This window comes from Streptomyces sp. NPDC058685 (assembly GCF_042714725.1).
Classification (GTDB): domain Bacteria; phylum Actinomycetota; class Actinomycetes; order Streptomycetales; family Streptomycetaceae; genus Streptomyces.
The window spans coordinates 1-56,841 of record NZ_JBHXSL010000043.1 but is presented as its reverse complement, the minus strand read 5'-3'; the positions used below and the strand labels follow the sequence as shown (position 1 = coordinate 56,841).

54 protein-coding genes and 2 tRNA genes (1 of these 56 only partly in view) are annotated in these 56,841 nt (G+C 70.8%); 44 read left to right on the top strand and 12 right to left on the bottom strand.

Annotation, left to right across the window (positions count from 1 at the left end):
- A protein-coding gene (locus ACFWU3_RS27800; RefSeq protein WP_384443125.1) for a DsbA family protein crosses the window boundary here: on the bottom strand, positions 1-289 show its 5' portion. It extends 236 nt beyond the left edge of the window; only the first 289 of its 525 coding nucleotides appear in the window; it begins with the start codon at positions 287-289; the stop codon falls past the left edge of the window.
- A 167-nt stretch (positions 290-456) separates the two neighbouring features.
- Here ACFWU3_RS27800 and ACFWU3_RS27795 point away from each other — a divergent pair, with 167 nt between their 5' ends.
- Entirely contained in the window at positions 457-909 is a 453-nt protein-coding gene (locus ACFWU3_RS27795; protein ID WP_384443122.1) for a hypothetical protein, read from the top strand.
- 177 nt (positions 910-1,086) lie between these two features.
- Positions 1,087-1,239 carry a hypothetical protein gene (locus ACFWU3_RS27790; protein ID WP_340472115.1) on the top strand — a complete coding sequence of 51 codons (153 nt, stop codon included), beginning with the start codon at positions 1,087-1,089 and terminating at the stop codon, positions 1,237-1,239.
- A gap of 58 nt (positions 1,240-1,297) precedes the next feature.
- Here the strand turns inward: ACFWU3_RS27790 and ACFWU3_RS27785 are convergent, their stop codons facing one another.
- Together ACFWU3_RS27785 and ACFWU3_RS27780 are read right to left on the bottom strand one after the other, a co-directional pair.
- Positions 1,298-1,855 (bottom strand): CGNR zinc finger domain-containing protein, encoded by a 558-nt coding sequence (locus tag ACFWU3_RS27785; RefSeq protein WP_384443118.1) that lies wholly within the window; start codon positions 1,853-1,855, stop codon positions 1,298-1,300.
- A gap of 142 nt (positions 1,856-1,997) precedes the next feature.
- Positions 1,998-2,411, bottom strand: a complete 414-nt coding sequence (locus tag ACFWU3_RS27780) for an SsgA family sporulation/cell division regulator (protein ID WP_003959770.1) — start codon at positions 2,409-2,411, stop codon at positions 1,998-2,000.
- Positions 2,412-2,601: 190 nt separating this feature from the next.
- Here ACFWU3_RS27780 and ACFWU3_RS27775 point away from each other — a divergent pair, with 190 nt between their 5' ends.
- A complete protein-coding gene (locus ACFWU3_RS27775) occupies positions 2,602-3,063 on the top strand; it encodes a TIGR02611 family protein (RefSeq protein WP_313947430.1) in 462 nt (153 codons plus the stop codon).
- A 78-nt stretch (positions 3,064-3,141) separates the two neighbouring features.
- Positions 3,142-3,213: transfer RNA gene (locus tag ACFWU3_RS27770), tRNA-Val, on the top strand.
- Positions 3,214-3,269: 56 nt separating this feature from the next.
- On the opposite strand, the gene ACFWU3_RS27765 is transcribed toward ACFWU3_RS27770, so the two are convergent.
- Positions 3,270-5,933, bottom strand: a complete 2,664-nt coding sequence (locus ACFWU3_RS27765; protein WP_384443115.1) for an SCO7613 C-terminal domain-containing membrane protein — start codon at positions 5,931-5,933, stop codon at positions 3,270-3,272.
- A gap of 101 nt (positions 5,934-6,034) precedes the next feature.
- On the opposite strand from ACFWU3_RS27765, the gene ACFWU3_RS27760 reads away from it, so the two are divergent.
- Entirely contained in the window at positions 6,035-6,481 is a 447-nt protein-coding gene (locus ACFWU3_RS27760; RefSeq protein WP_384443112.1) for an SRPBCC family protein, read from the top strand.
- A gap of 50 nt (positions 6,482-6,531) precedes the next feature.
- Positions 6,532-6,603 (top strand) — tRNA-Val (locus ACFWU3_RS27755).
- Positions 6,604-6,676: 73 nt separating this feature from the next.
- Here the strand turns inward: ACFWU3_RS27755 and ACFWU3_RS27750 are convergent.
- Positions 6,677-7,402, bottom strand: a complete 726-nt coding sequence (locus tag ACFWU3_RS27750) for a 3'-5' exonuclease (protein ID WP_384443109.1) — start codon at positions 7,400-7,402, stop codon at positions 6,677-6,679.
- A gap of 172 nt (positions 7,403-7,574) precedes the next feature.
- Between ACFWU3_RS27750 and ACFWU3_RS27745 the strand changes: the two genes are divergently transcribed.
- The 3 genes from ACFWU3_RS27745 (at position 7,575) to thrS (ending at position 11,496) form a co-directional block, all read left to right on the top strand.
- Complete coding sequence (locus ACFWU3_RS27745) at positions 7,575-8,171, top strand: DUF4365 domain-containing protein (RefSeq protein ID WP_313947434.1); 597 nt, start codon at positions 7,575-7,577, stop codon at positions 8,169-8,171.
- Positions 8,171-9,391, top strand: coding sequence for a hypothetical protein (locus ACFWU3_RS27740; RefSeq protein WP_384443105.1), 1,221 nt, complete (start codon positions 8,171-8,173; stop codon positions 9,389-9,391). Before ACFWU3_RS27745 ends, ACFWU3_RS27740 begins: the two co-directional genes overlap by 1 nt.
- Before the next feature lie 128 nt (positions 9,392-9,519).
- The gene (gene thrS / locus ACFWU3_RS27735) at positions 9,520-11,496 is read left to right on the top strand and encodes a threonine--tRNA ligase (RefSeq protein ID WP_384443102.1); all 1,977 of its coding nucleotides are present in this window, start codon (positions 9,520-9,522) and stop codon (positions 11,494-11,496) included.
- Between the two features lie 8 nt (positions 11,497-11,504).
- Here the strand turns inward: thrS and ACFWU3_RS27730 are convergent, their stop codons facing one another.
- Positions 11,505-12,206 (bottom strand): potassium channel family protein, encoded by a 702-nt coding sequence (locus ACFWU3_RS27730; protein WP_384443099.1) that lies wholly within the window; start codon positions 12,204-12,206, stop codon positions 11,505-11,507.
- Positions 12,207-12,272: 66 nt separating this feature from the next.
- On the opposite strand from ACFWU3_RS27730, the gene ACFWU3_RS27725 reads away from it, so the two are divergent.
- Positions 12,273-12,830, top strand: coding sequence for an HIT family protein (locus ACFWU3_RS27725; protein WP_384443096.1), 558 nt, complete (start codon positions 12,273-12,275; stop codon positions 12,828-12,830).
- 83 nt (positions 12,831-12,913) lie between these two features.
- On the opposite strand, the gene ACFWU3_RS27720 is transcribed toward ACFWU3_RS27725, so the two are convergent.
- Positions 12,914-14,569, bottom strand: coding sequence for a hypothetical protein (locus tag ACFWU3_RS27720; RefSeq protein WP_384443094.1), 1,656 nt, complete (start codon positions 14,567-14,569; stop codon positions 12,914-12,916).
- Between the two features lie 165 nt (positions 14,570-14,734).
- Entirely contained in the window at positions 14,735-16,942 is a 2,208-nt protein-coding gene (locus tag ACFWU3_RS27715; RefSeq protein ID WP_384443091.1) for an elongation factor G-like protein EF-G2, read from the bottom strand.
- Between the two features lie 213 nt (positions 16,943-17,155).
- On the opposite strand from ACFWU3_RS27715, the gene pgsA reads away from it, so the two are divergent.
- From pgsA to ACFWU3_RS27640, 15 genes are all read left to right on the top strand, one after another.
- Positions 17,156-17,875, top strand: coding sequence for a phosphatidylinositol phosphate synthase (gene pgsA / locus ACFWU3_RS27710; protein ID WP_384443088.1), 720 nt, complete (start codon positions 17,156-17,158; stop codon positions 17,873-17,875).
- Positions 17,875-18,777 carry a phosphatidylinositol mannoside acyltransferase gene (locus tag ACFWU3_RS27705; RefSeq protein WP_384443085.1) on the top strand — a complete coding sequence of 301 codons (903 nt, stop codon included), beginning with the start codon at positions 17,875-17,877 and terminating at the stop codon, positions 18,775-18,777. The genes pgsA and ACFWU3_RS27705 overlap by 1 nt, the downstream gene beginning before the upstream one ends.
- Complete coding sequence (locus ACFWU3_RS27700; protein WP_384443082.1) at positions 18,774-19,979, top strand: glycosyltransferase family 4 protein; 1,206 nt, start codon at positions 18,774-18,776, stop codon at positions 19,977-19,979. Before ACFWU3_RS27705 ends, ACFWU3_RS27700 begins: the two co-directional genes overlap by 4 nt.
- Before the next feature lie 136 nt (positions 19,980-20,115).
- Complete coding sequence (locus ACFWU3_RS27695) at positions 20,116-20,661, top strand: hypothetical protein (protein WP_327685200.1); 546 nt, start codon at positions 20,116-20,118, stop codon at positions 20,659-20,661.
- A gap of 225 nt (positions 20,662-20,886) precedes the next feature.
- Positions 20,887-21,810, top strand: coding sequence for a pyridoxal 5'-phosphate synthase lyase subunit PdxS (gene pdxS / locus ACFWU3_RS27690; protein WP_313947445.1), 924 nt, complete (start codon positions 20,887-20,889; stop codon positions 21,808-21,810).
- Positions 21,810-22,400, top strand: coding sequence for a pyridoxal 5'-phosphate synthase glutaminase subunit PdxT (pdxT, locus tag ACFWU3_RS27685; RefSeq protein WP_384443078.1), 591 nt, complete (start codon positions 21,810-21,812; stop codon positions 22,398-22,400). Before pdxS ends, pdxT begins: the two co-directional genes overlap by 1 nt.
- Before the next feature lie 63 nt (positions 22,401-22,463).
- Positions 22,464-23,216, top strand: a complete 753-nt coding sequence (locus ACFWU3_RS27680; RefSeq protein WP_313947447.1) for a YebC/PmpR family DNA-binding transcriptional regulator — start codon at positions 22,464-22,466, stop codon at positions 23,214-23,216.
- A 135-nt stretch (positions 23,217-23,351) separates the two neighbouring features.
- The gene (gene ruvC / locus ACFWU3_RS27675) at positions 23,352-23,882 is read left to right on the top strand and encodes a crossover junction endodeoxyribonuclease RuvC (RefSeq protein WP_313947448.1); all 531 of its coding nucleotides are present in this window, start codon (positions 23,352-23,354) and stop codon (positions 23,880-23,882) included.
- A complete protein-coding gene (gene ruvA, locus ACFWU3_RS27670) occupies positions 23,879-24,496 on the top strand; it encodes a Holliday junction branch migration protein RuvA (protein WP_384443073.1) in 618 nt (205 codons plus the stop codon). Before ruvC ends, ruvA begins: the two co-directional genes overlap by 4 nt.
- A gap of 130 nt (positions 24,497-24,626) precedes the next feature.
- Positions 24,627-25,718: a Holliday junction branch migration DNA helicase RuvB gene (gene ruvB, locus ACFWU3_RS27665; RefSeq protein WP_340472097.1), complete on the top strand. Its 1,092-nt coding sequence runs from the start codon at positions 24,627-24,629 to the stop codon at positions 25,716-25,718.
- Between the two features lie 165 nt (positions 25,719-25,883).
- Entirely contained in the window at positions 25,884-26,363 is a 480-nt protein-coding gene (gene yajC, locus ACFWU3_RS27660) for a preprotein translocase subunit YajC (RefSeq protein ID WP_384443069.1), read from the top strand.
- Between the two features lie 147 nt (positions 26,364-26,510).
- Positions 26,511-28,232, top strand: coding sequence for a protein translocase subunit SecD (secD, locus tag ACFWU3_RS27655; RefSeq protein ID WP_384443066.1), 1,722 nt, complete (start codon positions 26,511-26,513; stop codon positions 28,230-28,232).
- Position 28,233: 1 nt separating this feature from the next.
- A complete protein-coding gene (gene secF, locus ACFWU3_RS27650) occupies positions 28,234-29,340 on the top strand; it encodes a protein translocase subunit SecF (RefSeq protein WP_384443064.1) in 1,107 nt (368 codons plus the stop codon).
- Positions 29,337-29,879: an adenine phosphoribosyltransferase gene (locus ACFWU3_RS27645; protein WP_384443061.1), complete on the top strand. Its 543-nt coding sequence runs from the start codon at positions 29,337-29,339 to the stop codon at positions 29,877-29,879. The genes secF and ACFWU3_RS27645 overlap by 4 nt, the downstream gene beginning before the upstream one ends.
- A gap of 145 nt (positions 29,880-30,024) precedes the next feature.
- On the top strand, positions 30,025-32,619 hold the full coding sequence (locus tag ACFWU3_RS27640; RefSeq protein ID WP_384443058.1) for a RelA/SpoT family protein: 2,595 nt from the start codon (positions 30,025-30,027) through the stop codon (positions 32,617-32,619).
- 91 nt (positions 32,620-32,710) lie between these two features.
- Here ACFWU3_RS27640 and ACFWU3_RS27635 read toward each other — a convergent pair whose 3' ends face one another.
- Together ACFWU3_RS27635 and ACFWU3_RS27630 are read right to left on the bottom strand one after the other, a co-directional pair.
- Positions 32,711-33,940, bottom strand: a complete 1,230-nt coding sequence (locus tag ACFWU3_RS27635) for a DUF349 domain-containing protein (protein WP_384443055.1) — start codon at positions 33,938-33,940, stop codon at positions 32,711-32,713.
- A 173-nt stretch (positions 33,941-34,113) separates the two neighbouring features.
- Entirely contained in the window at positions 34,114-34,914 is an 801-nt protein-coding gene (locus tag ACFWU3_RS27630; protein ID WP_384443052.1) for a peptidylprolyl isomerase, read from the bottom strand.
- A 156-nt stretch (positions 34,915-35,070) separates the two neighbouring features.
- Here ACFWU3_RS27630 and ACFWU3_RS27625 point away from each other — a divergent pair, with 156 nt between their 5' ends.
- The 4 genes from ACFWU3_RS27625 to ACFWU3_RS27610 all read left to right on the top strand — a co-directional run bounded on the left by ACFWU3_RS27625 (position 35,071) and on the right by ACFWU3_RS27610 (position 39,392).
- Positions 35,071-35,778, top strand: a complete 708-nt coding sequence (locus tag ACFWU3_RS27625; protein WP_384443049.1) for an MBL fold metallo-hydrolase — start codon at positions 35,071-35,073, stop codon at positions 35,776-35,778.
- 13 nt (positions 35,779-35,791) lie between these two features.
- On the top strand, positions 35,792-37,057 hold the full coding sequence (gene hisS / locus ACFWU3_RS27620) for a histidine--tRNA ligase (protein WP_384443046.1): 1,266 nt from the start codon (positions 35,792-35,794) through the stop codon (positions 37,055-37,057).
- 284 nt (positions 37,058-37,341) lie between these two features.
- Entirely contained in the window at positions 37,342-37,977 is a 636-nt protein-coding gene (locus tag ACFWU3_RS27615; RefSeq protein WP_384443043.1) for a vitamin K epoxide reductase family protein, read from the top strand.
- A gap of 53 nt (positions 37,978-38,030) precedes the next feature.
- Entirely contained in the window at positions 38,031-39,392 is a 1,362-nt protein-coding gene (locus tag ACFWU3_RS27610; RefSeq protein WP_384443040.1) for a replication-associated recombination protein A, read from the top strand.
- Positions 39,393-39,415: 23 nt separating this feature from the next.
- On the opposite strand, the gene ACFWU3_RS27605 is transcribed toward ACFWU3_RS27610, so the two are convergent.
- Positions 39,416-40,108 (bottom strand): DUF2470 domain-containing protein, encoded by a 693-nt coding sequence (locus tag ACFWU3_RS27605; RefSeq protein ID WP_384443037.1) that lies wholly within the window; start codon positions 40,106-40,108, stop codon positions 39,416-39,418.
- A 188-nt stretch (positions 40,109-40,296) separates the two neighbouring features.
- On the opposite strand from ACFWU3_RS27605, the gene rpsD reads away from it, so the two are divergent.
- On the top strand, positions 40,297-40,911 hold the full coding sequence (gene rpsD, locus ACFWU3_RS27600; protein ID WP_313947463.1) for a 30S ribosomal protein S4: 615 nt from the start codon (positions 40,297-40,299) through the stop codon (positions 40,909-40,911).
- Between the two features lie 45 nt (positions 40,912-40,956).
- On the opposite strand, the gene ACFWU3_RS27595 is transcribed toward rpsD, so the two are convergent.
- Positions 40,957-43,161, bottom strand: coding sequence for an ATP-binding protein (locus ACFWU3_RS27595; protein WP_384443034.1), 2,205 nt, complete (start codon positions 43,159-43,161; stop codon positions 40,957-40,959).
- A gap of 158 nt (positions 43,162-43,319) precedes the next feature.
- Here ACFWU3_RS27595 and ACFWU3_RS27590 point away from each other — a divergent pair, with 158 nt between their 5' ends.
- From ACFWU3_RS27590 to nusB, 14 genes are all read left to right on the top strand, one after another.
- Positions 43,320-43,751: a DUF948 domain-containing protein gene (locus tag ACFWU3_RS27590; RefSeq protein WP_384443031.1), complete on the top strand. Its 432-nt coding sequence runs from the start codon at positions 43,320-43,322 to the stop codon at positions 43,749-43,751.
- Between the two features lie 6 nt (positions 43,752-43,757).
- The gene (locus ACFWU3_RS27585) at positions 43,758-44,114 is read left to right on the top strand and encodes a DUF6167 family protein (protein ID WP_384443028.1); all 357 of its coding nucleotides are present in this window, start codon (positions 43,758-43,760) and stop codon (positions 44,112-44,114) included.
- A complete protein-coding gene (gene alaS, locus ACFWU3_RS27580; protein ID WP_384443025.1) occupies positions 44,114-46,783 on the top strand; it encodes an alanine--tRNA ligase in 2,670 nt (889 codons plus the stop codon). Before ACFWU3_RS27585 ends, alaS begins: the two co-directional genes overlap by 1 nt.
- Positions 46,783-47,247, top strand: a complete 465-nt coding sequence (ruvX, locus tag ACFWU3_RS27575) for a Holliday junction resolvase RuvX (RefSeq protein WP_384443022.1) — start codon at positions 46,783-46,785, stop codon at positions 47,245-47,247. Before alaS ends, ruvX begins: the two co-directional genes overlap by 1 nt.
- Before the next feature lie 104 nt (positions 47,248-47,351).
- On the top strand, positions 47,352-49,082 hold the full coding sequence (mltG, locus tag ACFWU3_RS27570; protein WP_384443019.1) for an endolytic transglycosylase MltG: 1,731 nt from the start codon (positions 47,352-47,354) through the stop codon (positions 49,080-49,082).
- Positions 49,066-49,902 carry a shikimate dehydrogenase gene (locus tag ACFWU3_RS27565; RefSeq protein ID WP_384443016.1) on the top strand — a complete coding sequence of 279 codons (837 nt, stop codon included), beginning with the start codon at positions 49,066-49,068 and terminating at the stop codon, positions 49,900-49,902. The genes mltG and ACFWU3_RS27565 overlap by 17 nt, the downstream gene beginning before the upstream one ends.
- A 281-nt stretch (positions 49,903-50,183) precedes the next feature.
- Positions 50,184-51,368, top strand: coding sequence for a chorismate synthase (gene aroC / locus ACFWU3_RS27560; protein ID WP_313947470.1), 1,185 nt, complete (start codon positions 50,184-50,186; stop codon positions 51,366-51,368).
- The gene (locus ACFWU3_RS27555; protein ID WP_384443012.1) at positions 51,365-51,880 is read left to right on the top strand and encodes a shikimate kinase; all 516 of its coding nucleotides are present in this window, start codon (positions 51,365-51,367) and stop codon (positions 51,878-51,880) included. The genes aroC and ACFWU3_RS27555 overlap by 4 nt, the downstream gene beginning before the upstream one ends.
- The gene (aroB, locus tag ACFWU3_RS27550) at positions 51,877-52,968 is read left to right on the top strand and encodes a 3-dehydroquinate synthase (protein ID WP_384443009.1); all 1,092 of its coding nucleotides are present in this window, start codon (positions 51,877-51,879) and stop codon (positions 52,966-52,968) included. The genes ACFWU3_RS27555 and aroB overlap by 4 nt, the downstream gene beginning before the upstream one ends.
- On the top strand, positions 52,965-53,405 hold the full coding sequence (locus ACFWU3_RS27545) for a type II 3-dehydroquinate dehydratase (protein WP_384443006.1): 441 nt from the start codon (positions 52,965-52,967) through the stop codon (positions 53,403-53,405). Before aroB ends, ACFWU3_RS27545 begins: the two co-directional genes overlap by 4 nt.
- 153 nt (positions 53,406-53,558) lie before the next feature.
- Complete coding sequence (locus ACFWU3_RS27540; protein ID WP_384443003.1) at positions 53,559-54,509, top strand: AAA family ATPase; 951 nt, start codon at positions 53,559-53,561, stop codon at positions 54,507-54,509.
- 105 nt (positions 54,510-54,614) lie between these two features.
- Positions 54,615-55,721, top strand: coding sequence for an aminopeptidase P family protein (locus ACFWU3_RS27535; RefSeq protein WP_327685226.1), 1,107 nt, complete (start codon positions 54,615-54,617; stop codon positions 55,719-55,721).
- A 60-nt stretch (positions 55,722-55,781) separates the two neighbouring features.
- Positions 55,782-56,348 (top strand): elongation factor P, encoded by a 567-nt coding sequence (efp, locus tag ACFWU3_RS27530; RefSeq protein WP_313947475.1) that lies wholly within the window; start codon positions 55,782-55,784, stop codon positions 56,346-56,348.
- A 2-nt stretch (positions 56,349-56,350) separates the two neighbouring features.
- Positions 56,351-56,779, top strand: a complete 429-nt coding sequence (gene nusB / locus ACFWU3_RS27525; RefSeq protein ID WP_384442999.1) for a transcription antitermination factor NusB — start codon at positions 56,351-56,353, stop codon at positions 56,777-56,779.
- Positions 56,780-56,841: the final 62 nt, after the last annotated feature.

The window sequence follows — 56,841 nt, the reverse complement described above, 5'->3', positions numbered from 1 at the left end:
TCTCCACCAGGAAGGCCTCACCCTCGCGGCCGAGCCGCCCGACGTGGGCGAGCACGGCCTCCGTGTACGGCCAGCCCTGACCCTGCTCGGCGGCCTCCTCGGCGGCCTGGGCGGCGGCGAAGGCGTACGTGTGCTTCTCCAGGGGGAAGTGCCGCAGCCGCAGCTCCAGCCGGTCGCCGTAGCGCTCGCGCAGGGCCCGCAGATCGTCGAGGGAGCTGCGGCAGTCGGGGCACTGGAGCTCGCACCAGACGTCCAGGACGACGGGGCGGGCGGTGGTGGAGTCGCTCATGGGGCCAGTCTCCCAGCCCGCGGCGGTGCCCACCCAACCGGGACCTGGGGAGGAGTCCGTCCCGGAGATCTCCCTGAGGTCGCACCCGACCGTGGCCGCTTTGCCGCCGTGCGGTGCAGGATGGAGGGGACGTAACCGCCCATGCCCGCCGAAGCCTGGAGGACCGGATGATTGCCGAGACCATTTGCTCCGCGGTGTCCGCGGCGGGCCTGGGCATCGCCGCCATCACGGCGTACCGCAAGCGATTCCTCGCGGCCACCAGGATCGCCGCCTACTCGCTGGTCCCGATCGGACTGGTGCTGACCGGCGCCGTCGAGTGGGCCGTCGACACCGCCTTCAGCCTCACCGCCTGGATCGGCTTCGGACTGCTGGGAGCCGCGTGGCTGCTGTTCCTGGCGACCCGCGCCGTCGAACGGCGCTCGGGCGGGACCCGCAAGGAGCGCAAGGCGGCCCGGGCCGCGGCCCAGCGCGAGGCCGTCGCACCCGCCGCTTCCGCGCCGTCCCTCGGACAGGGCGCCACTCCGGCGGCCCGTCCCGCGGCGAAGAAGCCCAAGGGGGCCGCCGGCACCGGCGAGGACTTCAGCGACATCGAGGCGATCCTGAAGAAGCACGGCATCTGAGACCGCCGCCGCTCGCGGGACCGGCGGATCGGGGGATCGGCCGGGCGGGACCACGAGGTCGGGCCCGCGGGACCAGGAGACCGCGTCCCGAGCGAACACGGGAACGGATGAACTCCCAAAGTCGCGGGGCGTGTTGCCCGATCACGGCGGCCCGCACTGCGTCATCATCACCCCGAGATGGTCGATACCTCCCGGGGCGAGGCCCCCGCACCGCCGCAAGAGCCGCGAGGCTGTCTCTTCGCGCTCTCCCAGCCGCCCCTGATGATCTTTCTGACGGTGATCGGCGTCCTGCTGCTCATGGCAGCCGTGCACGATCTGTTCCTCCTGTGAGCGGCCCGGGGTGAGAGCCGGAACTTCCGCGCAGGGGCCCTGGCCGGCGCGCTGCGGCTCAGCCCGCGGCTTCCTTGCGGCGGGCGCGGTACGCGGCCACATGCAGACGGTTCCCGCAGGTGCGGCTGTCGCAGTAGCGGCGGGAGCGGTTGCGCGAGAGGTCGACGAAGGCGCGCCCGCAGTCCGGGGCCTCGCAGCGCCGCAGCCGCTCCTGCTCGCCCGCGACCACGATGAAGGCCAGCGCCATCCCGCAGTCGGCGGCGAGGTGGTCGGCGATCGAGGCGCCGGGCGCGAAGTAGTGCACGTGCCAGTCGTAGCCGTCGTGGTCGGTCAGCTGCGGGGTGGTGCCCGCGGCCGCCACGAGCTCGTTGACCATCTCGGCCGCGCTGCGGGGGTCGGTCGCCGCGAAGATCTCGGCGAACCGGCCGCGGACGTCCTGCACGGCCTTGAGGTCCCGGTGGCCGAGCTCACCCACGCCGCTGATGTCGTGACCGCGCGCGAAGTCGTACAGCGCGGCGACGTTCGCGAGCCCGTCCCCCTGGTCGGTCTCCGGTGCGGTGTTCACCAGATCGACGACGGTGTCGAGGGCGATCCTGGTGTCGTGGGGAATCAGCACGATTCGCTCCCTGGCCTGCTGCGGGCGGGTCCCCGCCGAATTGCGCTGACTCTAGCGGTTCGCGCCGATGTCCGCCGTATGAGGTTGTCCGCGCGGCGCCGTCTCCCCGAGTAGGACGGCGCCGTGCAGCTCTCTGCCTGGCTCAGCTTTCGGCCAGGATGTGCGAGAGCTCCGTGTCGAGATCGAAGTGACGATGCTCGGTGCCGGGTGGCACGGCTGCGTCGGTCCGCTTCAGGAACGACTCCAGGGCCCGCGCCGGGGCCTCGAGCAGTGCTTCGCCCTCCGGGGAGCTCAGCGCGATGCAGACGACGCCCTGGCCATGACTGCGTGACGGCCAGACTCTGACGTCGCCCGTGCCGGTGGGCCGGTGCAGCCCCTCGGCGAGAAGGTCGCGGGCGAAGACCCACTCGACCGTCTCTTCGGCTCCGGTGTGGAAGGTGGCGTGCACGGCATAAGGATCGGCCGTGTCATACCGCAGGCCCGCGGGTACAGGCAGTGAAGACTCGCTCGATACAACGAGGCGCAGGTGCAGCTCGCAGCTGACCGTGGTGTTCATAAGCGCCAGGGCCTTTCGCTCAGTGTGCGCTCGGGGATTCGCACGTCGGCGAAATCGACATGCCACCTACGGTGCCGTTGTAAACCCCTCTGACCGTTTTGTGATCCTTCATGTCCCTCGTACGGGGGTGTATTACTTTGGGTCATACGGCCATTCCGGTGACGTCATCCGATCCGGTACGTTTGGGCCCATGAATGCGGAGAGTGACGAGCGGGGGAAGGCCACGGCGGTGGCCTCCAACCCCGTGACGGGGGACGTAACGGCGCCGGAAGGGGCCGAGCCGGAGCTCGGGTCCCGTGCGCCCCATTTCATCAAGCGGTCGAAGCCGCTGCACCTCAGCTGGCAGGTCGGTGTCTTCGTGGTCGGCCTCGCGGTCGTCGGCGCCGGCATCGTGATGCTGCCGCTGCCAGGACCCGGCTGGCTGGTGATCTTCGGCGGCATGGCGATCTGGGCGACCGAGTTCGTCTGGGCCCAGCTGGTGCTGCGCTGGACCAAGCGCAAGGTCACCGAGGCGGCACAGCGGGCTCTCGATCCCAAGGTCCGCCGGCGGAACATCATCCTCACCACGATCGGTCTGGTGATCATCGCGGTGCTGGTCGGGATCTACGTCTGGAAGTTCGGCTTCGAGATGCCGTGGAAGATCAAGGAGTGAGACGGAACGGGTCGGGGACCCTCCCCCGGCGCGCGGCCGGGGGGACCCCCGCCATGGGGTAATGTTTGCGATGCGCCCGGGCGATTAGCTCAGTGGGAGAGCGCTTCGTTCACACCGAAGAGGTCACTGGTTCGAACCCAGTATCGCCCACCCGGACCGAAGGCCCCGGAGACCAACAGGTCTCCGGGGCCTTCGGCGTTGCGGCCTCAGTGCATCCGGCCGAGGGACTCCCGCAGCCTGCGCGCGTCACGCAGCCGCTGCTCGTACGTGGCGCCCACTGCGAGGAGCAGCATTCCCGCCAGCGCGGGAGGCAGCCAGCGCGGCAGGGCGCCGACGACCTGGACGACGTACGGCGCCAGCTCGTGCAGCGCGTCCAGGGCGAGGACCGCGCCGCCGAGCACCAGCAGCGCCTGGAGGCGCAGCCGGGCGCCGGCGAGCGTGATGGCGAGTGCCGCGACGCCCAGCAGCAGCGGCCGCAGCCAGTGCTGGTCGCCCCATGCGGCGATCAGGCTCGGCAGCAGCGTCGCGGCGAGCCCGGGGCCGTACGCCGGCCACGAGGAGGCCGCCGGGTCGCGGCGCCGGCGCAGGACGCCGATGGCGAGCGCGGGGATCGTCACGGGCAGCGTGTACGCCTCCGGGGTGGAGACGTCCGAAGCGGCCAGGCGCACCCAGGTCGCCAGGACGAACAGCACCGTCGCGGTCGCGCCGGCCGTGATGCGGCGCTCGGTCCGCAGAGCGGTGCCGGCGGCGATGACACCGCAGAGCGCGAGGACCAGGGCGAGGGTCGGCCGGTCGCCGGCGGCGAGGACGACCGCGAAGAGGGCTGCTGCCGCTCCGGTGCACTCCAGAGGCAGCGTGACCGGGTGCGTACCGAGCCGGTGGGCGAGCAGCGCGACGGCGGCGGGCACCAGCAGGATCAGCAACGCCGCCTGATGGGGCGGGAGTTCGGTCGCTCCCGCGAACGCGCCCAGCAGGGCGGTCGTGAACACGGCTGCCGCACAGGCCAGTACGGACCTGATCGCGGTGCCGGTCCGGGCGACGACCGCGGCCACGGTGAGCGCGGCGACGAGCGTGCCGAGCACGGTGAAGGTCGCCGGCCGGGTCGCGAGGGCCGACACCGTGACGCCGGCCGCCCCGGCCAGGCCGCAGGCGAGCGCGACGGTGGCGGTGACGGGGGAGCGCCGGGCGGCGAGCGCCAGCATGCCGAGCGTGAGGGCGAGATGGAGCGCCACGGCGAGGCCGTACCCGAGCCCGAAGGCGGGCGGTGCGACGACCAGGGCGGCCCAGCCGAGTGCGAGGGCGCCGCCGCGGGCCAGTTCACGGTGGGACGGCCGGGCCGCGGCGGAATCGCCGGTGCCGGGGGACCAGGCGGCCCACGGGCCGGTAGCGGGTGCGTCCTGACCGCCCGCCGCCGTGCCGGGACGGTCCGTGCCGGCGGTCCTGTCGTCGGGTCCGGACGGCTCCTCGGCGGGTGCGGCGGCCGCCGACGGACCGGCGGCGGACGGGCCGGGCGCCGGGTGAGGGCGTGCCGAGGAGAGCGGTGCGTCCGGGGCGTGGTCGTGCGCGGCCGCCGCAGCAGGTCCGGCCGACGGCGCGGCAAGCTCCGGGCGACGCGAGAAGAGCACCAGCACACCCGCGACCACGAGCAGGACGACCGGCGCGGACGTCAGACCCTCCGCGGGGAGGTCCGTGCCCAGGGAGGCACGGGCGTCCGCCGGGGCGCCCGACCAGATGTCCGGCAGCACCGAGAGCGGGCCCGCCAGTGTCACCAGCAGCAGCGGCAGTGCGGCGAGGACGGCGAGGCCCTGGACCGCGGCCGACGCGTAGACCGGCCCCGGCACCAGACGCCGCGGCAGAGGCGAGCGGACGACGCCCAACAGGGCGACCGCGCACAGCAGATGGATGAGGATGCCCCACCCGTCCTCCGGCGCCACCGCGGCCCGTACGAGACCGCCCACACCGGCGATCAGTGCCAGGCCGGCGACCACCGACGCGGCGACCGTGACCATGGGCACGCGCCACGCCGTGAACATCGCGACACCCGCCGAGGCCGTCAGCAGCGCGGCCGGCGCGAGGGCCGCGACCGGTCCGGCGGCCGTCACCGACTGCCCCAGGCCGATCAGCATCGCCGCGCCACCCGTCACCGCGGCACCGACCAGGGCGATCCCGCGGATACCGTCCCGCTTCAGCCACACCGCGGCCGCGACATCGAGCGCGGCCGTCGCCAGCAGCGCCCACTCCATCGGCGGCGCTCCCGCCGAACCGGTCAGCGACCAGAGCCACAGCGGGAGTTGGGCCGTCACCGCGGCGACCGGCAGCGGCGTCCGCAACCGGGGGAGCACGGAGGAGTACGCCGTCCAGGCGGCGGCGAGAACGGCCGCCGCCGCGGCCGAGTAACCGAGCCCGCTCGTCTCCGGCAGGGCGACCGCGTGCAGCGCGTAGGCGTCCAGCACCATCAGCACCATCCCGAGCGCGGCCACCGCCTCCGCGGTCGAGGTGAGCCCGCGGCGCACCAGCAGGGCCGGGGTGGCGAGCGCGGCCACGGTGACGGCGCCGAGGACGGCCGACCGCCCTCCGATGCCCATGTGGCCCCAGCTGACGAGCGTGAAGGCGATCGCCGCGATGGTCAGCAGAATGCCGCCCAAGGTGAGCAGCAGATTCTGCACGTTGGGCGGTGACGTCTCGGCGGGTGGTGCCGCGAATGGCCGTCCGCCATGGGCCCATGCGGCCTGGGGCGGTGCGGCGACGGGCCGGATCAGGGTGAGCAGCCAGGCGCGGCGGGCCAGCAACTGGGCCCGGCGGGCGTCCAGTCGGGCCAGCTCGCGGTCGAGTATCGCCAGTTCCTCGGCGGGTGGCGGAACGTTGTCCATGCTCGGAGTGTGGCCCCCGCCACAGTGGCGGACATGCGCGCGCGTACTCAGATCGCGTATGAGTACCGCCCGGGCCCGCCTCCCGGGCGCAGACTTGGGCCATGAACTGGTCTCACTACCGTTTTCGGAGCGTCTGGGATCTCGGGGCCGCGCCCGCGGCCGTGTACGCGGCGCTCGAACGGGCCGAGGAGTACCCGCGCTGGTGGCCGCAGGTCCGCGAGGTCATCCCGCTCGACGAGGTGAGCGGTACCGCGCGCTTCCGCTCGTTCCTGCCGTACGACCTGTTCGTCACCGCCCGCGCCCTCCGGGGCGACCCCGCGGGGCTGGTGCTGGAGATCGGGTTGGAGGGCGATCTGGAGGGCTGGGCGCGCTGGACGCTCGCCCCCCGCGGGGAGGGCACGCGCGTCGTCTACGAGCAGGAGGTGGAGGTGCGGAAGCCGCTGATGAGGCGGCTGGCTCTGCCCTGCCGTCCGGTCTTCCGCGCCAACCACGCGGCCATGATGCGCGGTGGCCGCCGCGGGCTGGCGGCGTACCTGCGGACCGGCTGAATGAGATTTGAAGGCAGACGGCCGGGGCCTGTATGGTTCAGTCCGTTCCCGGGCGATTAGCTCAGTGGGAGAGCGCTTCGTTCACACCGAAGAGGTCACTGGTTCGAACCCAGTATCGCCCACCGGGAAAGGCCGGTCCGTCACTGACGGACCGGCTTCTCTGCTGTACGGGGTCGTGCCCCGCGGGCGTACGCGTCAGGCGGCGGCGGGCAGTTCGGGCCGCAGCGGCCAGGCCGGGTCGACCATCTCCGGGGTGCCGCTGCGGGCGAACCACGCCTGAAGCCCCCGTGCCTGCGCCGCGTGCCACACCGCCTGGAGCGTGTGCAGCTCGGCCGCGGACAGCCGCTCCGTCCGGGTGGCGAAGCGGCGGCCCACCGCACGGGTCACCTCCATCGCCGCCAGGGCGTCGGCGGCCGCGTCGTGCGCCTCGTCGAGCACCACCTCGTACTGAGCGCACAGATCGGTCAGGGTGCGCTTGCCCTTGCGGTAGCGGTCCAGGTGTTTGTCCAGAACCCTCGGATCGAGCACGCACAGCGGCTTGTTCTCCAGATAGCGGGCGAGCGACGAGGCACGGTGCCGCCGCAGCTCACGGTCCAGCATGGTCAGATCGAACGGCGCGTTCATCACCACCAGCGGCCGGGACGCGGCGCACTGCTCGGCCAGCGCGCGGGCTATCTCCTCCATCACCGGTGCCGGCCAGCGGCCGTTGCGCTGCAGATGGTCGTCGGTCAGACCGTGGATCTCGGTCGCCCCGGGCGGTACGGGAACGCCGGGGTTGACCAGCCAGCGGGTGACACGAGGCCGCCCGCCCGCCATGTCCTGCACGACGACCGCCGCAGAAACGATGCGGTCCTCCTCCACGTCCACTCCGGTGGTCTCGGTGTCAAATGCGGCCAGCGGGCCGTCGAACCAGTGCGTCATCCCCGAACTCCTCGCACACGTCTGGTAGATGGAGAAAACCCCTGCCCGAATTCGTGATACCCGGGCCGTTTGCGCTGTACGCCGGGCGGTGACAACACAGATGACAGACAGAGAAATTGACGCTCTGTCGTCTGGACTTCGATTCAGTACCGCCCGGAAGGCACGAAGAGCAATGGCTCTCCCGCAGCCCGAATTTGGGGGTACCTCCCGTGCCGAGAGCGTCGGGGGAGGGCTGCTGTCCCCACGGACGGCACCACTGCGCGGCTCACTCGCCACCACCGCCTGCATGGAGACCCTCCAGGTGGGCTATCTCCACGCCGTCGCGGCCGCTGCCGGATGCTCGCTCTCCCAGCCCTTTCCGGACAACGGCATCGACTGGCACGTCAGTCACAGCTCGGCCGGTCACACCGTCGACGACGAGGTGACGATAAAGGTGCAGTTGAAATGCACCTATCAGATCCCTCCGCATCCGCCGGGTCCCGCTTTCTCCTTCACGCTCGACAACGACCATCTGGTGAAACTGGCCCGCACCCCGGTGTCCGTGCACAAGATCCTCGTCGTGATGCTCGTTCCGCGGACCCAGGACGAATGGCTGCGCGCCAGTCATGACCGGCTCGATCTGCGCCACTGCTGCTACTGGACCAACCTGGCCGGCCACCCGGTGACGGGCAGGCGCAGGACCACAGTGCGGATCCCGACCTCACGGATCTTCGACGACCGTGCGCTCTGCGAGATCATGACGCGGGTCGGGGCGGGAGGGAGACCCTGATGCACCGGCCCTTCGACGAATCTGTACGGCCGCATCCGACCGGGGAGGCGCCAGGACCCTGGTACGGAAGCGAACCGGATCCCGCCCAGGTCGACCCCGTCGTCCTGGGCGCGCTGCTCGACCGGCACGGCTGGCGGCGGCGCGGGGGAGCGGCGGGCCGCTACGCCCGCTGGACACCGCCCGGTCCGTCCGTGGGCGGCACCAGCCTGCTCGTCCCCGAGAGCCGGTCCTTCCCCGACTGCGACGACCTGCTGTCCGAGGCGCTCGTCGCGCTCGCCCGCAGCGCCGCCCCCTCCGCTCGCGAGGTGCTGGTCGGGCTCACCCTGCCCAGCGACGAGGTCCGCTGGTGGCGCGATGTGCCGCAGGGGCCCTCGGGCACCGCTGCCTGGACCGTGCAGGAACAGATGCGCGCGGCCGCCCGGCAGATGCTGCTGGCGGGCGCCCTCGCGGCCCGCGGCCGGGCCGGCTACTACGGCGCGCGCCACCGACGGCAGGCTCATGCCTCGCTCGAAGGCGTGCTGGTCGGGCCCGCTCCGGGCGGGCGCAGCCTCACCGCCTTCGTGCCCGTGGCCGGTGGCCGTGCCGTCGTGGTGCGGCTCCACCACGCCCTCCAGGCGGCCCGCGAGGCCACCGACTACCAACGGGCCACCGGTGGAATGGAGGCCTTCGACCAGGCGGTCGAGCTGGGTGTCAGCCGCGAGTTGACCGAGGCCGTCATCGCACTCGTGCGCGGCTCGGAGGGCGCGCGGATCGAGCTGGCGTGGTCACCCGCGGCCGGGGTGCCCGAAGGGTGCGCTCCCGTCAGCGAGCCGGTGGAGTTCTCTCCCGGGGACCTGCCCGCCCTGCGGGAGGCGGGGGCACGCTATCTCCAGGACGAGCCGTCGGTGCCGGTGCGGATCACGGGCACGGTGATCCGGATGCGGCGCTCGGGGCCGCGGGGTCCGGGGACCGTACGGCTGCGGGTGCTGGCCGGGGCGGAGGTGCCGCACATCAGGGTGGCGCTGGAGGAGGACGCGTACCGCACCGCCGGCCATGCCCATCTCGTCGGACTGCCCATCCGGGTGGTCGGCCGGCTGGAGAGCCGGGGCGGTTTCCGCCGGCTCACGGACGCCACGCATGTGACACCCGTCCAGGTCGACGATGCCGAGCGGGACCGGCTGATGAAGTCGCTCCACGAGAATCTGGACTTCTTCGAGGACGCCTGCGGCGCGGGTGAATGACGGGCGGGACCTGGGAGTGGGGGGCCGCGGCGACGGAGGAACCGTTTAGCGGGCGGCCCCCTCGGCTCGGTACGATTCAGGCTGCGCGCAGTGTCCACTGCCGCAGCCCCCTCAGTCAGGAGAGACCGGTGTCAGACGTCCGTGTGATCATCCAACGCGATTCCGAGCGGGAAGAGCGCGTGGTGACGACGGGCACTACGGCTGCCGAGCTCTTCACCGGCGAGCGCACCGTCGTCGCGGCGCGGGTGGCCGGTGAGCTGAAGGACCTCGCGTACGAGGTCAGGGACGGCGAGGAGGTCGAGCCCGTCGAGATCTCCTCCGAGGACGGTCTCAACATCCTGCGGCACTCCACCGCGCACGTCATGGCGCAGGCCGTGCAGGAGCTCTTCCCCGAGGCGAAGCTGGGCATCGGCCCGCCGGTCAGGGACGGTTTCTACTACGACTTCGACGTCGCGAGGCCCTTCACGCCGGAGGACCTCAAGGCCGTCGAGAAGAAGATGCAGGAGATCCAGAAGCGCGGTCAGCGCTTCTCGCGGCGTGTGGTGAGCGACGAGGTGGCCCGCGAGGAGCTGGCCGCTGAGCCGTACAAGCTGGAGCTCATCGGGCTCAAGGGCTCCGCCTCCTCCGACGACGGGGCCGACGTCGAGGTCGGTGCCGGCGAGCTGACCATCTACGACAACCTCGACGCCAAGACGGGCGAGCTGTGCTGGAAGGACCTCTGCCGCGGTCCGCACCTGCCGACCACCCGCAACATCCCGGCGTTCAAGCTGATGCGCAACGCCGCCGCGTACTGGCGCGGCAGCGAGAAGAACCCGATGCTCCAGCGCATCTACGGCACCGCCTGGCCCTCCAAGGAGGAGCTGAAGGCGCACCTGGAATTCCTCGCCGAGGCCGAGAAGCGCGACCACCGCAAGCTGGGCAGCGAGCTGGACCTGTTCTCCATCCCGGAGCAGATCGGCTCGGGTCTGGCGGTCTTCCACCCCAAGGGCGGTGTCATCCGCCGGGTCATGGAGGACTACTCGCGCCGCCGGCACGAGGAGGAGGGGTACGAGTTCGTCTACACCCCGCACGCCACCAAGGGGAAGCTGTTCGAGACCTCGGGTCACCTGGACTGGTACGCCGACGGCATGTACCCGCCCATGCAGCTCGACGAGGGCGTGGACTACTACCTCAAGCCCATGAACTGCCCCATGCACAACCTGATCTTCGACGCGCGCGGCCGGTCCTACCGTGAACTGCCGCTGCGCCTCTTCGAGTTCGGCACCGTGTACCGCTACGAGAAGTCGGGCGTCGTGCACGGCCTCACCCGGGCCCGCGGCTTCACCCAGGACGACGCGCACATCTACTGCACCAGGGAGCAGATGGCGGACGAGCTCGACTCGACGCTGACCTTCGTGCTGAACCTGCTGCGCGACTACGGTCTGACCGACTTCTACCTCGAACTCTCCACCAAGGACCCGGAGAAGTTCGTCGGCTCCGACGAGGCGTGGGAGGAGGCCACCGAGACGCTGCGCAAGGTGGCCGAGAAGCAGGGCCTCCCGCTGGTCCCGGACCCGGGCGGCGCCGCGTTCTACGGCCCGAAGATCTCGGTGCAGACGAAGGACGCCATCGGCCGGACCTGGCAGATGTCGACCATCCAGCTCGACTTCAATCTGCCGGAGCGCTTCGACCTGGAGTACACCGGGCCGGACGGGTCCAAGCAGCGTCCGGTCATGATCCACCGCGCGCTGTTCGGCAGCATCGAGCGCTTCTTCGCGGTGCTGCTGGAGCACTACGCGGGTGCGTTCCCGGCATGGCTCGCCCCGGTCCAGGCGGTCGGCATCCCGGTCGGCGACGCCCACATCCCGTATCTCCAGGAGTTCGCCGCGGACGCGAAGAAGAAGGGCCTGCGGGTCGAGGTGGACGCGTCCTCGGACCGGATGCAGAAGAAGATCAGGAACCAGCAGAAGCAGAAGGTCCCGTTCATGATCATCGTCGGTGACGACGACATGAACGCGAACACGGTCTCGTTCCGCTACCGCGACGGTTCGCAGGAGAACGGCATCCCGCGCGAGGAGGCCCTCGCGAAGCTGGTGAAGGTCGTCGAGGACCGCGTCCAGGTCTGACCGAAGGTCTACGGCCGCAGGCCGTCCGAAGCCCCCGGGGTGCCCCCCGGGGGCTTCGTCTCTTCGGCCTTCTTCTCTTCGTCCTGCGCGAACGTCTGCAGCAGCCAGGACGAGAACGACCCCGTCACCGCTCCCAGCAGCGCGACGCCGCCCACCATCATCCCCACCGCCACCACACGTCCCCGCGGAGTCACCGGTGTCATGTCTCCGTAGCCGACCGTCGTCACGGTCGAGGAGGTCCACCAGATCGCGTCGCCGAAGGTCTTGATCGTCGCGCCCGGCGCGTTGCGCTCGTCGTGGTAGACGCTGAGTGCTCCCGCGAAACCCAGCAGCAGCGTCGACAGCCCCGCGTACGCGATCACCCGGGCCTGCAGAGGCAGCCGGGCGTGAGCGTGGCGGCGCTGCACCGCCTCGTAGATCTTGACGATCCGCAGGGGCCGCAGCAGCGGCAGCACCACGACGATCGCGTCCATGACGTGTCGGCGGACGAACGCGAGGCCCTCACCGCTCAGCCTCCAGCGCACCGCGTAGTCCACGATGAACAGCGCCCACGAGGCGAAGGTGACCGCCTCACACAGGGCGTACCAGCCGGCCGGGAGGTTCTCCGCGAGGACCCGGACCGTGAAGGAGGCGAGGAAGAGCGCCGAGGCGGCGAGCATCGGGATCTCGATACGCCGCTGCCAGCGCTCCACCGGGCTTTCGTCGGTCATGGCCCCAGCATCGCGGGGTGCGCCGTGGGCCGCCCCCGGCGACACGCCCCGTACAGGCGAAGTCATATGCTGCACAGCATGACCAGTGAGCCGGAGCAGCAGATCGGAGTGGGGACGCCGGACGCGTTCCAGCGTCTGTGGACGCCCCACCGGATGGCCTACATCCAGGGCGAGAACAAGCCGACCGGCCCCGGCGCCGAGGACGGCTGTCCTTTCTGCGCCATTCCCGCGAAATCCGACGAGGACGGGCTCGTCATCGCGCGCGGCTCGCACGTCTACGCGGTGCTCAACCTCTACCCGTACAACGGCGGGCACCTGATGGTGGTGCCGTTCCGTCATGTCGCGGACTACACGGAGCTGGACGACGCCGAGACCGCGGAACTGGCGGCCTTCGCCAAGCGGGCCATGACCGCTCTGCGCAACGCCTCGGGCGCGCACGGCTTCAACATCGGCATGAACCAGGGCTCCGTCGCCGGCGCCGGGATCGCCGCGCATCTGCACCAGCACGTCGTGCCCCGCTGGGGCGGGGACACCAACTTCATGCCGGTCGTCGGGCACACCAAGGTCCTGCCGCAGCTGCTCGCGGACACCCGCACCATGCTGGCCGAGGCCTGGCCCGCGTAGCGCCGTACGCCGGCCGCCGGGCCCTTCGCCAAGGGCCCGGCGTCTGCTGTCCGCCCGATCGCCGGGCTGTGAGTCGACCGGCGTTACGCGTCGTAGAGGTCTGCCTTACGCGGCGTCGGGTCCTGGACGAAGCTGCTGACCACCATGGAGCGGCTGCCGAAGCGGTCCGTGTCCACGCCGTTCTCCTCCAGCACCCTGATCGCCGCCGCGTGCGCCACGCGCAGCACCGGGGTGGCGGCGCGCATCGCGTCGTCCGCCATGAACCGGTGCCGCCAGGGCTGGTCCGCCCAGGCGTGCCGCAGTCCGAACGGCTCGGGGAGCACCAGCTTGCCGCCGAGGAAGTCGAGCAGCGGCGGGTACCAGGTGAAGGGCGCCCGCACCGCGAGGCGCACCACCTCGCGGGGCTCCACCAGCGGAAGCTGGCGGTCGACGGTCTCCCAGAAGCGGACCGTCTTGCTCACCGTCACGGTCTTGGGCGAGGGCTTGGTCGTGAACAGCGGGTGCACCGGCCCGAGCGCGTGTCCGGTGACCTCGATGCGCAGGGTCTCGTGGAGCACGGTGACCGTGATCATCATGGTGATCACCAACTGGCCGTCCCAGAGCGTGAACTGCACGCCCAGATAGTGCCGGTTGCCACCGCCGAACTGCTGGTGGTTGCAGATGCGCTGTATCTCGTGGCCCTTGACCTGGAAGGCCTCCACGTCCTGGCCCTCGGGGCGCGCCACTTCCTTGGCGTTCTCGCCGACGGGGGAGACGATCCAGTGCTTGACCGACGGCTTGGGGAAGCCGCCCGAGTTCAACGGGCCGCGCTCCAGCATCTTCATCTTGTCGTGTATCGCGCGGACCACGTCCCAGCTGCGGAACTGGTTGATGTCCTTGCCCGGCTCTTTGGAGACCAGTTCCTCGGCCATCTGCCAGCTGCCCCACCGCGTGCCCATGCCGAGTATGCCCTTGGGGCCTGCGTAGAAGACCGAGTTGGACTGCTGCTCGGCGGTGAGCTTCTCCAGGCCCTGGCGCAGTTGCTCGCGCGCGGTCTCGTTCGGGTGTCCGGGGACGGCCTCGGGGACCTTGGCGCCGATGCCGCCGCCCGCGAGCAGCGAGTCCCAGCGGGCCCGCATGTCCTTGGCCGTCGCTTCGCAGACCCGCTTGGCGAGCATCCAGCCGATGACGGGGGCGACGAGCATGACGCGCAGATACAGCGCCCAGAAGCCGCCGAAGGGCAGCTTGAACAGGAAGAGGGCGATCAGACCCCCGACGGCGACGAGCAGCAGGGTGCCGAGCGCCCCCGCGCTCTTGTTCTGGGCGCCCGCGAGGGTCCGGCGCAGCTGGAACACGGCCATCCACAGCAGCATTCCGGGCAGGAAGACCAGCCCGAACAGCGCCGTGATGCCGGTCAGTCTGGTGTCCCGCTCCTTGCGTATGCCGGTGGCCGCGAGGCAGTGCTCGACGACGGACTGCGGCTCGGTCCCGAAGGACTGGATCAGCGCCTTGCGGGCGCCCCCCAGCGTCCGCGTCTGCACGGCGCGCGAGAACGCCTCGCCCAGATTCGGCTCGAAGAGCGAGAACTTGCCCGGCTTCACGGCGGACGTGTGCCATTCGTTGTTCGCCTTGAGGATCTCGGCCACCGGCCCGTCGCGGTACGCCGCCGAGGCGAGGGCATGCGTCGCCGCGGTCTGCCCGGCGGCGCCCGTGAGCGGCACCTGCGCCCCTGGACTGAAGTCGAAACCGTCGCTCGCCACTGCCGCCCCCTCGCCGCGCTGCATCCGCACTGCGGCCTGTTCCCAACTACCGTGCCTCGCACACCTGCTGAGCTGCGCAGCTCAGCGTATCGGGGGCGCACGGCATTCGTCACAGGACGGCCCGATGCCGCCCGCCGCACGGCCGCCGGCGGACGGCACCCTCGCCTACGAGCCGTTCCCGCCCTGGCCACGCACCTTGTCGGCCACCTGCTGGGGCATCGGTTCATGACGGGCGTACGCGCGGGAGAACTGGCCCGTGCCGTGGGAGATCGAGCGCAGATCGACGGCGTACCGCCCGATCTCGATCTCGGGTACCTCGGCCCGCACCAACGTGCGTGATCCGCTGGTCTGTTCCGTTCCCACGACCCGGCCGCGCCGTCCCGACAGATCGCTCATCACCGGGCCGACGTACTCGTCCGACACCAGCACCTGCACCTCGGCCACCGGCTCCAGCAGATGGATGCGGACGTCCGCCGAGGCCTCGCGCAGCGCGAGCGCGCCCGCCGTCTGGAACGCGGCGTCGGAGGAGTCGACCGAGTGCGCCTTGCCGTCCCGCAGCGTGATCCGTACGTCGACGAGCGGGTATCCGGCGGCGACGCCGCGCGCCGCCTGGGCGCGCACTCCCTTCTCCACGGACGGGATGAACTGCCGCGGGACCGCGCCGCCCACCACCTTGTCGACGAACTCGATGCCGGAGCCGGCGGGCAGCGGCTCCACGTCGATCTCGCAGATCGCGTACTGGCCGTGTCCGCCGGACTGCTTCACATGCCGTCCGCGCCCGGTCGACTTCCCGCCGAACGTCTCGCGCAGCGACACCTGGTAGGGCACGACGTCGACCTGGACGCCGTAGCGGCTGCGCAGCCGTTCCAGGGCCACGTCCGCGTGCGCCTCGCCCAGACACCACAGCACGACCTGGTGTGTGGCCTGGTTCTGTTCCAGCCGCATCGTCGGGTCCTCGGCGACCAGCCGCGAGAGGCCCTGGGAGAGCTTGTCCTCGTCCGCCTTGCTGTGGGCCTGGATGGCCAGCGGCAGCAGCGGGTCCGGCATCGTCCACGGCTCCATCAGCAGCGGATCGTCCTTGGACGAGAGCGTGTCGCCGGTCTCCGCGCGGGAGAGCTTCGCGACGCAGGCGAGGTCTCCGGCGAAGACGTGGCCGAGCGGGCGCTGCTGTTTGCCGAAGGGCACGGAGAGCGCGCCGACACGTTCGTCGACGTCGTGGTCCTCGTGTCCGCGGTCGGAGAGTCCGTGCCCCGACACATGCACCGTCTCGTCGGGCCGCAGAGTGCCGGAGAAGACACGGACGAGCGAGAGCCGGCCGACGTACGGGTCGGACGCCGTCTTGACGACCTCGGCCACCAGCGGGCCATCGGGGTCGCAGCTGATCTGCGGGCGGGGCGCGCCCGAGGGGGTGGTGACGACCGGGGACTGCGGCTCCAGCGGGGTGGGGAAGCCGCCGGTGATCAGTTCGAGGAGTTCGACCGTGCCGAGTCCCTGCTTGGCGCCGTCGGCCGCCGGGGCCGCGGCGAGGACCGGGTGGAAGATGCCGCGCGCGACGGCCTTCTCCAGATCGGTGATCAGGGTCTTGATGTCGATGTCCGCACCCGTGAGGTAGCGGTCCATCAGGGTCTCGTCCTCGCTCTCGGCGATGATCCCCTCGATGAGCCGGTTGCGGGCCTCCTGAAGCAGCGGTGCCTGATCCGGGTCCGGTGGCGTCTCTTTGCGCTCGCCGGAGGAGTAGTCGAAGATCTTCTGGGACAGCAGCCCGACCAGGCCGGTGACGGGTGCGTGGCCGTCCGGGTGCTGGGGCCCGTACTGCGGCAGATACAGCGGCAGCACGGCGTCGGGGTCGTCTCCGCCGAAGATCTCTCCGCAGACCCGGGTCAGCTCCTCGAAGCCGGTCCGCGCCGTCTCCAGGTGGGTGACGACGATGGCGCGCGGCATGCCCACCGCGGCGCACTCCTCCCAGACCATGCGGGTCGCGCCCGCGATCGCCTCGGGTTCCTGGGCCGCCGAGACAACGAAAAGGGCCGCGTCCGCGGCTCGCAGACCGGCCCTGAGCTCCCCGACGAAGTCGGCGTATCCGGGAGTGTCCAGAAGATTGATCTTGTACCCGCCCCACTCGACGGGGACCAGCGACAGCTGTACGGAGCGTTGCTGCCGGTGTTCGATCTCGTCGTAGTCGGAGACGGTCCCGCCGTCCTCCACCCTTCCTGCCCGGTTGACCGCTCCCGCGGTGAGCGCGAGAGCCTCGATCAACGTCGTCTTTCCCGATCCGCTGTGGCCGACCAGCACCACGTTCCGTACGGATGAGGGCCGGTCGGCCGTCGCCGCCCTGCCGGCGGCTCCGGTGTGTCCACTCGCCTTGTCGCCCATGATTCTTGCCTCCCGATCGATTGCACGGTGAGGAGAGAGGGGCCGCGGGCGTGCGAAGCCGTGACTGTGGCCTCCGGACGGCATCCAGGGGCAGCTCCGGCGGTGCCCGCAGTCGTCTTTCGAGCTTTCCACTCAGGTCACAATGCGTCCATACGTCGTACGCCGCGGTGCGGGGCGGGTGCGCGGCGGTGGAGCGCTTCGGTCCTGGCTACGATGGGCCAGCCGGTGGCCAATGGGGCCGCTCGGCCACCGACCCTCGGGAAGGCCATGCTGAACAAGTACGCGCGTGCATTCTTCACGCGTGTCCTCACACCGTTCGCCGCATTTCTGCTCCGTCGAGGGGTGAGCCCCGACGCGGTGACGCTCGTCGGCACGGCCGGAGTGATGGCGGGTGCGCTGGTCTTCTTCCCACGCGGGGAGTTCTTCTGGGGCACGATCGTCATCACGACGTTCGTGTTCTCGGACCTCGTCGACGGCAATATGGCGCGCCAGGCCGGTGTGTCGAGCCGTTGGGGAGCGTTTCTGGACTCCACCCTCGACCGGGTCGCCGACAGCGCGATCTTCGGCGGCTTCGCGCTCTGGTACGCGGGCAGCGGCAACGACAACGTTCTCTGCGCCGTGGCGATCTTCTGCCTGGCCAGCGGCCAGGTGGTGTCCTACACCAAGGCACGTGGAGAATCGATCGGCCTGCCGGTCGCCGTCAACGGTCTGATCGAACGCGCCGAGCGGCTGGTGATCTCCCTGGTCGCGGCGGGTCTCGCGGGTCTCCACGCCTTCGGCGTGCCCGGCATCGACATCCTGCTGCCGATCGCGCTGTGGATCGTGGCCGTCGGCAGCCTGGTGACCCTGGGGCAGCGGGTCGTCACGGTGCGCCGGGAGTCGGCGGAGGCCGACGCCGCGGCGGCGCCCGGGAGCGAGGCTGAGGCGACGTGATGCGGGACCGGCTGACCGACGGGCTCTACGGACTGGGCTGGAGCACCGTCAAGAAGCTGCCCGAGCCGGCGGCCGCCGCGCTCGGCAGGAACATCGCCGACATCGCCTGGAAGCGCCGCGGCAAGAGCGTGCTGCGGCTGGAGTCCAACCTGGCCCGGGTCGTCCCCGACGCGGACCCCGCACGCCTCTCCGAGCTGTCGAAGGCCGGCATGCGCTCCTACATGCGGTACTGGATGGAGTCCTTCCGTCTGCCCACCTGGAGCGCCGACCGCGTCCGGGAGAGCGTCGAGATCCACGACATCGACCGTCTGATGGACGGCGTCGCCTCGGGCCGCGGGGTGATCCTCGCCCTGCCGCACCTGGCGAACTGGGACCTCGCCGGGGTCTATCTCACCCGGGCGCGGGGCGTTCCCTTCACCACGGTCGCCGAGCGGCTGAAGCCGGAGACGCTGTACGACCGTTTCGTGGCCTACCGCGAGAGCCTCGGCATGGAGGTCCTGCCGCACGCCGGCGGCTCCGCGTTCGGCACGCTGGCCCGCCGGCTGCGGGCCGGAGGGGTGGTGTGCCTGGTCGCCGACCGTGACCTGTCCGCCAACGGCGTCGAGGTGAAGTACTTCGGCGAGACGGCCCGGATGCCCGCGGGACCGGCGATGCTCGCCCAGCAGACCGGGGCCCTGCTCCTCCCGGCCACGCTCTGGTTCGGCGAAGCGCCGATGATGTACGGCCGGGTGCATCCGGCCATCGAGGTACCCGAGACAGGTACTCGGGCCGAGAAGACGTCCTCCATGACACAGGCACTGGCTGACGCCTACGCCACCGGCATCGCCGACCACCCGGAGGACTGGCACATGCTGCAGCGGCTGTGGCTCGCCGATCTCGAGACCCAGGAGGAGCGGACGTGAGGATCGGCATCGTCTGCCCGTACTCCTGGGACGTACCCGGAGGCGTCCAGTTCCACATCAGGGACCTGGCCGAACATCTGATCAGGCTCGGCCACGAGGTGTCCGTGCTGGCGCCGGCGGACGACGAGACACCGCTCCCGCCGTACGTGGTCTCCGCGGGCCGGGCCGTGCCCGTCCCGTACAACGGCTCGGTGGCCCGGCTGAACTTCGGCTTCCTGTCGGCGGCACGGGTGCGGCGCTGGCTGCACGACGGCACCTTCGACGTCATCCACATCCACGAGCCCGCGTCCCCGTCGCTGGGCCTGCTCAGCTGCTGGGCCGCGCAGGGCCCGATCGTGGCGACGTTCCACACCTCGAACCCGCGTTCGCGGGCGATGATCGCCGCGTACCCGATCCTCCAGCCCGCGCTGGAGAAGATCAACGCCCGGATCGCGGTCAGCGAGTACGCCCGCCGGACTCTCGTCGAGCACCTCGGCGGCGACGCCGTCGTCATCCCCAACGGCGTGGACGTCGGCTTCTTCGAGAACGCCGAGCCCAAGGCCGAGTGGCAGTCGGGCGGTGGGCTGGACCCGCACGCCGGTGACGGAGGGCGGCGCGGCGGCACGATCGGCTTCATAGGGCGTATCGACGAGCCCCGCAAGGGCCTGCCGGTGCTGATGAAGGCGCTGCCGAAGATCCTCGCCGAGTGCCCGGACACCCGGCTCCTGGTGGCGGGCCGGGGCGACGAGGACGAGGCCGTGGCGTCCCTGCCGAAGGAGATGCGCGAGCGCGTCGAGTTCCTCGGCATGGTCAGCGACGAGGACAAGGCGCGGCTGCTGCGCAGCGTCGACCTCTACATCGCGCCCAACACCGGTGGTGAGAGCTTCGGGATCATCCTCGTCGAAGCCATGTCGGCGGGCGCGCCGGTGCTCGCCAGCGACCTGGACGCCTTCGCCCAGGTGCTGGACCAGGGATCGGCCGGCGAGCTGTTCGCCAACGAGGACGCGGACGCGCTGGCGAGTGCGGCGATCCGGCTGCTCGGCGACCCCGAACGGCGGGCCGAGTTGCGGGAGCGGGGCAGCAAGCACGTCCGCCGCTTCGACTGGTCCACGGTCGGCGCGGACATCCTCTCGGTCTACGAGACGGTGACGGACGGCGCCGCCTCGGTGGCGGCGGACGAACGGCCCGGCTTCCGCGCCCGTTTCGGCCTCGCGCGGGACTGAGCCCGCTTCGCCGGGCTCCGCCACGCTCCGGCTGACGGCTGACGGCTGACGGCTGACGGCTGACGGCTGACGGCGGGCGCCCGGGCGCGCAATGCGGCGCGGGAGGCCCCGGACCGGGGCGGTAGCCTTGCCGCCCGTGACCGCAACCCTTATCTGGATCGTCGTCGGCCTCGTCCTGATCGGCCTGTATCTGAGCTGGACCGCCGGCCGGCTGGACCGGCTGCACGCCCGTATCGACGCCGCCCGCGCCGCCCTCGACGCCCAGCTCGTACGCCGCGCCTCGGTCACCCAGGAACTGGCGACCTCCGGAGTGCTCGACCCGGCCGCATCGATCGTCCTCTACGAGGCGGCGCACGCCGCACGCCAGGCCGAGGAGGAGCAGCGCGAGGTCGCCGAGAGCGAGCTGAGCGCCGCACTGCGGGCCGTCTTCTCCGAGACCGTGCAGATCGAGGCGGTGCGCGAGGTGCCGGGCGGCGAGGACGCCACGCTGGAGCTGGCGCAGGCCGTGCGCCGGGTCCCGATGGCACGGCGATTCCACAACGACGCGGTGCGCGCCGCGCGCGCCCTGCGCCGCCACCGCACGGTCCGCTGGTTCCGGCTGGCCGGTCATGCCCCGTTCCCGCTGGCCTTCGAGATGGACGACGAGGCCCCGGTCGCGCTGGCGGACCGGCCGGGCACCTGACGTACCGAGGCGTGGCCGGGCACCTGACGTACCGAGGCGTGGCCGGGCACCTGACGTGATCCGGGACGGCCTCGCTACCTCCCGTATCCAGGCGTGAAGGGGCCCTCCCCTTCACTCCAGCGGTGAAAACGATCCACCGGCTGTTCATTGGCCCTTGCAGTGGCCTGGTCGGTGAAGGTTCCATCAGTTGCGCACCGACTGTCGTCATCGAGTGAGGTCCCTTCCGTGTCCAGTACGCTCCCCAGCACCCCGCAGTCCACCGACTCCCCGGCCACCGGCACCGCCCGCGTCAAGCGCGGCATGGCCGAGCAGCTCAAGGGCGGCGTGATCATGGACGTGGTCAACGCCGAGCAGGCGAAGATCGCCGAGGACGCGGGCGCCGTGGCCGTCATGGCCCTGGAGCGCGTTCCGGCCGACATCCGCAAGGACGGCGGCGTGGCCCGGATGTCCGACCCGAACATGATCGAAGAGATCATCGAGGCCGTGTCCATCCCCGTCATGGCCAAGTCGCGGATCGGCCACTTCGTCGAGGCCCAGGTGCTCCAGTCCCTCGGCGTCGACTACATCGACGAGTCCGAGGTGCTGACCCCGGCCGACGAGGTCAACCACTCCGACAAGTGGGCCTTCACCACCCCGTTCGTGTGCGGTGCCACCAACCTGGGTGAGGCCCTGCGCCGTATCGCCGAGGGCGCGGCCATGATCCGCTCGAAGGGCGAGGCCGGCACGGGCAACGTCGTCGAGGCCGTCCGCCACCTGCGCCAGATCAAGAACGAGATCGCCCGTCTGCGCGGCTTCGACAACAACGAGCTCTACGCCGCCGCCAAGGACCTCCGCGCCCCCTACGAGCTGGTCAAGGAGGTCTCCGAGCTGGGCAAGCTGCCGGTGGTCCTCTTCTCGGCCGGCGGTGTGGCCACCCCCGCGGACGCCGCGCTTATGCGCCAGCTCGGCGCCGAGGGTGTCTTCGTGGGCTCGGGCATCTTCAAGTCCGGCGACCCGGCCAAGCGCGCCGCCGCCATCGTGAAGGCCACCACCTTCTACGACGACCCGAAGATCATCGCGGACTCCTCCCGCGACCTGGGCGAGGCCATGGTCGGCATCAACTGCGACACCCTCCCCGAGGCCGAGCGCTACGCCAACCGAGGCTGGTGATGACCTCGCCGGTCATCGGAGTCCTGGCCCTCCAGGGCGACGTACGGGAGCACCTGATCGCCCTGGCCTCGGCGGACGCCGTGGCCAGGCAGGTGCGGCGTCCCGAGGAACTCGCCGAGGTCGACGGCCTCGTCATCCCCGGCGGCGAGTCCACCACCATGTCCAAGCTCGCGTCGCTCTTCGGCATGACCGAGCCGCTGCGCGAGCGGGTGCGATCCGGCATGCCCGTGTACGGCACCTGCGCCGGGCTGATCATGCTCGCCGACAAGATCCTCGACCCGCGCTCGGGCCAGGAGACGCTCGGCGGCATCGACATGATCGTCCGCCGTAACGCCTTCGGCCGCCAGAACGAGTCGTTCGAGGCGTCCGTGGAGCTGCGGGGAGTCGCGGACGGACCGGTCGAGGGCGTGTTCATCCGGGCTCCGTGGGTGGAGTCGGTGGGCGCCGAGGTCGAGGTGCTGGCGGAGTACGACGGCCACATCGTCGCCGTGCGCCAGGGCAACGCGCTGGCGACTTCCTTCCACCCCGAACTCACCGGAGACCACCGGGTGCACGGCCTGTTTGTGGACATGGTGCGCGCTGCCTGGTGACGCCGTCCCGGTAGGATCTCTGCCGAACGCAGCAGCAATGGGTTACGCGAAGGAGACAGGCAGATGTCCGGCCACTCTAAATGGGCTACGACGAAGCACAAGAAGGCCGTGATCGATGCCAAGCGCGGCAAGCTCTTCGCGAAGCTGATCAAGAACATCGAGGTTGCGGCCCGTACGGGCGGTGCCGACGTCGACGGCAACCCGACCCTCTTCGACGCCATCCAGAAGGCCAAGAAGAGCTCGGTCCCGAACAAGAACATCGACTCCGCGGTCAAGCGCGGCGCGGGCCTGGAGGCCGGCGGCGCCGACTACGAGACGATCATGTACGAGGGCTACGGGCCGAACGGCGTCGCGGTGCTCATCGAGTGCCTCACCGACAACCGCAACCGCGCGGCCTCCGACGTCCGTGTCGCCATGACCCGCAACGGCGGCTCGATGGCCGACCCCGGCTCGGTCTCCTACCTCTTCAACCGCAAGGGCGTCGTCATCGTCCCCAAGGGCGAGCTGAGCGAGGACGACGTCCTCGGCGCCGTCCTGGACGCGGGCGCCGAGGAGGTCAACGACCTCGGTGAGTCCTTCGAGGTCCTCAGCGAGGCCACCGACCTGGTCGCGGTGCGCACCGCGCTCCAGGAGGCCGGCATCGACTACGACTCGGCCGAGGCCAACTTCGTCCCGACCATGCAGGTCGAGCTGGAGGAAGAGGGCGCTCGCAAGATCTTCAAGCTGATCGACGCGCTGGAGGACAGCGACGACGTGCAGAACGTCTTCGCCAACTTCGACGTCTCGGACGAGGTCATGGAGAAGGTCGACGCCTGATCCGCTTCGTACGACGGGCCGACGGGACACACCCGTCGGCCCGTCGGCGTTCCGGCGCGTTGTCGGTGCCGGCGGATAGCCTGCACGAACAGGGGAACCTCCCGGCGCCGCCGGGGGAGGACGGAGGAGGACGGCGTGCGTGTGCTGGGGGTGGACCCGGGACTGACCCGGTGCGGTGTGGGCGTCGTCGAGGGAGTGGCGGGCCGTCAGCTGACCATGCTGGGCGTCGGAGTGGTGCGCACCCCCGCGGACGCGGAGCTCGGCCACCGTCTGGTCGCCGTCGAGCAGGGCATCGAGCAGTGGTTGGACGAGTACCGCCCCGAACGAGTCGCCGTGGAGCGGGTGTTCAGCCAGCACAATGTCCGCACCGTCATGGGCACCGCCCAGGCCAGCGCCGTCGCCATGCTCTGCGCCTCCCGCCGGGGCATCCCCGTCGTCCTGCACACCCCCAGCGAGGTGAAGGCCGCCGTCACCGGCAGCGGCCGGGCCGACAAGGCTCAGGTGGGCGCCATGGTCACCCGTCTGCTGCGGCTCGACGCCCCGCCGAAGCCCGCCGACGCGGCGGACGCCCTCGCCCTCGCCATCTGTCACATCTGGCGCGCACCCGCGCAGAACCGCCTGCAGCAGGCTGTCGCCCTGCACGCATCGAAAGGCCGTACCGCATGATCGCCTTTGTCAGCGGCCCGGTGGCCGCCCTCGCTCCCACCACCGCGGTCATCGAGGTCGGCGGCGTCGGCATGGCCCTCCAGTGCACGCCCAACACCCTGTCCGAGCTGCGCATCGGCCAGGAAGCCAAGCTCGCCACCTCCCTCGTCGTCCGGGAGGACTCGCTCACGCTGTACGGCTTCGCCGACGACGACGAGCGGCAGGTCTTCGAGCTGCTCCAGACGGCGAGCGGCGTCGGCCCGCGGCTCGCCCAGGCCATGCTGGCCGTGCACACCCCCGACGCCCTGCGGGTGGCGGTGGCGACCGGTGACGAGAAGGCGCTCACCGCCGTCCCCGGCATCGGCAAGAAGGGCGCGCAGAAGCTGCTGCTGGAGCTGAAGGACCGCCTCGGTGAGCCGCTCGGCGCGCACATCGGCAAGCAGGGCATCGGCACGGCGGTCTCCGCCTCCTGGCGCGACCAGCTGCACGGCGCGCTGATCGGGCTCGGCTATGCCACCCGCGAGGCCGACGAGGCGGTGGCCGCGGTCGCGCCGCAGGCCGAGGCCTCGGCGGGCGAGCCGGTGGTGGGCCAGCTCCTCAAGGCCGCCCTCCAGTCGCTGAACCGCACGAGATGACCCGCGGGCGCGTCCGCGCGCCTGCCGGCCCCCGCCCCTCCCGTCCGTGCCGCAGGGCACGCCCAGGGACGGACGATCCCGACCACCCCGCGGCGCGAGTGCCGCGACGACCTCGTGAGGCACCTCCGCAGTGAACTGGGACGACACCACCCCGGCCCCCGCCGACGAAGCGCCCTTTGCCGCCGACGGGCGGCTCGTCGGCCCCTCCGCCGACGGCGAGGACCAGGCCGTCGAGGCAGCGCTGCGGCCGAAGTCCCTCGACGAGTTCGTGGGCCAGGAGCGGGTGCGCGAGCAGCTCGACCTGGTCCTCAAAGCCGCCCTCGCCCGTGGCGCCACCGCCGACCATGTCCTGCTCTCCGGTGCTCCCGGGCTCGGCAAGACCACCCTGTCCATGATCATCGCCGCCGAGATGAAGGCCCCGATCCGCATCACCTCGGGCCCCGCCATCCAGCACGCCGGCGACCTGGCGGCGATCCTCTCCTCCCTCCAGGAGGGTGAGGTCCTCTTCCTCGACGAGATCCACCGGATGTCCCGGCCCGCCGAGGAGATGCTCTACATGGCCATGGAGGACTTCCGCGTCGACGTCATCGTCGGCAAGGGGCCCGGGGCCACCGCCATCCCGCTGGAGCTGCCGCCGTTCACCCTCGTCGGCGCCACCACCAGGGCGGGCCTGCTGCCCCCGCCGCTGCGCGACCGGTTCGGCTTCACCGCGCACATGGAGTTCTACGACCCCGCCGAGCTGGAGCGCGTCATCCACCGCTCCGCCCAGCTCCTCGACCTGGAGATCGAGTCCGACGGCGCCGCCGAGATCGCCGGCCGCTCCCGCGGCACGCCGCGTATCGCCAACCGCCTGCTGCGCCGTGTCCGCGACTACGCGCAGGTCAAGGCGGACGGACTGATCACCCGGGACATCGCGGCCGCGGCACTGAAGGTGTACGAGGTGGACGCCCGGGGCCTCGACCGTCTGGACCGGGCGGTCCTCCAGGCGCTGCTCAAACTCTTCGGCGGCGGACCGGTGGGCCTGTCGACGCTGGCGGTGGCCGTGGGGGAGGAGCGGGAGACCGTGGAGGAGGTCGCCGAGCCCTTCCTCGTACGGGAGGGACTGCTGGCCCGTACCCCGCGCGGACGGGTCGCGACCCCCGCCGCCTGGGCCCATCTCGGCCTCGTCCCGCCGCAGCAGGCCCCTGGCGCAAGCGGACAACCGGGGCTGTTCGGGACGTGACGGCGCGGATACTCGCCGGGCAGGAACCACGGTGCGATGCTGGGCGTTGTTCCTTTGATGCGGACTCGCTTAGACTCCGCCGATGCCGCCCTTCCAGGTCGGCGTACCCACCCCCGTAGATAAGGCCGCCTCATCGGTGCGGTCGTGTGAAGGAAGTTTCTTCCCGTGAGTCTCGTGACCCTCCTCCCCTTCATCGTGCTCATCGGGGCCATGTTCCTGATGACCCGGTCCGCCAAGAAGAAGCAGCAGGCTGCTGCGCAGATGCGCAACCAGATGCAGCCCGGCACCGGTGTCCGGACGATCGGGGGGATGTACGCCACCGTCAAGGAGCTGCACGACGACGCCGTGCTGCTCGAAGTCGCTCCCGGCGTCCACGCCATGTATGCGAAGAACGCCATCGGCGCGGTCCTCGACGACGACGAGTACAACCGCATCGTGCACGGCGACGACGCTGCCGAGATCGACGACCCGATCGTGCCGGACGACGCCTCTTCGCTGACCGGCACGACCGGAACCGACGACGCCAAGATCGACCTCGGCAAGAAGCCCGAGGCCGACGCGGCGGACGAGGCCGGCGTCAAGGACGCCGACGCCGACGTCACCGACTCGGAGCCCAAGGACGGCAAGGCCGACGGCGAGAAGTAGTCATGATCGGGGATCGCGGAGGCACCGACCGGTGCCCCGCGGTCCCCGGGTCGTGTTGACTTCTGCGGGGGCAGGTCCCCACAACACTTCGTGGCCGCCCCGGCGCACACCCGGCGCGGGGGCGGTTGGACAGGGAGAAACGAGAAGGTGGCAGCACCGAACAGGGGCCGAAGGCCCGCGGGGGCTCAGGGGAAGCCGGGGCGCGTCCTCGCTCTGATCCTGATCGCCATGGTCGCGCTGACCGGTGGGATGTTCTGGTCCGGGCACACCACGCCTCGCCTGGGCATCGACCTGGCCGGCGGTACGACGATCACGCTGGCCGCGAAGGCGGAGCCCGGCAAGGAAAGCGCGATCAACGAGACCAACATGAACACCGCGGTCGAGATCATCGAACGCCGTGTCAATGGTCTCGGTGTCTCGGAGGCCGAGGTTCAGACCCAGGGCCGCGAGAACATCATCGTCAACATCCCGAAGGGGACGAACTCCGAGCAGGCCCGTAAGCAGGTCGGTACCACCGCCCAGCTCTACTTCCGGCCCGTTCTGACCGTCGCCGCGGGTGGGCCGACCGCCCCGCAGCCCAAGCCCAGCCCGAGCGCCTCCGCGCCGGACAAGGCCACGGACAAGGGCGGCGCCGACAAGGCGACCTCCCCGTCGCCCAGCGCCACCACGCAGGGCCGCGCCGTCACCGACGGGCTGAAGGCCCCGTCGCCGAAGCCCAGCGGCTCCGCCGCGGACAAGCCGGCCGCGACGCCGCCCCCGCCCGGCACCGCCGCGCTGGAGAAGAAGTTCACCGACCTCAACTGCCTCGACCAGACCGAGCGCGGCAACGTGGGCGAGGGCGTCAAGCCCGAGGAGCCCACGGTCGCCTGTGGCAAGAACAGCGCCGGGCAGTGGGAGAAGTACGTTCTCGGCCCCGCCGCGGTGAGCGGTAAGGACGTCGACGACGCCAAGGGCCAGCTGGACCAGCAGCGCGGCATGTGGATCGTCACGATGGACTTCACCAGCGCCGGCTCGAAGAAGTTCCAGGCGATCACCAGCAAGCTCTCGCAGCAGCAGTCGCCGCAGAACCAGTTCGCGATCGTCCTCGACGGCGAGGTCGTCTCGGCCCCGCAGGTCAACCAGACGCTCAGCGCCAACGCCGAGATCTCCGGAAACTTCGACCAGCAGTCGGCGCAGGACCTCGGCAACATCCTGTCCTACGGTGCGCTGCCCCTCAGCTTCGAGGAGCAGAGCGTCACCACCGTCAGCGCGGCGCTCGGCGGCGAGCAGCTCCAGGCCGGCCTCATCGCCGGTGCCATCGGCCTCGCGCTGGTCATCATCTACCTGGTGGTCTACTACCGCGGTCTGTCCCTGGTGGCGATCCTCAGCCTCCTGGTCTCGGCAGCCCTCACCTACTCGCTGATGGCCCTGCTCGGCCCGGCCATCGGGTTCGCGCTGAACCTGCCCGCGGTGTGTGGTGCGATCGTTGCCATCGGTATCACCGCCGACTCGTTCATCGTGTACTTCGAACGCATAAGGGACGAGATCCGCGAGGGCCGTACGCTGCGGCCCGCCGTGGAGCGTGCCTGGCCGCGCGCCCGGCGCACCATCCTGGTCTCCGACTTCGTGTCGTTCCTCGCCGCCGCGGTGCTCTTCGTGGTCACCGTCGGCAAGGTCCAGGGCTTCGCGTTCACCCTCGGTCTGACCACCCTGCTCGACGTGGTCGTGGTGTTCTTCTTCACCAAGCCGGTCATGACGCTCCTCGCCCGCACGAAGTTCTTCTCCTCCGGCGGCTCCTGGTCCGGGCTCGATCCGAAGCGCCTCGGTGCCAAGCCCCCGCTGCGCCGCACGCGCCGCACCTCCGCCCCCACCGACCCGAAGGAGGCGTGAGATGTCGCGTCTCGGCAACATCGGCGCCAGGCTCTACCGCGGCGAGGTCGGTTACGACTTCGTCGGCAAGCGGAAGATCTGGTACGGCCTCTCGATCCTGATCACCATCACGGCCATCGTCGGCCTGGCGGTGCAGGGTCTGAACATGGGCATCGAGTTCAAGGGCGGTGCCGTCTTCAACACCGCGAAGACGAACGTGTCCGTCGCGCAGGCCGAGGAGTTCGCGGAAGCGGCCTCCGGCCATGACGCCATCGTCCAGCAGCTCGGCAACGACACCCTGCGCATCCAGGTCAGCGACCTGGACACCAAGCAGGCCGACACGGTGGCGACGAAGCTCGCCGCCGATCTGGACATGAACAAGGACCAGATCGACCAGGAGCTCGTCGGTCCCAGCTGGGGCAAGCAGATCGCCAACAAGGCCTGGACCGGCCTCGGCGTTTTCATGATCCTCGTGGTGATCTATCTGGCGATCGCCTTCGAGTGGCGTATGGCCATCGCCGCCCTCATCGCCCTGATCCACGACATCACGATCACGGTGGGCATCTACGCCCTGGTCGGATTCGAGGTCACCCCGGGCACCGTGATCGGTCTGCTGACCATCCTCGGTTACTCGCTGTACGACACCGTGGTCGTCTTCGACAGCCTCAAGGAAGGCACGAAGGACATCACCAAGCAGACCCGGTGGACCTACAGCGAGATCGCCAACCGTTCGATCAACGGCACCCTGGTGCGGTCGATCAACACCACGGTCGTCGCGCTGCTGCCCGTCGCCGGTCTGCTCTTCATCGGCGGCGGCTTCCTCGGCGCCGGCATGCTCAACGACATCTCGCTGTCGCTCTTCGTCGGCCTCGCCGCCGGTGCGTACTCCTCGATCTTCATCGCCACGCCGCTCGTCGCCGACCTCAAGGAACGCGAGCCGCAGATGAAGGCCCTGAAGAAGCGGGTCCTCGCCAAGCGCGCGGCATCCGCGGCCAAGGGCGAGTCACCGGACCAGGCCGAGGAGCCCCACGGGCCCTCGGACGAGGTCCCGGGCGACGCCGCGACGGCGGGCGCCGTCGTCGGACCTCGGGGTCGTGGCCGCGGCCGCCCCTCGGGCAGGCGTCGATGACCGACGGCGTGCAGGAGCTGCTGCTGAGCCGTATCCGCGACGTACCCGACTACCCGAAGCCGGGCGTGGTGTTCAAGGACATCACGCCCCTGCTGGCGGACCCGAAGGCTTTCACGGCCCTCACCGACACGCTCGCCGAAGGGTGCGCGCGGCACGGGGCCACCAAGGTCGTCGGACTCGAGGCGCGGGGGTTCATCCTCGGCGCCCCGGTCGCGGTCCGCGCGGGGCTGGGCTTCATCCCCGTACGCAAGGCGGGCAAGCTCCCCGGAGCGACGCTGTCGCAGGCGTACGAGCTGGAGTACGGCAGCGCCGAGATCGAGGTGCACGCAGAGGACCTGCGGACGGGCGACCGTGTGATGATCATCGACGACGTGCTCGCCACCGGCGGCACCGCGGGGGCGGCGGTCGAACTGATCCGTCGCAGCGGGGCCGAGGTCGCGGGCATCGCGGTCCTGATGGAACTGGGTTTCCTCGGCGGCCGGGCCCGCCTGGAACCCGCGCTGCGGGGAGCTCCGCTGGAGTCCCTGATCACCATCTGAAGCCGTACGGCCGTCCGTGGGCGTCCCGGGATCTCCCGGGGCGCCCACCGGTCTGTTCCGGCCTCGTGAGCACCGGGACAGCGAGGTCGATACCATGGCTTCTCCGGACCTGACCGGGGGACCCGGAACCGCACGAGGAGCGCTCTTGCCAGACGAGGCCCAGCCCGCCGCCGCGCAGCCCGACCAGAAGGCCGACAAGGCCGCGGCAGCCCCTGTCACGCCCGAGACCCAGCCGGCCGACAAGAAGGCGAAGCCTGCTGCGCCCGAGCGGAGCGGAACGGGTGTCGCTCCGGCCGACGTCCGTCAGCCGGCGTCGGCCAAGGGCGCCGTCACCGGTGAGGCCTCGGCGAGCGGGCACGGCGACGCTCCCGCACCGGCTCCGAAGCCCCCGGCTCCCACACCGGCCCCGGCCCCGAGGCCCACTCCCGCCGCCGTGCCGCGCAGCGCCGGCTCCTCGAACCGGGTGCGCGCGCGTCTCGCCCGGCTCGGCGTGCAGCGCTCGTCGCCGTACAACCCCGTCCTGGAGCCGCTGCTGCGGATCGTGCGCAGCAACGACCCCAAGATCGAGACCGCCACGCTGCGCCAGATCGAGCGCGCCTACCAGGTCGCCGAGCGCTGGCACCGGGGGCAGAAGCGCAAGAGCGGCGACCCGTACATCACGCATCCCCTCGCTGTGACCACCATCCTGGCCGAGCTCGGCATGGACCCGGCGACGCTGATGGCCGGACTGCTGCACGACACCGTCGAGGACACCGAGTACGGCCTGGACACCCTGCGCCGGGACTTCGGCGACCAGGTCGCCCTCCTCGTCGACGGTGTCACCAAGCTGGACAAGGTCAAGTTCGGCGAGGCCGCCCAGGCGGAGACCGTGCGCAAGATGGTCGTCGCCATGGCCAAGGACCCGCGCGTCCTGGTCATCAAGCTGGCCGACCGGCTGCACAACATGCGCACCATGCGCTATCTCAAGCGGGAGAAGCAGGAGAAGAAGGCCCGCGAGACCCTCGAGATCTATGCGCCCCTGGCCCACCGGCTGGGCATGAACACCATCAAGTGGGAGCTGGAGGACCTCGCCTTCGCGATCCTCTACCCCAAGATGTACGACGAGATCGTGCGACTGGTGGCCGAGCGCGCCCCCAAGCGCGACGAGTACCTGGCCATAGTGACCGACGAGGTCCAGTCCGACCTGCGCGCAGCCCGCATCAAGGCCACCGTCACCGGCCGGCCCAAGCACTACTACAGCGTCTACCAGAAGATGATCGTCCGCGGCCGGGACTTCGCGGAGATCTACGATCTGGTCGGCATCCGCGTCCTCGTCGACACCGTCCGCGACTGCTACGCGGCGCTCGGCACCGTCCATGCGCGATGGAACCCGGTCCCCGGCCGGTTCAAGGACTACATCGCGATGCCGAAGTTCAACATGTACCAGTCGCTGCACACCACGGTGATCGGTCCCAACGGCAAGCCCGTCGAGCTCCAGATCCGTACGTTCGACATGCACCGCCGTGCCGAGTACGGCATCGCCGCGCACTGGAAGTACAAGCAGGAGCCGTCCGCCGGGGCCTCCAAGGTGCGTACCGACGTGCCGAAGAAGGCCGGCAAGGACGACGCCGTCAACGACATGGCGTGGCTGCGCCAGTTGCTGGACTGGCAGAAGGAGACCGAGGACCCCTCGGAGTTCCTGGAGTCGCTGCGCTTCGACCTCTCGCGCAACGAGGTCTTCGTCTTCACGCCGAAGGGCGATGTCATAGCGCTGCCGGCCGGCGCCACACCCGTCGACTTCGCCTACGCGGTGCACACGGAAGTGGGTCACCGCACCATAGGAGCGCGGGTCAACGGGCGGCTCGTACCGCTCGAATCCACCCTCGACAACGGTGACCTGGTCGAGGTCTTCACCTCCAAGGCCGAGGGCGCGGGCCCCTCGCGCGACTGGCTCGGCTTCGTCAAGTCACCGCGGGCCCGCAACAAGATCCGCGCGTGGTTCTCCAAGGAGCGCCGCGACGAGGCCATCGAGCACGGCAAGGACGCCATCGCGCGGGCCATGCGCAAGCAGAACCTGCCGATCCAGCGCATCCTCACCGGCGACTCGCTCGTCACGCTCGCGCACGAGATGCGCTACCCCGACATCTCCTCCCTGTACGCGGCGATCGGCGAGGGCCATGTCGCCGCACAGGGCGTCGTGCAGAAGCTCGTGCAGGCCCTCGGTGGCGAGGAGGCGGCGAACGAGGACATCGCCGAGAGCACCCCGCCCTCGCGCAGCCGTTCCAAGCGCCGCTCCAGCGCCGACCCGGGCGTGGTCGTCAAGGGCGTCGAGGACGTGTGGGTCAAGCTCGCCCGATGCTGCACGCCCGTGCCCGGCGACCCGATCATCGGCTTCGTCACCCGGGGCAGTGGCGTATCGGTTCACCGCGCGGACTGCGTCAACGTCGACTCGCTGTCCCAGGAGCCGGAGCGCATCCTCGAGGTCGAATGGGCGCCCACCCAGTCCTCGGTCTTCCTGGTCGCCATCCAGGTCGAGGCGCTGGACCGGTCCCGGCTGCTGTCGGACGTCACCCGGGTGCTCTCCGACCAGCACGTCAACATCCTGTCCGCGGCCGTCCAGACCTCCCGTGACCGGGTGGCCACCTCGCGCTTCACCTTCGAGATGGGCGACCCGAAGCACCTCGGGCACGTGCTGAAGGCGGTCCGCGGCGTGGAGGGCGTCTACGACGTCTACCGGGTGACCTCGGCCCGCCGCCCCTGACCGGAGCAGCACCGGACCGGCCGGGGACAGAACACACGAAAGGGCCTCCCGTACACCGCGTACGGGAGGCCCTTTCGTGTGTGCGGCTGTGTCAGCCGCCGAACTCCTCCAGGCCCTTCAGCGCCTGGTCCAGCAGCGCCTGCCGGCCCTCGAGCTCCTTCGCCAGCTTGTCAGCCTTGGCGTTGTTGCCCGCGGCACGCGCCGCGTCGATCTGGCCGCGCAGCTTGTCCACGGCCGCCTGGAGCTGTCCGGTGAGACCCGCGGCACGCGCACGCGCCTCGGGGTTCGTCCGGCGCCACTCGCTCTCCTCGGAGTCCTGCAGGGCCCGCTCGACGGCGTGCATCCGGCCCTCGACCTTGGGACGGGCGTCCCGCGGCACATGGCCGATGGCCTCCCAGCGCTCGTTGATGGAGCGGAAGGTGGCACGTGCCGCCTTCAGGTCCGTCACCGGGACGAGCTTCTCCGCCTCGGCGGCGAGCTCCTCCTTGAGCTTCAGGTTCTCCGCCTGCTCGGCGTCCCGCTCGGCGAAGACCCCGCTGCGGGCCGCGAAGAAGATGTCCTGAGCCCCGCGGAAGCGGTTCCACAGGTCGTCCTCCGCCTCGCGCTGGGCACGGCCGGCAGCCTTCCACTCCGCCATCAGCTCGCGGTAGCGGGCCGCCGTGACACCCCAGTCGGTGGACCCGGACAGCGACTCGGCCTCGGCGACCAGCCGCTCCTTGGTCTTACGGGCCTCCTCGCGCTGCGCGTCCAGCGAGGCGAAGTGCGCCTTGCGGCGCTTGGAGAACGCCGACCGGGCGTGCGAGAAGCGGTGCCACAGCTCGTCGTCGGACTTCCGGTCGAGCCGCGGCAGGCCCTTCCAGGTGTCCACCAGCGCGCGCAGCCGCTCGCCGGCCGCCCGCCACTGCTCGCTCTGCGCCAGCTCCTCGGCCTCGTTGACCAGGGCTTCCTTGGCGTGCCGTGCCTCGTCGCTCTGCTTGGCGCGCTGGACCTTGCGCTCCTCGCGACGCTTGTCGACGGACTCCACCAGCGCGTCGAGACGCTTGGCCAGCGCCCCGAGATCGCCGACGGCGTGATGCTCGTCCACCTGCTGGCGCAGATGGTCGATGGCCTGCTGGGCATCCTTGGCCGAGAGATCGGTGGTCTTCACCCGACGCTCGAGGAGGCCGATCTCGACCACCAAGCCCTCGTACTTGCGCTCGAAATAGGCCAGAGCCTCCTCGGGAGTCCCGGCCTGCCACGATCCGACGACCTTCTCGCCGTCGGCTGTACGCACGTACACGGTGCCCGTCTCGTCGACACGGCCCCACGGGTCGCTGCTCACAGCGCCTCCTCCACCTGATGCCCGCGAGGGGGTTCGCCCCCCGGGCATCGTCCACAGTTTCCAGGGCGGGCATCGCCCGCCTTCCGCAGCGCGAAGCCGGCCGCGCTGCACAACGCCAATCTAGGCGACCGGCCGCCCGGCTGTCCGCACTCAGCGCGGCTGAAATTCCCCGCTCACGCCTTGGGGACTGCCGCCTTCTCAATGGTGACGGCCGTTTTCGGGGCCCCGTCCCCGCCGCCGCCGGTGACTCCGGCCTTGGCCACCTTCTCGACCACCTTGAGGCCGGCGGCGTCCATCTTTCCGAACGGTGTGTACGTCGGCGGCAGTTTGGTCGCCTTGTAGACGAGGAAGAACTGGCTTCCGCCGGAGTTCGGCTGACCGGTGTTGGCCATCGCCACCGTGCCGGGCGGATAGGTCACCGAGCCGTCGGCGGCCGCCTTGCCGAGAGCGGTCAGGTTCTCGTCGGGGATCGTGTACCCGGGACCGCCGGTGCCGTCGCCCTTCGGGTCACCGCACTGGAGCACGAAGATGCCCTGCGTGGTCAGCCGGTGGCACTTCGTGCCGTTGAAGAACCCCTTGTCCGCGAGCGCCTTGAACGAGTTCACGGTGCGCGGGGTCTTCGCCGCGTCCATCGCGATCCTGATGTCGCCCTGGTTCGTCGTCAGGTCCATCGAGTACTTCGCCGTCTTGTCGATCGACAGGGCGGGTTCGCGGCTCTTGGCCTCGGAGGGGGTGGGGGAGGCGCTGGGCGACGTGGTGCTGTCGTCGCCCGCGGTCTGCCCGTCGGCCTTGCTGTCGCCGTCGGACAGGCCCACCGAGGCGTAGGCTGCCGCCCCCGCGGCGAGCACCACGGCCAGCGTGGCCGCGATGACCGTGTTCCGCTGCTTCCTCTTGCGTGACTGTGCCCGACGCTGCTGCTGGCGCTCGAACTTCTCCCTGGCGAGCTGCCGCCGCCGCTGATCGCTGCTGACCACCGGGTCTTCTCCTTGTAGTCGTACGTCTGATGCCGACCGGCCGAGTGTGCCCGTACCGTATACGGGTTGGCTGTGGGAGGAGCAGCGCCGGTAGGCTCTGATCTGCTGCATTTCGAGGCAGCGAGAACTCTCTCCACGACCACACTGAGGACGATCGTGCTTATTGCCGGGTTCCCCGCCGGGGCCTGGGGGACCAACTGTTACCTGGTCGCCCCCGCCGCCGGCGAGGAGTGCGTGATCATCGATCCGGGCCACCAGGCCGCCGAAGGTGTCGCCGAGGCGGTCGCGAAGCACCGGCTCAAGCCCGTCGCCGTCATCCTCACGCACGGCCACATCGACCATGTCGCCTCGGTCGTCCCGGTGTGCGGCGCGCACGACGTGCCCGCGTGGATCCACCCCTCCGACCGGTACATGATGAGCGACCCGGAGAAGGCGCTCGGCAGGTCGATCGGCATGCCGCTGATGGGTGAGCTGACCGTGGGAGAGCCCGACGACGTCAGGGAACTGACCGACGGCGCGAAGCTGCGCCTCGCCGGACTCGACTTCTCGGTCGCGCACGCGCCGGGCCATACCAAGGGGTCGGTGACCTTCGGCATGCCCGAGGCCGCGGACATCCCGTCCGTGTTCTTCTCGGGGGACCTGCTGTTCGCCGGCTCCATCGGACGCACGGACCTGCCGGGAGGTGACATGGACGAGATGCTCGCGTCGCTGGCACGGGTGTGCCTGCCGCTCGACGACTCGACCGTGGTCCTGTCCGGACACGGCCCCCAGACGACCATCGGCCGTGAGCGCGCCACCAACCCCTATCTGCGGGACGTGGCCGACGGCCTCGGGAGCCAGGCGGCTCCCCGACGAGGAATGTGACGAGAGAAGCTCCGTGAGCACTTTTCAGGCCCCGAAGGGCACGTACGACCTGATCCCGCCCCGGTCCGCGAAGTTCCTGGCGGTCCGCGAGGCGATCTCCGCACCGCTGAAGAATTCCGGCTACGGCTACATCGAGACGCCCGGCTTCGAGAACGTCGAGCTGTTCGCGCGTGGCGTCGGTGAGTCCACCGACATCGTGAGCAAGGAGATGTACGCCTTCGAGACCAAGGGCGGCACCAAGCTCGCCCTGCGCCCCGAGGGCACCGCCTCCGTGCTGCGCGCCGCCCTGGAGGCCAACCTCCACAAGGCAGGCAACCTCCCCGTCAAGCTCTGGTACTCCGGCTCGTACTACCGCTACGAGCGGCCCCAGGCGGGGCGCTACCGCCACTTCTCGCAGGTCGGTGCCGAGGCGATCGGCGCCGAGGACCCGGCCCTGGACGCCGAGCTGATCATCCTGGCCGACCAGGCGTACCGCACGCTCGGCCTGCGCGAGTTCCGCATCCTGCTCAACTCGCTCGGCGACAAGGAGTGCCGTCCGGTCTACCGCGACGCCCTCCAGGGGTTCCTGCGCGAGCTCGACCTCGACGAGGACACCCGGCGCCGGATCGAGATCAACCCGCTGCGGGTGCTCGACGACAAGCGCGCCGACGTCCAGAAGCAGCTCGTCGGTGCGCCGATGCTGCGCGACTACCTGTGCGACGCGTGCAAGGCGTACCACGAGGAGGTCCGTCAGCTGCTGACGGCGGCCGGTGTGGCCTTCGAGGACGACGAGAAGCTGGTCCGCGGCCTGGACTACTACACGCGCACCACCTTCGAGTTCGTGCACGACGGACTCGGCTCGCAGTCCGCGGTCGGCGGCGGCGGCCGCTACGACGGTCTCTCCGAGATGATCGGCGGCCCGGAACTGCCGTCCGTCGGCTGGGCGCTGGGCGTGGACCGTACGGTCCTGGCCCTGGAGGCGGAGGGCATCGAGCTCGAACTCCCCGCCAGCACCAGCGTGTTCGCCGTCCCGCTGGGCGAGGAGGCCCGGCGCGTGCTCTTCGGCGTCGTCACCGAGCTGCGCAGGGAGGGCATCGCCACGGACTTCGCGTTCGGCGGGCGGGGCCTGAAGGGCGCGATGAAGAGTGCGAACCGCTCGGGCGCCCGGTACACGATCGTCGCGGGAGAGCGCGATCTCGCGGAAGGCGTGGTCCAGATCAAGAACATGGAGTCCGGCGAGCAGAGCGCCGTGGCGCTGGGCCTCGTCGTGGAGGAACTGCGCGGCCGCCTGTCCTCGTAGTCCCCGCTTCCGGTGGAGGGACGTCAACCCGGCGGGTGCTTTCTCCTCCTGCCGTGCGAGGCCGATTCGGACGGGTCGAAGGCGGTTTCCGGTCGTCGCGCCGACGCCGGAGACCGCCACGTCACCTCCCGTCGCCCGAGGCCGGAGCGCCCGGCGGCCCCGCGGAACACCTTCCCGCGGCGCCGCCGGTACGCCCGTGCTTATGTCCGGCGAACGGCGGACACCGGCGCGGGTGCGGCAGAATGACCGTGCCCGTGCAGGCTACGAAGCGATGGAACGGCGATATGACGACTGCGGCGGTGGACGACGTGTCCTCAGACGAGCGAGCGGACGGCTCCGCGCGCACGATCGGTGCCGGGCGGGTGTTCGCCTGGCTTCTGGTGGTCACGGGTGCGGCGGGTCTGCTGGCTTCGTGGGTCATCACGATCGACAAGTTCAAGCTGCTGGAGGACCCGTCGTTCACGCCGGGGTGCAGTCTGAATCCGGTGGTGTCCTGCGGGAACATCATGAAGAGCGAGCAGGCGGCGGCGTTCGGGTTCCCGAATCCGATGCTGGGTCTGGTCACGTACGGCATGGTGATCGCGATCGGTGCGGGGCTGCTGGCAGGTGCGCGGTACCGGCGGTGGTTCTGGCTGGGCCTGAACGCGGGCGCTCTGTTCGGGGTGGGGTTCTGTACGTGGCTGCAGTACCAGTCGCTGTACAACATCAACGCCCTGTGTCTGTGGTGCTCGTTGGCGTGGGTGGCGACGATCGTGATGTTCTGCTACGTCACCGTGCACAACGTCAAGCACCGGGTGATCAGGGTCCCCGAGGGGCTGCGCAGCGGTCTGCTGGAGTTCCACTGGATGCCGCCGGTGCTGTGGATCGGGATCATCGGCATGCTGATCCTCACCCGCTGGTGGGACTTCTGGACCAGCTGAGCGGAGCGGGGAGCCGAGAAGCGTTGTCAGTGCGCTGACATAGGCTTCACAGCGTGGAGCCCGACCTCTTTACCGCAGCTGCCGAAGAACGCCAGGAGAAGGATCCGTCCAGCAGTCCGCTGGCCGTCCGGATGCGTCCGCGCGTTCTCGACGAAGTCGTCGGCCAGCAGCATCTGCTCAAGCCCGGATCGCCGCTGCGCCGCCTCGTCGGCGAGGGCGGCGGAGGTCCCGCGGGACCCGCGTCCGTCATCCTCTGGGGCCCGCCCGGCACCGGGAAGACGACCCTCGCGTACGTCGTCTCCAAGGCGACCAACAAGCGCTTCGTCGAGCTGTCGGCGATCACCGCGGGCGTCAAGGAGGTCCGCGCCGTCATCGACGGGGCCCGCCGCGCGGCCGGCGGCTTCGGCAAGGAGACCGTCCTCTTCCTCGACGAGATCCACCGCTTCTCCAAGGCCCAGCAGGACTCCCTCCTGCCCGCCGTAGAGAACCGCTGGGTGACCCTGATCGCCGCCACCACCGAGAACCCGTACTTCTCGGTGATCTCACCCCTGCTCTCCCGCTCGCTGCTGCTGACGCTGGAGTCGCTGACCGACGAGGACCTCACGGGACTGCTGCGCCGTGCGCTCACCGAGGAGCGCGGCCTCGGCGGGGCTGTCACCCTGCCCGCCGACTCCGAGGCGCATCTGCTCCGTATCGCGGGCGGCGACGCCCGGCGGGCCCTGACCGCTCTGGAGGCCGCCGCGGGCGCCGCCCTCGACAAGGGCGAGAAGGAGATCTCGCTCGAGACGGTGGAGGAGACGGTCGACCGGGCGGCGGTGAAGTACGACCGCGACGGCGACCAGCACTACGACGTGGCCAGCGCGCTCATCAAGTCCATCCGCGGCTCCGACGTCGACGCGGCCCTGCACTATCTGGCGCGGATGATCGAGGCGGGGGAGGACCCGCGCTTCATCGCGCGGCGGCTGATGATCTCGGCGAGTGAGGACATCGGCCTTGCGGACCCGACGGCCCTGCCGACCGCGGTCGCCGCGGCGCAGGCGGTGGCCATGATCGGCTTCCCGGAGGCCGCGCTCACCCTCAGCCATGTCACCATCGCGCTGGCACTGGCCCCGAAGTCGAACACCGCCACGACGGCGATCGGTGCCGCGCTCGCCGATGTCCGGGCCGGTCTCGCCGGTCCTGTCCCGCCGCATCTGCGGGACGGTCACTACAAGGGCGCGGCCAAGCTCGGTCACGCCCAGGGGTATGTCTACCCGCACGATGTGCCCGGCGGGATCGCGGCCCAGCAGTACGCCCCGGACGCGGTGCACGGCAAGCGGTACTACGAGCCGACGCGCTACGGCGCCGAGGCGCGGTACGCGGACGTCGTGGAGAAGGTCCGCGAGCGGCTGCGCGGTGGCGCCGCCGGCGACTGATCGTCTGTTTGCGGGTCGTGCGGTCAGGGCGCGGCGGCCTCGAAGAGCGTGTGCATCGCCCGGCGCAGTTCGGTGACATCACCGACGGGCTCGGGGAAGTCGAACCGCGCGTCGAAGCAGCGCTCGCCGACGAACCGCACCCGCAGCCCGAAGCGGTCCAGCGCCAGCGGTACCGCCCGCTGTCCGCCCCCGTCCGTCCCCTCGGCCCGGTCGCCGAGCAGTCCGCACAGGCCCTGCACCTGATCGCCGTGGACGGAGTGCAGATGCTGGAGCAGCTCCGTCTCGTACGACACGAGCGGGTCCACGGCGGCCCGGGCGAAGTCCTCCGGCTCCACGCCCGACACACCCCACAGATCGTCCACGCGCAGTTCGCCGACCTCCAGCCGCAGCATCATGGCGCCGGGTTCGGCGAGGCCGGGTACGCAGGTCAGCCACCCGGTGACCCAGGCGCGCCCGCGGATACGATGGGGGACCGAGACCGGGGCGACGTCCGTGATCTCCAGCACGGCGGAGAGCTCGTCGTCCTGGGCGTGGGTCGCGGCCCGCACGGCCGGGGAGTCCGCGGGAAAGAGCAGGAAGACCTCACCGTCGGTGCCCACCACGCGTGCCTGCGGGGTCAGCTGCTCCGGCCGGGTGACCTCCACACCGGGAATGAGCAGTACCGCGGAGCATGTACTCTGTACGAGAGTTCGTGTGCGCTCGGCTGCTGACGGCATCCGAGTGATTTCAAGCCCGCTGGGACGCGGCTGACCATGAGCTGATCGGACCTCCGTCGCCTCGACGCTCTGAGCAGCGTCGGCTTCTTTTGTGCTGTCCGTGATGCGCTTGGTGTTCCCAGGGCGAGACATGCGATCTCCTTGAGTAAGGTGAGCCTAACCTAACCTACAACGGAGGTCTGGAGAACGTGCCTAACCAGTCGCGTCCCAAGGTCAAGAAGTCTCGCGCGCTCGGTATCGCGCTGACGCCGAAGGCTGTCAAGTACTTCGAAGCCCGCCCCTACCCGCCGGGCGAGCACGGCCGTGGGCGCAAGCAGAACTCGGACTACAAGGTCCGTCTGCTCGAGAAGCAGCGTCTGCGCGCCCAGTACGACATCAGCGAGCGCCAGATGGCCCGCGCCTACGACCGCGCGCGCAAGGCCGAGGGCAAGACCGGCGAGGCGCTGGTCATCGAGCTCGAGCGTCGTCTCGACGCCCTCGTGCTGCGTTCGGGCATCGCCCGGACCATCTACCAGGCCCGCCAGATGGTCGTCCACGGCCACATCGAGGTCAACGGTGGCAAGGTCGACAAGCCGTCCTTCCGCGTCCGTCCCGACGACGTCGTGATGGTCCGCGAGCGCTCCCGCGAGAAGAGCCTGTTCCAGGTCGCTCGCGAGGGTGGCTTCGCCGCCGACGGTGAGACCCCGCGCTACCTGCAGGTCAACCTGAAGGCCCTGGCGTTCCGCCTGGACCGTGACCCGCAGCGCAAGGAAGTTCCGGTCATCTGCGACGAGCAGCTGGTCGTCGAGTACTACGCCCGCTGATTCAGGGGCCCTCCCGGCGACAGCGGGAGAGTGACTCACCACGCTTCAGCCCGCCGCTTCCCCGCCCTTTCCGGTGGGGGAGCCGGCGGGCTCTCGCGTTTCCGCGGGCGTCGCCGTACGGACCGGACGCGGCCTGCCCGGTATGGCCGCCGGCGGGCGTACCGGTGTGCAGAGGGCCCGCCGCACCGCCGCGTCCAGCGACAGCTCACGGCCCTCCCGTGCGCAGGAGGCGTACCGCTCGGCCCCCAGCGCCTCGCCCGCCTGCTGCTCGCACAGCGCCCGCGGCCCGCCGAAGTGGCCGGAGCCGAACAGCGGCATCCCGACCGCGCCCCACACCGGCGCCGCGGCGCCCTGGAGCACCGCCGCTTCCTCCGGGTCCCCCTCGCCGGCCGTCACCAGCGCCAGCAGCTCGATCGCGAGCACCAGCCCCACCAGATCGTTGAACCGGTGGTCGATGACGACGGCGTCCTGGAGCAGGGTCCGCGCCCGGGCGTGGTCGCCACCTGTCCACGCCGCGTAGGCCAGGACGTACAGCGCATAGGCGCGGGTCCACAGCTCACCGCGCTCCTCACAGATCTCCCGGACCTCGTCGCAGAGGCCGACCGCCTCCTCCAGGCGGTTCTGGAAGACGAGCGCCATGGCCAGCTCGACCTGTCCCATCAGCACATTGCTGTTGAGTTCGCCGAGGTCCCGGTAGGCCGCGAGGGCCGAGTGGAGCAACTCCTCGGCGCGCGGCAGGTCGTCGGACAACAGGGCCAGGCAGCCCATGCGGTGGACGGCGTAGGCCGCCGCCACCGGGTTGCCGGTGCGGGCCGCCTCTTCGCGGCACTCGTGCAGCGCGCCGGCGGCCGCCGCGTCGTCGCCCTGGAGGATCGCCACATAGCCGAGCACCCACAGGGCCTTGAGCCGCGCCTCCTCGTGGTCCGCGGCCTGCGCGAGCGCCCGGTCCAGCCAGTGCCTGCCCTCCGCGAGCCGGCCGCAGCCGGCCCAGTAGAACCAGAGTGTGCCCGCCAGATGGTGGCCCAGATGCGTGTCCTCCGCGGTCTCCAGGCACAGTTCCAGCGCGGCCCGCAGATTGGGCAGCGCGCTGTCGGTGCAGTCCGCCACCTCCGGCTGCCGCGGGCTGAACCACTCCAGCTCGCACCAGGTGGCCAGCCCCACGTACCAGTCCCGGTGCCGCTTGCGCATGCGCAGGGAGTCGCCGAGGGCCTCCAGCCACTCGGCGCCGTACGCGCGGACGGTGTCGAGCATGCGGTAGCGCACTCCCGCGGGTGTCTCCTCACGGAAGACCACGGACTGCGCGAGCAGCTCGGAGAGCACGTCCAGCACCTGTTCGGCGGGGAGACCGTGGCCGCTGCAGACGTACTCGACGGCCTCCAGATCGAACCGGCCGGCGAACACCGACAGCCGCGCCCACAGCAGCCGCTCCTCGGGAGTGCACAGCTCATGGCTCCAGCCGACCGCCGTACGCAGCGTCCGATGGCGCGGCAGCGCACCGCGGCTGCCGCCGGTCAGCAGCAGGAATCGGTCGTCCAGCCGCTGGAGCAGCTGGTCGAGGGAGAGGGCGGCGAGCCGGCCCGCCGCCAGTTCCAGCGCGAGGGGAATCCCGTCGAGGCGACGGCACAGCTCCCGTACCGCGCCCGTGTTCTCGTCGGACAGCCCGAAGTGCGGCAGTACCGCCGCCGCGCGGTCCGCGAAGAGCCGCACCGCGTCGCTCTCCGTCAGCGGCGCCAGCGGGAAGACCACCTCGCCCGCCAGCCGCAGCGAACGGCGGCTCACGACCAGGACCTGAAGGCCGGGGGAGTGGCGCAGCAGATCCGATACGAGGACGGCGCCGTCCTCGACGAACTGCTCGAAGCCGTCCAGCACCAGCAGCAGCCGGCGCTCGGCGAGGTGCCCGAGGAGGACCTCACGGGGCGGTCTGCTGGTGTGGTCGGTGATGCCGAGGGCGGCGACCAGCGCATGGGCGACCAGCCCGGGGTCGGACAGTGCGGACAGCTCGCACAGCCACACGCCGTCGCGGTGGCCGCCCTGGTCCCGCAGGCCGGCCGCGACACGGATCGCCAGCCGCGACTTCCCCACGCCGCCCGCTCCGGCGACGGTGATCAGCCGGGTGCCACTGTCGATCAGCCGGGCGAGTGCGGCCAGTTCGCCTGCCCGGCCCACGAACGGGGTCGGGTCCGCGGGGAGACGGCCCCGCGGCGGGGAGTGTTCGTCGGGTGAAGGGCCGTTGCGAGAGGTGCGCCGCATAGGACACGGAGCGTACCGGCGCGTATGCACTCCGTACAATCTGCTTGCGCAACTCCCTCGGCCCCGCTGGTAATGCGGTACGGGGTGCGACCCTGGGCGCGATAGGGTCGGAGGACGTTTTCCGACGTGTTTCAGCGACTAGCAGAGAGCGGTGCAGCGTGACCGGTGGAGAGGTTGCCGGGATCCTGGTGGCCGTCTTCTGGGCGATCCTGGTCTCCTTTCTCGCCGTGGTGCTGGTGAGGTTGGCGCAGACGCTCAAGGCGACCACCCGGCTCGTGGCGGACGTGACCGAGCAGGCAGTGCCGCTCCTGTCCGACGCCTCCGCGACGGTCCGCTCCGCGCAGACGCAACTGGACCGGGTCGACGCGATCGCGACCGACGTCCAGGAAGTCACCTCCAACGCCTCCGCGCTCTCCACGACCGTCGCGTCCACCTTCGGCGGCCCGCTGGTCAAGGTCGCCGCCTTCGGCTACGGCGTGCGCCGGGCGATGAGCCGCAAGGACGACGGCGCGGCACCCGAGCCGTCCCGCCGGTCGGTGATCGTCGGCCGTACCGTGCCTGCCGCCCGGCGAAAGAAGCAGAGGGGCTGACGCACCATGTTCCGCCGCACGTTCTGGTTCACCGCCGGCGCCGCAGCCGGCGTCTGGGCCACCACCAAGGTCAACCGCAAGCTCAGGCAGCTGACCCCCGAGAGCCTCGCGGCGCAGGCCGCCAACAAGGCGATCGACGCGGGCCACAAGCTCAAGGACTTCGCGCTCGACGTCCGGGCCGGAATGGTCCAGCGCGAGAGCGAACTGGGCGAGGCGCTCGGCCTCGGGACACCGCCCGGCGGCCCCGAACTGCCCGCGCAGCGCCGCCTCGCCGCCGTGGAGCCGCCGAGGCGCCCGTTCGACAAGCACGGCAAGCGCGACGAGCACACCTACACATCGCACAACCGGAATGAGGACCACTGATGGAGTCGGCTGAAATCCGCCGCCGCTGGCTGAGCTTCTTCGAGGAGCGCGGGCACACCGTCGTGCCTTCGGCGTCGCTCATCGCGGACGACCCGACTCTGCTGCTGGTCCCCGCGGGCATGGTGCCCTTCAAGCCGTACTTCCTCGGCGAGGTCAAGCCGCCGTTCCCGCGCGCCTCCAGTGTGCAGAAGTGTGTCCGTACGCCGGACATCGAAGAGGTCGGCAAGACCACGCGGCACGGCACCTTCTTCCAGATGTGCGGAAACTTCTCCTTCGGCGACTACTTCAAGGAAGGCGCCATCAAGCTCGCCTGGGAGCTGCTGACCACTCCGGTGGCGCACGGCGGCTACGGGCTGGAGCCGGAGAAGCTCTGGATCACGGTGTACAAGGAGGACGACGAGGCCGAGCGCATCTGGCGCGACGTCGTCGGCGTCCCCGCCGAGCGCATCCAGCGCCTGGGCAAGAAGGACAACTACTGGTCGATGGGCGTCCCCGGACCCTGCGGACCGTGCTCCGAGATCAACTACGACCGCGGCCCCGAGTTCGGCGAAGAGGGCGGCCCGGCCGTCAACGACGAGCGCTACGTGGAGATCTGGAACCTGGTCTTCATGCAGTACGAGCGCGGCGAGGGCACCGGCAAGGAGGATTTCGAGATCCTCGGAGACCTCCCGTCGAAGAACATCGACACCGGTCTCGGCCTCGAGCGTCTCGCCATGATCCTCCAGGGCGTACAGAACATGTACGAGACCGACACCCTGAAGGTCGTCATCGACAAGGCCACCGAGCTGACCGGCGTGCGCTACGGCGCCGACCACGGCTCGGACGTCTCCCTGCGCGTGGTCGCCGACCACATGCGTACGTCCGTGATGCTCATCGGCGACGGCGTCACGCCCGGCAACGAGGGCCGCGGCTACGTGCTGCGCCGCATCATGCGCCGTGCCGTCCGCAACATGCGGCTCCTCGGCGCCACGGGCCCGGTCGTCGGCGAACTCGTCGACACGGTCATCAAGACGATGGGCGAGCAGTACCCGGAGCTGGAGACCGACCGCAAGCGGATCGAGACCGTCGCCCTCGCCGAAGAGGCCGCCTTCCTCAAGGCCCTCAAGGGCGGCACCAACATCCTCGACACGGCCGTCACCGAGACCAAGGCCTCCGGCTCCACGGTCCTCGCCGGCGACAAGGCATTCCTGCTCCACGACACCTGGGGCTTCCCGATCGACCTCACGCTCGAGATGGCCGGCGAGCAGGGCCTGTCGGTCGACGAGGACGGCTTCCGCCGCCTGATGCAGGAGCAGCGGGAGCGTGCCAAGGCCGATGCCAAGGCCAAGAAGATCGGTCACGCCGACGTCACGGCCTACCGTGAGATCGCCGACGGCTCCGGAGCCACCGAGTTCACCGGCTACTCCAGCACCGAGGGCGAGACCACGATCGTCGGTCTGCTGGTCAACGGCGTTCCCTCGCCGGCCGCTTCGGAGGGCGACGAGGTCGAGATCGTCCTCGACCGGACCCCGTTCTACGCCGAGGGCGGCGGCCAGCTCGCCGACCAGGGCCGTGTCAAGCTCCACAGCGGAGCCGTCGTCGTGGTCCGCGATGTGCAGCAGCCGGTCCCCGGGGTCACCGTGCACAAGGGCTCGGTCCAGGTCGGCGAGGTGACGGTGGGCTCCACCGCCTACGCCACCATCGACGTGCGCCGCCGCCGCGCCATCGCCCGCGCGCACAGTGCCACCCACCTCACGCACCAGGCGCTGCGTGACGCCCTCGGCCCCACGGCCGCCCAGGCCGGTTCGGAGAACTCGCCGGGCCGCTTCCGCTTCGACTTCGGCTCGCCCGCCGCCGTGCCCGGCACGGTGCTCACGGACGTCGAGCAGAAGATCAACGAGGTGCTCGCCCGTGAGCTCGACGTGCACGCCGAGGTCATGAGCATCGACGAGGCCAAGCGACAGGGGGCCATCGCCGAGTTCGGCGAGAAGTACGGCGAGCGCGTGCGCGTCGTGACCATCGGCGACTTCTCCAAGGAGCTGTGCGGCGGCACGCACGTGCACAACACCGCCCAGCTGGGCTTGGTGAAGCTGCTCGGCGAGTCCTCGATCGGCTCCGGCGTGCGCCGTATCGAAGCCCTCGTCGGTGTCGACGCCTACAACTTCCTCGCCAAGGAACACACGGTCGTCGCCCAGCTCCAGGAGCTGGTCAAGGGCCGTTCCGAGGAGCTTCCCGAGAAGATCTCGGCCATGATCGGCAAGCTGAAGGACGCCGAGAAGGAGATCGAGAAGTTCCGCGCGGAGAAGGTCCTGCAAGCCGCCGCCGGGCTCGTCGAGAGCGCCAGGGACGTACGCGGCGTGGCCCTCGTCACCGGTCAGGTGCCGGACGGCACCGCCGCCGACGACCTGCGCAAGCTGGTGCTCGACGTCCGGGGCCGTATCCCGGGCGACCGTCCCGCCGTCGTCGCTCTGTTCACCACCGCGAACGGCCGGCCGCTCACGGTCATCGCCACCAACGAGGCCGCCCGCGAGCGCGGCCTCAAGGCCGGAGACCTCGTGCGCACAGCCGCCAAGACGCTGGGCGGCGGAGGCGGCGGCAAGCCGGACGTCGCGCAGGGCGGCGGGCAGAACCCTGCCGCCGTCGGCGACGCCGTGGCCGCTGTCGAGCGCCTGGTCGCCGAGACCGCGTGATGCGCCGGGGACGCCGTCTCGCGATCGATGTCGGGGACGCCCGTATCGGGGTCGCCTCGTGCGACCCCGACGGGGTCCTCGCGACGCCGGTGGAGACCGTGCCGGGACGGGACGTCCCGGCCGCCCACCGGCGGCTGCGGCAGCTCGTCGAGGAGTACGAACCGATCGAGGTCGTCGTGGGCCTGCCCCGCTCGCTCAGCGGCGGGGAGGGGCCCGCGGCGGCCAAGATCCGGGTCTTCACGCAGGAGCTCGCGCGCGGGATCGCACCGATTCCGGTGCGACTTGTGGACGAGAGGATGACCACAGTGACGGCCAGTCAGGGGCTCCGCGCTTCGGGTGTGAAGTCCAAAAAGGGCCGCTCTGTCATCGACCAGGCTGCCGCTGTGGTGATCCTTCAGAACGCTCTGGAGTCCGAACGGGCGTCGGGAACGGCTCCCGGCGAGTCCGTCGAAGTGGTTGTCTGATCGCGATACGGTAACGTTCCGCGCGATGCGGCGGTGTTCGAACAGCTGTCGCTCAGCAAAGAGGCGGGACGCGTCAAAGCCTGCCTCGCGGCCCTAGGGGATCGATGACTGATTATGGCCGGGGCCCCGGCTCCGAACCGTGGCATCCCGATGACCCTTTGTACGGCGACGCGGGATGGGAAGGGCAGCAGGCCGCGGCCGGCCAGGCCGCCTACGGCCAGCAGCCGCACCAGCAGTACGCGCAGCCGCAGCAGCCGCAGCAGCACTACGGACCCCAGGACCCGTACCAGCAGCAGTACCAGCAGCAGGGGTACGACCAGCAGGGATACGCGCAGCAGCAGTACGACCAGCAGGGGTACGCGCAGCAGCAGTACGCCCAGCAGAACCAGCACCCGCAGCACCCGCAGCAGCACAACGGCGGCTGGGACACGGGCCAGCACCCGGCCATGCCCTACCCGGGCGACCCCGCCGACACCTACGGCGGCCCGCCTCCGGGATACAACAGCCGCCAGGAGGCGGACTACTACGCGACCCCCGAGGCCTACCCGCCGCCGCAGCCCCCGGGCCGGCGGCAGGCCGAGCCGGAGCCCGCGCCCGCGCCCGCGGCCACGGAGTGGGAGACGGAGGCGGCGAAGGAGGGCGAGGAGACCCACCCCTTCTTCACCGGCGACGACGGCCGTGACGACGACGGGGAGTACGACGACGACCCGCGCGAGACGCGGCGCGGCAGCGGCAACGAGCGCCGCGGCAAGACCAAGAAGAAGAGCCGTAACGGTTGTGCATGCCTGGTCGTCTCGCTCGTCCTCGTGGGCGGACTCGGCGGCGTCGGCTACTTCGGCTACCAGTTCTGGCAGGGCCAGTTCGGTGCCGCGGCGGACTACGAGGGCGAGGGCACCGGCTCCGTCGAGGTGGAGATCCCCAAGGGCGCCGGTGGGTACGAGATCGGCCGGATCCTCAAGGACAGCGGTGTCATCAAGAGCGTGGACGCGTTCGTGTCGGCGCAGGAGAAGAACCCCAAGGGCAAGACCATCCAGGACGGCAACTACGTCCTGAAGAAGGAGATGTCGGCGGCCAGCGTCGTCGAACTGATGCTCAGCCCGGGCAGCCGCAACAACCTGATCATCGCCGAGGGCCGGCGCAACGTCCTGGTCTACGCCGAGATCGACAAGCGACTGGATCTCCCGGCGGGCACCACGAAGACGGTGGCCAGGAAAGAGGCGAAGAACCTCGGGCTGCCGGAGTGGGCGCTCAACCGCCCCAAGGTCAAGGACCCGCTGGAAGGATTCCTCTTCCCGGCCAGCTACTCGGCGGCCAAGGGCAACAAGCCCGAGGCCGTGCTCCGCAAGATGGTGGCCCGCGCCAACGCGGAGTACGAGAAGGCCGGTCTGCAGGACAAGGCGAAGAGCCTGGGACTCGCAGGTCCGTGGGAGCTGCTGACGCTCGCCAGCCTGGTGCAGGTCGAGGGCAAGACGGACGACGACTTCCGCAAGATGTCCGAGGTCGTCTACAACCGCCTCAAGCCGACCAACACCGAGACCAACCAGGAGTTGCAGTTCGACTCGGCCTTCAACTACCTCAAGGGCGAGAGCAACATCGACATCTCCGAGCAGGAGATCAACACCAACCCGGACCCCTACAACACGTACACCAACAAGGGGCTCACACCGGGGCCGATCAGCAACCCCGGCAACGCGGCGATCGCGGCGGCGCTGAATCCGACGAAGGACGGCTGGATGTACTTCGTCGCGACCGACGGCAAGGACAAGACGGAATTCGCCAAGACCCACGACGAGTTCCTGAAGCTCAAGGAAAAGTTCGATGCCCGCAACGACTGAGGCACGGCGTGCGGCGGTCCTCGGATCGCCCATCGCCCACTCGCTCTCCCCGGTGCTCCATCGCGCCGCGTACGCGGAGCTCGGCCTCGCGCACTGGACGTACGACCGGTTCGAGGTGGACGAGGACGCGCTGCCGGACTTCGTGAAGGGGCTCGACAGCTCCTGGGCCGGCCTGTCGCTGACCATGCCGCTGAAGCGGGCGATCATCCCCCTGCTGGACGGCATGAGCGACACCGCCGCGTCCGTGGAGGCCGTCAACACCGTCGTCCTCACCGAGGACGGCCGACGACTCGGCGACAACACCGACATTCCCGGCATGATCGCCGCCCTGCGTGAGCGGGGTGTCGACAAGGTCGACTCCGCGGCCGTGCTCGGCGCCGGGGCGACGGCCTCCTCCGCCCTCGCCGCCCTCGCGCGCATCTGCACCGGACCCGTCACCGCGTACGTACGCAGCGCGGGCCGGGCGGCCGAGATGCGCGGCTGGGGCGAGCGGCTCGGGGTGGACGTCCGTATCGCCGACTGGGCGGAGGCCGACGCGGCGCTCCAGGCGCCGCTCGTCGTCGCCACCACCCCGGCAGGAGCCACCGACGACCTCGTGGCGGAGGTGCCCGACCGGCCCGGCACCCTCTTCGACGTGCTCTACGAGCCGTGGCCGACCGCCCTGGCCGCCGGATGGTCGGCGCGCGGCGGAGCGGTCGTCGGCGGCCTCGACCTCCTGGTGCACCAGGCGGTCCTCCAGGTCGAGCAGATGACGGGCCGCGCACCGGCGCCGCTGGCCGTGATGCGGGCCGCGGGCGAGCGGGCGCTGGAAGCCCGCTAGAAGCCGGCGGGCTCGAAGCCCGCTGGAGATGCCGTCCGGATCGAGGCCGGCCCCACGCGGCCCTGCGGCCGTCCTTTCCGGTGGTCGGCATGCCTGGCCGGGGCGAGGACGCTGACACACGCTGATACGCGGCGTCCGACTGCTGGACCGGCGGCCGGGTCCCACGTCCGGACATGGGAGGATCGTGGGTAGGCGGGCCAGGGCCGCGCTGCCCCAGTTGTCGCTGGGACGTGTCCCGGGCCGCGCCGTCGCAGGCCCAGGCGCGAGCAGGAGGAGCACCGTTGAGCAGGTTGCGTTGGCTGACGGCGGGGGAGTCGCACGGACCCGCACTGGTGGCGACGCTGGAGGGTCTTCCCGCCGGTGTGCCGATCACCACGGACATGGTGGCGGACCACCTTGCCCGCCGGCGTCTCGGCTACGGACGCGGTGCGCGGATGAAGTTCGAGCGCGACGAGGTGACCTTCCTCGGCGGAGTGCGCCACGGGCTGACGATGGGCTCGCCGGTCGCCGTCATGGTGGGCAACACCGAGTGGCCGAAGTGGGAGAAGGTCATGGCGGCCGACCCCGTCGACCCCGACGAGCTGGCCGCGCTCGCCCGTAACGCGCCGCTGACCCGTCCCCGCCCGGGCCACGCCGACCTGGCGGGCATGCAGAAGTACGCCCTGGACGAGGCCCGCCCGATCCTGGAGCGCGCCAGCGCCCGGGAGACCGCGGCCCGCGTCGCGCTCGGCGCCGTCGCCCGCTCCTACCTCAAGGAGACGGCCGGTATCGAGATCGTCTCGCACGTGGTGGAGCTGGCCGCGGCAAGGGCTCCGTACGGTGTGGTCCCGACCCCGGCCGACGTGGAGAAGCTGGACGCCGACCCGGTCCGCTGCCTGGACGCGGACGCGTCGAAGGCGATGGTCGCCGAGATCGACCAGGCCCACAAGGACGGCGACACCCTCGGCGGAGTCGTCGAGGTGCTGGCCTACGACGTTCCGGTCGGACTCGGCTCGCACGTCCACTGGGACCGGCGTCTCGACGCCCGGCTCGCGGCCGCGCTCATGGGCATCCAGGCCATCAAGGGCGTCGAGGTCGGCGACGGCTTCGAGCTGGCCCGGGTGCCGGGATCCAAGGCCCACGACGAGATCGTGCCCACCGCGGACGGGCTGCGTCGCTCGACGGGCCGCTCCGGCGGCACCGAGGGCGGCATGTCCACCGGTGAGCTGCTGCGGGTGCGCGCGGCCATGAAGCCGATCGCGACCGTGCCGCGTGCGCTGGCGACCGTCGACGTCGCCACCGGCGAGGTCGCGGCCGCCCACCACCAGCGCTCCGACGTCTGCGCCGTGCCCGCCGCCGGCATCGTCGCCGAGGCGATGGTGGCGCTGGTGCTCGCCGACGCGGTGGCCGAGAAGTTCGGTGGCGACAGCGTGAGCGAGACCCGGCGCAACGTGCGCTCCTACCTCGACAACCTGCACATCCGGTGAGCGCCCCGCTGATCGTCCTGGTCGGTCCCATGGGCTCCGGCAAGTCCACCGTCGGCGCGCTGCTCGCCGAGCAGCTGGGCGTGGCCTACCGGGACACCGACGCCGACATCGTCGCGTCCGAGGGGCGGGAGATCTCGGACCTCTTCGTCGACGAGGGCGAGCCCTACTTCCGTGAGCTGGAGCGCGCGGCCGTACGGGACGCGGTCGCCGCCCACACCGGAGTGCTCTCCCTCGGCGGCGGCGCCGTCCTCGACGACGCGACCCGCGAACTGCTCACCGGCCTGCCCGTCGTCTACCTCTCGATGGAGGTGGAGGAGGCGGTCCGGCGCGTGGGGCTGAACCAGGCCCGGCCGCTCCTCGCCGTCAACCCCCGCAAGCAGTGGCGCGAGCTGATGGACGCCCGCCGTCATCTGTACACCGAGGTGGCCCGCGTGGTCGTGGCCACCGACGAACGCACCCCCGCAGAGGTCGCCGAGGCGGTCCTCGACGCTTTGGAGCTGAAGGACGTATGACCGATCAGTCCGTGACCCGTATCCAGGTCGGCGGTACGGAAGGCTCCGACCCGTACGAGGTCCTGGTGGGCCGTCAGCTGCTCGGTGAGCTCCCCGCGCTGATCGGCGGGGCACAGCGCGTGGCGGTCCTGCATCCCGAGGCGCTCGCCGAGACGGGCGAGGCGATCCGCGAGGATCTGGCGTCCCAGGGCTACGAGGCCATCGCCATCCAGCTGCCGAACGCGGAGGAGTCCAAGACCGTCGAGGTCGCCGCGTACTGCTGGAAGGCCCTCGGGCAGACCGGCTTCACCCGCAGCGATGTCGTCATCGGCGTCGGCGGCGGCGCCACCACCGACCTCGCGGGCTTCGTCGCGGCGACCTGGCTGCGCGGGGTGCGCTGGGTCGCCCTGCCGACCACGGTGCTCGGCATGGTCGACGCGGCGGTCGGCGGCAAGACCGGCATCAACACCGCCGAGGGCAAGAACCTCGTCGGCGCCTTCCACCCGCCGGCCGGCGTCCTGTGCGACCTGGCCGCGCTCGACTCGCTGCCGGTCAACGACTACGTCAGTGGTCTGGCGGAGATCATCAAGGCCGGTTTCATCGCCGACCCGGTGATCCTGGAGCTCATCGAGGCCGACCCGGAGGGCGCGCGCTCGCCCGCCGGACAGCATGCCGCGGAGCTGATCGAACGGTCCATCCGGGTCAAGGCCGAGGTCGTCTCCAACGACCTCAAGGAGTCCGGTCTGCGCGAGATCCTCAACTACGGCCACACCCTCGCCCACGCCATCGAGAAGAACGAGCGCTACAAGTGGCGTCACGGCGCCGCGGTCTCGGTCGGCATGGTCTTCGCCGCCGAACTGGGCCGGCTGGCCGGGCGGCTCGACGACGCGACCGCCGACCGCCACCGCGCGGTCCTCGAGTCCGTGGGGCTGCCGCTGACCTACCGCGGCGACCAGTGGCCGAAGCTCCTGGAGACCATGAAGGTCGACAAGAAGTCCCGCGGCAACCTGCTGCGCTTCATCGTCCTCGACTCTCTCGCCAAGCCGACCGTGCTGGAGGGCCCGGACCCGGCGGTGCTGCTCGCCGCGTACGGCGAGGTGTCGGCGTGACCCGCCGGGTGCTGGTGCTCAACGGGCCCAACCTCGGCCGTCTCGGCTCCCGCGAGCCCGATGTCTACGGCGCCACCTCCTACGCCGGGCTGGTGGAGGCCTGCCGGTCGCTCGGCAAGGAACTCGGCTTCGACGTCGAGGTGCGGGAGACGAACGACGAGGGCGAGATGATCCGCTGGCTGCACGAAGCCGCGGACGGTTCGATTCCGGTCGTTCTCAACCCCGGTGCCTTCACCCACTACTCGTACGGCATGCGGGACGCCGCGGCGCAGCGCACCGCTCCGCTGATCGAGGTGCACATCTCCAACCCCTACGCACGCGAGGCATTTCGGCACACATCGGTGGTGGCCGCCGTCGCCAGCGGTACGGTCGCCGGCTTCGGCATCGGCTCCTACCGGCTCGCCCTGCGCGCGCTGGCGGAGGAAATCGCGGGCTGAACAGGGCACTTCGGGCCGATCCCGGCCGTTCATCCAGTGGCGGCCGGGACTTCGGGAACGTATTCCGGCGCCGCCGCGGGGTACGGTTCGGTAGCAACGGCGGCCGAGCTGCCGCCTGACCAGCGTCAGTCGCACGAGACGGAGTGGCACCGGATGCAGCACGCAGTGGGGGGTCCGCTGCCGCCCCACCGACCGGGGCACGGACCGGCCGGATGGACACACAGCGCCCAGCACCCGGGGCCGCCGCAGGGCCCTCCCCCCGGGCATCCGGGCGCACCGCCGCAGGGTCCGCCCGCAGGACCCCCGCCCGCCGGACACGCTCCCGGGCCGCAGCAGCCCGCCGGACATGCTCCCCGGCCGCAGCAGCCCGCCCACCCCGGACCGCCGCCCCCGCACACCGGGCAGCCCCCGCAGGGCTGGACGGGACCGGGGCCCCAGCACCCCTCCGCGGCGCCGCCGTCCCGCGACACCACCGGGCACGTCCCGCTGCCGCCCGGCGGACCGGTTCCCATACCCGCGCCCCCGCAGAACGACGGCGGCACCGGCACGGCCACCCTCGCCGTCCTGCTGATCGGCCCCGCCGGCGCCGGCAAGACGACCGTGGCGCGTCACTGGGCCACCAGTCGGCGCGTCCCCACGGCCCACATCAGCCTCGACGATGTCCGCGAATGGGTCTGCACGGGCTTCGCCGACCCCCAGTCCGGGTGGAACGACAGCTCCGAGGCCCAGTACCGGCTCGCCCGCCGCACCTGTGGCTTCGCCGCCCGCAATTTCCTGGCCAACGGCATCTCCTGCATCCTCGACGACGCCGTCTTCCCCGACCGCCCGGTTGTCGGACTCGGCGGCTGGAAGCGGCACGTCGGTCCCGGCCTGCTGCCTGTCGTGCTGCTCCCCGGCCTCGAGGTCGTGCTGGAGCGCAACGCCGAGCGCAGCGGGAACCGGCGGCTCTCCGACGAGGAGGTGGCGAGCATCCACGGCCGGATGGCCGGCTGGTACGGCTCGGGCCTGCCGATCATCGACAACTCCAAGTACGACGTGGAGACCACCGCCCGGGTCCTCGACGAGGTCCTCGCCCGCTCCATCGCGAGCCCGCCGGCCTGGTAGCCGCCGGCCACGCGCTCCGGCCGGACGCGCTGACCGGGCCGCCTCGCGCCCCCGGTCGGACGCGCTGACCGGGCCGCCTCGCGCCCGCGCTCGTAGGCTCGGAACATGTCAGAGGTGTATGGCGTCCGCCGCAGCCGGCTGCGCGACCGGTGCGCGGCCACCGGCAGCGACGGGGCCCTGGTCTCGCGTCCCGCGAACGTCCGCTATCTCGCGGGCGGAGCACCTCCCGGGGCCGTTCTGCTGCTGGGCGGGGCCGAGGACATCCTGCTCTGCCCCCGTACGCTCACCGGCGACCCCGCCGACGGCCGCCCGGACGAACGGCTGCGGCTGACCGTGCTGCCCACCTCCGCGGGTGACCCCGCGGTCGCCGCCGCCGAGCTGGCCCGGACGGAGGGTGTCGAATCCCTCGCCGTCGAGGAACACCATCTGACCGTCGTCCGCCATCGCGCACTGCGCTCCGTGGCGCCGCGGCTGCGCATCGCCGACCTGGGCCTCGCCGTCGAGCACCTGCGCATCGTCAAGGACGAGGAGGAGATCGCCTGTCTGCGCATCGCGGCGGAGATCACCGACCAGGCGCTGGGCGAGCTGCTGGAGTCGATCCTCGTGGGGCGCACCGAGCGGCATCTCGCTCTCGAACTGGAGCGGCGGCTCGTGGACCACGGCGCCGACGGTCCCGCGTTCGCCACATCCGTCGCGACCGGACCCAACTCGGGCCGTGGCGGTCACCGCCCCACCGACCGCCGTGTCGAGGAGGGTGATTTCCTCTCGGTCTGCGTCGGTGCCAATTACCGGGGGTACCGCTGCGAGATCGGCCGCACCTTCGTGATCGGCACCTCGCCCGCGGACTGGCAGATCGAGCTGTACGACATCGTCTTCGCCGCTCAGCGGGCCGCCAGGGAGTCCCTCCTGCCGGGCGCCGCGTACCGCGAGGTCGACCAGGCGGCCCGGCAGATCCTCAACGCCGCGGGCCACGGAGAGGGCCTCGCACAGCTCACCGGACACGGTGTGGGGCTCGAAATCGAGGAGGACCCGCGGCTGGGCCCTGCCGCCATGGGTAAACTGGACGCTTGTGTGCCGGTCACCGTCGAACCGGGGGTCCACGTCCCCGGCCGGGGAGGTGTCCGGATCGATGACACGCTCGTCGTGCGCCAGGAGGCGGACGGCGGACCCGAGCTACTCACCATCACGACCAAGGAACTGCTCGCGCTCTAGCCTCGCGGCAGCGCGTTTCCTCGGTCGTCCACCAGCGTCAGTCCAGGAGATTCCGCAACCGTGGCTTCCACGAACGACCTCAAGAACGGCATGGTGCTCAAGCTCGACGGAGGCCAGCTCTGGTCCGTCGTCGAGTTCCAGCACGTCAAGCCCGGCAAGGGCCCTGCCTTCGTGCGCACCAAGCTCAAGAACGTGCTCTCCGGCAAGGTCGTCGACAAGACGTTCAACGCCGGCGTGAAGGTCGAGACGGCCACCGTCGACCGCCGCGACATGCAGTTCTCGTACATGGACGGCGAGTACTTCGTGTTCATGGACATGCAGACCTATGACCAGCTCATGGTCGACCGCAAGGCCGTCGGCGATTCCGCCAACTACCTGATCGAGGGCTTCACGGCCAGCGTCGCCCAGCACGAGGGCGAGGTGCTCTACGTCGAGCTGCCCGCCGCCGTCGAGCTGGTCATCCAGGAGACCGAGCCGGGTGTCCAGGGCGACCGCTCCACCGGCGGCACCAAGCCCGCCACCCTTGAGACGGGCTTCACCATCCAGGTCCCGCTCTTCATCACCACCGGTGAGAAGATCAAGGTCGACACCCGTTCCGGCGACTACCTCGGCCGGGTGAACAGCTAACCGTGGCTGCTCGCAACAAGGCCCGTAAGCGCGCCTTCCAGATCCTCTTCGAGGCCGACCAGCGCGGGGCGTCCGTGCAGACGGTCCTCGCGGACTGGGTCCGGCACGCACGGTCCGACGACCGGCAGCCGCCCGTCGGTGAGTACACCATGGAGCTGGTCGAGGGGTACGCGGAGTACGCGGACCGGATCGACGACCTCATCGCCACGTACGCGGTCGGCTGGACGATCGACCGGATGCCGGTCGTCGACCGGAACATCCTGCGGCTCGGCGCGTACGAACTGGTGTGGGTGGACGAGACCCCGGACGCGGTGGTGATCGACGAGGCGGTGCAGCTCGCCAAGGAGTTCTCCACCGATGAGTCCCCTGCGTTCGTGAACGGCCTGCTGGGCCGGTTCAAGGACCTCAAGCCGAGCCTGCGCCGCGCATAGGCCGAGTCCTGTGCGGCGGGACGGTTTCACCGGGCCCGGGACGGAAGACGAACAGTCTTCCG

Bases quoted from the DNA above. Each gene is read 5' to 3' on its own strand.
- ACFWU3_RS27795 (WP_384443122.1), top strand. From the start codon at position 457: ATGATTGCCGAGACCATTTGCTCCGCGGTGTCCGCGGCGGGCCTGGGC.
- ACFWU3_RS27745 (WP_313947434.1), top strand. From the start codon at position 7,575: ATGGCTCTCCCGCAGCCCGAATTTGGGGGTACCTCCCGTGCCGAGAGC.
- pdxT (WP_384443078.1), top strand. From the start codon at position 21,810: ATGACCTCGCCGGTCATCGGAGTCCTGGCCCTCCAGGGCGACGTACGG.
- ACFWU3_RS27645 (WP_384443061.1), top strand. From the start codon at position 29,337: ATGACCGACGGCGTGCAGGAGCTGCTGCTGAGCCGTATCCGCGACGTA.
- ACFWU3_RS27680 (WP_313947447.1), top strand. From the start codon at position 22,464: ATGTCCGGCCACTCTAAATGGGCTACGACGAAGCACAAGAAGGCCGTG.
- ACFWU3_RS27740 (WP_384443105.1), top strand. From the start codon at position 8,171: ATGCACCGGCCCTTCGACGAATCTGTACGGCCGCATCCGACCGGGGAG.
- ACFWU3_RS27765 (WP_384443115.1), bottom strand. From the start codon at position 5,933: ATGGACAACGTTCCGCCACCCGCCGAGGAACTGGCGATACTCGACCGC.
- ruvX (WP_384443022.1), top strand. From the start codon at position 46,783: ATGCGCCGGGGACGCCGTCTCGCGATCGATGTCGGGGACGCCCGTATC.
- ACFWU3_RS27585 (WP_384443028.1), top strand. From the start codon at position 43,758: ATGTTCCGCCGCACGTTCTGGTTCACCGCCGGCGCCGCAGCCGGCGTC.
- ACFWU3_RS27750 (WP_384443109.1), bottom strand. From the start codon at position 7,402: ATGACGCACTGGTTCGACGGCCCGCTGGCCGCATTTGACACCGAGACC.
- ACFWU3_RS27775 (WP_313947430.1), top strand. From the start codon at position 2,602: ATGAATGCGGAGAGTGACGAGCGGGGGAAGGCCACGGCGGTGGCCTCC.
- ACFWU3_RS27615 (WP_384443043.1), top strand. From the start codon at position 37,342: ATGACGACTGCGGCGGTGGACGACGTGTCCTCAGACGAGCGAGCGGAC.
- ACFWU3_RS27725 (WP_384443096.1), top strand. From the start codon at position 12,273: ATGCTGCACAGCATGACCAGTGAGCCGGAGCAGCAGATCGGAGTGGGG.
- ruvA (WP_384443073.1), top strand. From the start codon at position 23,879: ATGATCGCCTTTGTCAGCGGCCCGGTGGCCGCCCTCGCTCCCACCACC.
- ACFWU3_RS27715 (WP_384443091.1), bottom strand. From the start codon at position 16,942: ATGGGCGACAAGGCGAGTGGACACACCGGAGCCGCCGGCAGGGCGGCG.
- alaS (WP_384443025.1), top strand. From the start codon at position 44,114: ATGGAGTCGGCTGAAATCCGCCGCCGCTGGCTGAGCTTCTTCGAGGAG.
- ACFWU3_RS27780 (WP_003959770.1), bottom strand. From the start codon at position 2,411: ATGAACACCACGGTCAGCTGCGAGCTGCACCTGCGCCTCGTTGTATCG.
- ACFWU3_RS27535 (WP_327685226.1), top strand. From the start codon at position 54,615: ATGTCAGAGGTGTATGGCGTCCGCCGCAGCCGGCTGCGCGACCGGTGC.
- mltG (WP_384443019.1), top strand. From the start codon at position 47,352: ATGACTGATTATGGCCGGGGCCCCGGCTCCGAACCGTGGCATCCCGAT.
- ACFWU3_RS27790 (WP_340472115.1), top strand. From the start codon at position 1,087: ATGGTCGATACCTCCCGGGGCGAGGCCCCCGCACCGCCGCAAGAGCCG.
- ACFWU3_RS27730 (WP_384443099.1), bottom strand. From the start codon at position 12,206: ATGACCGACGAAAGCCCGGTGGAGCGCTGGCAGCGGCGTATCGAGATC.
- pgsA (WP_384443088.1), top strand. From the start codon at position 17,156: ATGGGCCAGCCGGTGGCCAATGGGGCCGCTCGGCCACCGACCCTCGGG.
- ACFWU3_RS27540 (WP_384443003.1), top strand. From the start codon at position 53,559: ATGCAGCACGCAGTGGGGGGTCCGCTGCCGCCCCACCGACCGGGGCAC.
- ACFWU3_RS27760 (WP_384443112.1), top strand. From the start codon at position 6,035: ATGAACTGGTCTCACTACCGTTTTCGGAGCGTCTGGGATCTCGGGGCC.
- ACFWU3_RS27595 (WP_384443034.1), bottom strand. From the start codon at position 43,161: ATGCGGCGCACCTCTCGCAACGGCCCTTCACCCGACGAACACTCCCCG.
- ACFWU3_RS27605 (WP_384443037.1), bottom strand. From the start codon at position 40,108: ATGCCGTCAGCAGCCGAGCGCACACGAACTCTCGTACAGAGTACATGC.
- ACFWU3_RS27565 (WP_384443016.1), top strand. From the start codon at position 49,066: ATGCCCGCAACGACTGAGGCACGGCGTGCGGCGGTCCTCGGATCGCCC.
- aroB (WP_384443009.1), top strand. From the start codon at position 51,877: ATGACCGATCAGTCCGTGACCCGTATCCAGGTCGGCGGTACGGAAGGC.
- ACFWU3_RS27705 (WP_384443085.1), top strand. From the start codon at position 17,875: ATGCGGGACCGGCTGACCGACGGGCTCTACGGACTGGGCTGGAGCACC.
- secF (WP_384443064.1), top strand. From the start codon at position 28,234: ATGTCGCGTCTCGGCAACATCGGCGCCAGGCTCTACCGCGGCGAGGTC.